58 protein-coding genes (1 of these 58 only partly in view) are annotated in these 55,611 nt (G+C 69.2%); 23 read left to right on the top strand and 35 right to left on the bottom strand.

The genetic code is table 11. The annotated features are described in order from the left end of the window. Both AB0C84_RS35965 and AB0C84_RS35960 read right to left on the bottom strand, forming a co-directional pair. Positions 1–275: the 5' portion of a hypothetical protein gene (locus AB0C84_RS35965; RefSeq protein WP_361075018.1), read on the bottom strand. The gene continues 151 nt to the left of window position 1, outside the view; the window shows 275 of its 426 coding nt (coding positions 1–275); the start codon lies at positions 273–275; the stop codon falls past the left edge of the window. Between the two features lie 178 nt (positions 276–453). Next, positions 454–2,265: a hypothetical protein gene (locus tag AB0C84_RS35960; protein WP_361075016.1), complete on the bottom strand. Its 1,812-nt coding sequence runs from the start codon at positions 2,263–2,265 to the stop codon at positions 454–456. Positions 2,266–2,312: 47 nt separating this feature from the next. Here AB0C84_RS35960 and AB0C84_RS35955 point away from each other — a divergent pair, with 47 nt between their 5' ends. Both AB0C84_RS35955 and AB0C84_RS35950 read left to right on the top strand, forming a co-directional pair. After that, on the top strand, positions 2,313–2,600 hold the full coding sequence (locus AB0C84_RS35955; RefSeq protein WP_361075014.1) for a DUF6247 family protein: 288 nt from the start codon (positions 2,313–2,315) through the stop codon (positions 2,598–2,600). Continuing rightward, on the top strand, positions 2,597–2,851 hold the full coding sequence (locus AB0C84_RS35950) for a hypothetical protein (RefSeq protein ID WP_361075012.1): 255 nt from the start codon (positions 2,597–2,599) through the stop codon (positions 2,849–2,851). The genes AB0C84_RS35955 and AB0C84_RS35950 overlap by 4 nt, the downstream gene beginning before the upstream one ends. Before the next feature lie 342 nt (positions 2,852–3,193). Here the strand turns inward: AB0C84_RS35950 and AB0C84_RS35945 are convergent, their stop codons facing one another. Both AB0C84_RS35945 and AB0C84_RS35940 read right to left on the bottom strand, forming a co-directional pair. Next, complete coding sequence (locus AB0C84_RS35945) at positions 3,194–4,204, bottom strand: hypothetical protein (protein WP_361075010.1); 1,011 nt, start codon at positions 4,202–4,204, stop codon at positions 3,194–3,196. Between the two features lie 6 nt (positions 4,205–4,210). Beyond that, entirely contained in the window at positions 4,211–4,870 is a 660-nt protein-coding gene (locus AB0C84_RS35940; RefSeq protein WP_361075008.1) for a hypothetical protein, read from the bottom strand. Between the two features lie 243 nt (positions 4,871–5,113). Here AB0C84_RS35940 and AB0C84_RS35935 point away from each other — a divergent pair, with 243 nt between their 5' ends. Together AB0C84_RS35935 and AB0C84_RS35930 are read left to right on the top strand one after the other, a co-directional pair. Then, a complete protein-coding gene (locus AB0C84_RS35935; RefSeq protein ID WP_361075006.1) occupies positions 5,114–5,560 on the top strand; it encodes a hypothetical protein in 447 nt (148 codons plus the stop codon). Further along, entirely contained in the window at positions 5,550–5,951 is a 402-nt protein-coding gene (locus AB0C84_RS35930; protein WP_361075004.1) for a TIGR02391 family protein, read from the top strand. The genes AB0C84_RS35935 and AB0C84_RS35930 overlap by 11 nt, the downstream gene beginning before the upstream one ends. 81 nt (positions 5,952–6,032) lie before the next feature. Here AB0C84_RS35930 and AB0C84_RS35925 read toward each other — a convergent pair whose 3' ends face one another. Beyond that, positions 6,033–6,464, bottom strand: a complete 432-nt coding sequence (locus AB0C84_RS35925) for a hypothetical protein (RefSeq protein ID WP_361075002.1) — start codon at positions 6,462–6,464, stop codon at positions 6,033–6,035. 476 nt (positions 6,465–6,940) lie between these two features. Here AB0C84_RS35925 and AB0C84_RS35920 point away from each other — a divergent pair, with 476 nt between their 5' ends. The 6 genes from AB0C84_RS35920 to AB0C84_RS35895 all read left to right on the top strand — a co-directional run bounded on the left by AB0C84_RS35920 (position 6,941) and on the right by AB0C84_RS35895 (position 15,063). Further along, entirely contained in the window at positions 6,941–7,195 is a 255-nt protein-coding gene (locus tag AB0C84_RS35920; RefSeq protein ID WP_361075000.1) for a hypothetical protein, read from the top strand. Beyond that, positions 7,192–7,461: a hypothetical protein gene (locus AB0C84_RS35915; RefSeq protein ID WP_361074998.1), complete on the top strand. Its 270-nt coding sequence runs from the start codon at positions 7,192–7,194 to the stop codon at positions 7,459–7,461. The genes AB0C84_RS35920 and AB0C84_RS35915 overlap by 4 nt, the downstream gene beginning before the upstream one ends. 437 nt (positions 7,462–7,898) lie before the next feature. Continuing rightward, entirely contained in the window at positions 7,899–10,010 is a 2,112-nt protein-coding gene (locus tag AB0C84_RS35910; protein WP_361074996.1) for an NACHT domain-containing protein, read from the top strand. Between the two features lie 1,171 nt (positions 10,011–11,181). Continuing rightward, positions 11,182–12,621, top strand: coding sequence for a hypothetical protein (locus AB0C84_RS35905; protein WP_361074994.1), 1,440 nt, complete (start codon positions 11,182–11,184; stop codon positions 12,619–12,621). Positions 12,622–12,728: 107 nt separating this feature from the next. Next, positions 12,729–13,865: a DNA-processing protein DprA gene (locus AB0C84_RS35900; protein ID WP_361074992.1), complete on the top strand. Its 1,137-nt coding sequence runs from the start codon at positions 12,729–12,731 to the stop codon at positions 13,863–13,865. A gap of 232 nt (positions 13,866–14,097) precedes the next feature. Then, a complete protein-coding gene (locus AB0C84_RS35895) occupies positions 14,098–15,063 on the top strand; it encodes a hypothetical protein (RefSeq protein ID WP_361074990.1) in 966 nt (321 codons plus the stop codon). A 574-nt stretch (positions 15,064–15,637) separates the two neighbouring features. Here AB0C84_RS35895 and AB0C84_RS35890 read toward each other — a convergent pair. The 8 genes from AB0C84_RS35890 to AB0C84_RS35855 all read right to left on the bottom strand — a co-directional run bounded on the left by AB0C84_RS35890 (position 15,638) and on the right by AB0C84_RS35855 (position 25,157). Then, complete coding sequence (locus tag AB0C84_RS35890) at positions 15,638–15,922, bottom strand: hypothetical protein (RefSeq protein WP_361074988.1); 285 nt, start codon at positions 15,920–15,922, stop codon at positions 15,638–15,640. A 76-nt stretch (positions 15,923–15,998) separates the two neighbouring features. Further along, positions 15,999–16,955, bottom strand: a complete 957-nt coding sequence (locus AB0C84_RS35885; protein WP_361074986.1) for a hypothetical protein — start codon at positions 16,953–16,955, stop codon at positions 15,999–16,001. Between the two features lie 367 nt (positions 16,956–17,322). Then, positions 17,323–17,520 carry a hypothetical protein gene (locus AB0C84_RS35880; RefSeq protein ID WP_361074984.1) on the bottom strand — a complete coding sequence of 66 codons (198 nt, stop codon included), beginning with the start codon at positions 17,518–17,520 and terminating at the stop codon, positions 17,323–17,325. Between the two features lie 227 nt (positions 17,521–17,747). Next, a complete protein-coding gene (locus AB0C84_RS35875) occupies positions 17,748–19,664 on the bottom strand; it encodes an AAA family ATPase (protein ID WP_361074982.1) in 1,917 nt (638 codons plus the stop codon). Between the two features lie 676 nt (positions 19,665–20,340). Continuing rightward, the gene (locus tag AB0C84_RS35870; RefSeq protein ID WP_361074980.1) at positions 20,341–21,873 is read right to left on the bottom strand and encodes a hypothetical protein; all 1,533 of its coding nucleotides are present in this window, start codon (positions 21,871–21,873) and stop codon (positions 20,341–20,343) included. Between the two features lie 293 nt (positions 21,874–22,166). Beyond that, complete coding sequence (locus AB0C84_RS35865) at positions 22,167–22,295, bottom strand: hypothetical protein (RefSeq protein WP_361074978.1); 129 nt, start codon at positions 22,293–22,295, stop codon at positions 22,167–22,169. Positions 22,296–22,390: 95 nt separating this feature from the next. After that, a complete protein-coding gene (locus tag AB0C84_RS35860) occupies positions 22,391–23,734 on the bottom strand; it encodes a hypothetical protein (protein ID WP_361074976.1) in 1,344 nt (447 codons plus the stop codon). Positions 23,735–23,981: 247 nt separating this feature from the next. Beyond that, the gene (locus AB0C84_RS35855; protein WP_361074974.1) at positions 23,982–25,157 is read right to left on the bottom strand and encodes a hypothetical protein; all 1,176 of its coding nucleotides are present in this window, start codon (positions 25,155–25,157) and stop codon (positions 23,982–23,984) included. Positions 25,158–25,521: 364 nt separating this feature from the next. Here AB0C84_RS35855 and AB0C84_RS35850 point away from each other — a divergent pair, with 364 nt between their 5' ends. From AB0C84_RS35850 to AB0C84_RS35835, 4 genes are all read left to right on the top strand, one after another. Further along, on the top strand, positions 25,522–25,950 hold the full coding sequence (locus AB0C84_RS35850; RefSeq protein WP_361074972.1) for an NYN domain-containing protein: 429 nt from the start codon (positions 25,522–25,524) through the stop codon (positions 25,948–25,950). Between the two features lie 29 nt (positions 25,951–25,979). Further along, positions 25,980–26,792, top strand: a complete 813-nt coding sequence (locus AB0C84_RS35845) for a hypothetical protein (protein ID WP_361074970.1) — start codon at positions 25,980–25,982, stop codon at positions 26,790–26,792. Positions 26,793–26,848: 56 nt separating this feature from the next. Further along, positions 26,849–28,096: a tyrosine-type recombinase/integrase gene (locus AB0C84_RS35840; RefSeq protein ID WP_361074968.1), complete on the top strand. Its 1,248-nt coding sequence runs from the start codon at positions 26,849–26,851 to the stop codon at positions 28,094–28,096. A 249-nt stretch (positions 28,097–28,345) separates the two neighbouring features. Continuing rightward, a complete protein-coding gene (locus AB0C84_RS35835; RefSeq protein WP_361074966.1) occupies positions 28,346–31,012 on the top strand; it encodes a DUF4132 domain-containing protein in 2,667 nt (888 codons plus the stop codon). Positions 31,013–31,033: 21 nt separating this feature from the next. On the opposite strand, the gene AB0C84_RS35830 is transcribed toward AB0C84_RS35835, so the two are convergent. The 10 genes from AB0C84_RS35830 to AB0C84_RS35785 all read right to left on the bottom strand — a co-directional run bounded on the left by AB0C84_RS35830 (position 31,034) and on the right by AB0C84_RS35785 (position 36,533). After that, positions 31,034–31,177, bottom strand: a complete 144-nt coding sequence (locus AB0C84_RS35830) for a hypothetical protein (protein WP_361074964.1) — start codon at positions 31,175–31,177, stop codon at positions 31,034–31,036. A 20-nt stretch (positions 31,178–31,197) separates the two neighbouring features. Next, on the bottom strand, positions 31,198–31,542 hold the full coding sequence (locus tag AB0C84_RS35825) for a hypothetical protein (RefSeq protein ID WP_361074962.1): 345 nt from the start codon (positions 31,540–31,542) through the stop codon (positions 31,198–31,200). 171 nt (positions 31,543–31,713) lie between these two features. Continuing rightward, positions 31,714–32,007 carry a hypothetical protein gene (locus AB0C84_RS35820; protein ID WP_361074960.1) on the bottom strand — a complete coding sequence of 98 codons (294 nt, stop codon included), beginning with the start codon at positions 32,005–32,007 and terminating at the stop codon, positions 31,714–31,716. A 612-nt stretch (positions 32,008–32,619) separates the two neighbouring features. Beyond that, positions 32,620–33,219, bottom strand: a complete 600-nt coding sequence (locus AB0C84_RS35815) for a hypothetical protein (protein ID WP_361074958.1) — start codon at positions 33,217–33,219, stop codon at positions 32,620–32,622. Positions 33,220–33,277: 58 nt separating this feature from the next. Continuing rightward, positions 33,278–33,442 (bottom strand): hypothetical protein, encoded by a 165-nt coding sequence (locus AB0C84_RS35810; protein WP_361074956.1) that lies wholly within the window; start codon positions 33,440–33,442, stop codon positions 33,278–33,280. Between the two features lie 163 nt (positions 33,443–33,605). After that, a complete protein-coding gene (locus AB0C84_RS35805; RefSeq protein ID WP_361074954.1) occupies positions 33,606–33,773 on the bottom strand; it encodes a hypothetical protein in 168 nt (55 codons plus the stop codon). A 500-nt stretch (positions 33,774–34,273) separates the two neighbouring features. Then, positions 34,274–34,480, bottom strand: coding sequence for a hypothetical protein (locus AB0C84_RS35800; protein ID WP_361074952.1), 207 nt, complete (start codon positions 34,478–34,480; stop codon positions 34,274–34,276). An 82-nt stretch (positions 34,481–34,562) separates the two neighbouring features. Next, complete coding sequence (locus AB0C84_RS35795; protein ID WP_361074950.1) at positions 34,563–35,264, bottom strand: hypothetical protein; 702 nt, start codon at positions 35,262–35,264, stop codon at positions 34,563–34,565. Positions 35,265–35,417: 153 nt separating this feature from the next. Further along, positions 35,418–35,900 carry a hypothetical protein gene (locus AB0C84_RS35790; protein ID WP_361074948.1) on the bottom strand — a complete coding sequence of 161 codons (483 nt, stop codon included), beginning with the start codon at positions 35,898–35,900 and terminating at the stop codon, positions 35,418–35,420. 459 nt (positions 35,901–36,359) lie between these two features. After that, the gene (locus AB0C84_RS35785) at positions 36,360–36,533 is read right to left on the bottom strand and encodes a hypothetical protein (RefSeq protein WP_361074946.1); all 174 of its coding nucleotides are present in this window, start codon (positions 36,531–36,533) and stop codon (positions 36,360–36,362) included. Between the two features lie 16 nt (positions 36,534–36,549). Between AB0C84_RS35785 and AB0C84_RS35780 the strand changes: the two genes are divergently transcribed. Continuing rightward, positions 36,550–36,915, top strand: a complete 366-nt coding sequence (locus AB0C84_RS35780) for a hypothetical protein (protein ID WP_361074944.1) — start codon at positions 36,550–36,552, stop codon at positions 36,913–36,915. Positions 36,916–37,251: 336 nt separating this feature from the next. Here AB0C84_RS35780 and AB0C84_RS35775 read toward each other — a convergent pair whose 3' ends face one another. Both AB0C84_RS35775 and AB0C84_RS35770 read right to left on the bottom strand, forming a co-directional pair. Further along, on the bottom strand, positions 37,252–38,298 hold the full coding sequence (locus tag AB0C84_RS35775; RefSeq protein ID WP_361074942.1) for an aminoglycoside phosphotransferase family protein: 1,047 nt from the start codon (positions 38,296–38,298) through the stop codon (positions 37,252–37,254). Next, positions 38,295–38,435, bottom strand: a complete 141-nt coding sequence (locus tag AB0C84_RS35770) for a hypothetical protein (RefSeq protein ID WP_361074940.1) — start codon at positions 38,433–38,435, stop codon at positions 38,295–38,297. Before AB0C84_RS35770 ends, AB0C84_RS35775 begins: the two co-directional genes overlap by 4 nt. A 509-nt stretch (positions 38,436–38,944) precedes the next feature. Between AB0C84_RS35770 and AB0C84_RS35765 the strand changes: the two genes are divergently transcribed. Next, positions 38,945–39,334 (top strand): hypothetical protein, encoded by a 390-nt coding sequence (locus AB0C84_RS35765; RefSeq protein ID WP_361074939.1) that lies wholly within the window; start codon positions 38,945–38,947, stop codon positions 39,332–39,334. A gap of 77 nt (positions 39,335–39,411) precedes the next feature. Here the strand turns inward: AB0C84_RS35765 and AB0C84_RS35760 are convergent, their stop codons facing one another. The 7 genes from AB0C84_RS35760 to AB0C84_RS35730 form a co-directional block, all read right to left on the bottom strand. Next, complete coding sequence (locus tag AB0C84_RS35760) at positions 39,412–40,413, bottom strand: thioesterase domain-containing protein (protein WP_361074937.1); 1,002 nt, start codon at positions 40,411–40,413, stop codon at positions 39,412–39,414. A gap of 41 nt (positions 40,414–40,454) precedes the next feature. After that, positions 40,455–41,438 carry a beta-ketoacyl synthase N-terminal-like domain-containing protein gene (locus AB0C84_RS35755; RefSeq protein ID WP_361074935.1) on the bottom strand — a complete coding sequence of 328 codons (984 nt, stop codon included), beginning with the start codon at positions 41,436–41,438 and terminating at the stop codon, positions 40,455–40,457. After that, positions 41,435–42,568, bottom strand: coding sequence for a beta-ketoacyl synthase N-terminal-like domain-containing protein (locus AB0C84_RS35750; protein WP_361074933.1), 1,134 nt, complete (start codon positions 42,566–42,568; stop codon positions 41,435–41,437). Before AB0C84_RS35750 ends, AB0C84_RS35755 begins: the two co-directional genes overlap by 4 nt. After that, complete coding sequence (locus tag AB0C84_RS35745; RefSeq protein WP_361075025.1) at positions 42,565–44,325, bottom strand: AMP-binding protein; 1,761 nt, start codon at positions 44,323–44,325, stop codon at positions 42,565–42,567. The genes AB0C84_RS35750 and AB0C84_RS35745 overlap by 4 nt, the downstream gene beginning before the upstream one ends. 198 nt (positions 44,326–44,523) lie before the next feature. After that, positions 44,524–45,258: a hypothetical protein gene (locus AB0C84_RS35740; protein ID WP_361074931.1), complete on the bottom strand. Its 735-nt coding sequence runs from the start codon at positions 45,256–45,258 to the stop codon at positions 44,524–44,526. Positions 45,259–45,400: 142 nt separating this feature from the next. Further along, on the bottom strand, positions 45,401–46,117 hold the full coding sequence (locus AB0C84_RS35735) for a uracil-DNA glycosylase family protein (RefSeq protein WP_361074929.1): 717 nt from the start codon (positions 46,115–46,117) through the stop codon (positions 45,401–45,403). 128 nt (positions 46,118–46,245) lie between these two features. Next, positions 46,246–47,469, bottom strand: a complete 1,224-nt coding sequence (locus AB0C84_RS35730) for a methyltransferase domain-containing protein (RefSeq protein WP_361074927.1) — start codon at positions 47,467–47,469, stop codon at positions 46,246–46,248. Positions 47,470–47,894: 425 nt separating this feature from the next. Here AB0C84_RS35730 and AB0C84_RS35725 point away from each other — a divergent pair, with 425 nt between their 5' ends. Continuing rightward, positions 47,895–49,277: a hypothetical protein gene (locus tag AB0C84_RS35725; RefSeq protein WP_361074925.1), complete on the top strand. Its 1,383-nt coding sequence runs from the start codon at positions 47,895–47,897 to the stop codon at positions 49,275–49,277. Positions 49,278–49,462: 185 nt separating this feature from the next. Then, on the top strand, positions 49,463–49,954 hold the full coding sequence (locus tag AB0C84_RS35720; protein WP_361074923.1) for a TrmO family methyltransferase: 492 nt from the start codon (positions 49,463–49,465) through the stop codon (positions 49,952–49,954). Between the two features lie 216 nt (positions 49,955–50,170). On the opposite strand, the gene AB0C84_RS35715 is transcribed toward AB0C84_RS35720, so the two are convergent. Both AB0C84_RS35715 and AB0C84_RS35710 read right to left on the bottom strand, forming a co-directional pair. Continuing rightward, positions 50,171–50,362 (bottom strand): hypothetical protein, encoded by a 192-nt coding sequence (locus AB0C84_RS35715; protein WP_361074922.1) that lies wholly within the window; start codon positions 50,360–50,362, stop codon positions 50,171–50,173. A gap of 120 nt (positions 50,363–50,482) precedes the next feature. After that, positions 50,483–50,839 carry a helix-turn-helix transcriptional regulator gene (locus AB0C84_RS35710; protein ID WP_361074919.1) on the bottom strand — a complete coding sequence of 119 codons (357 nt, stop codon included), beginning with the start codon at positions 50,837–50,839 and terminating at the stop codon, positions 50,483–50,485. 194 nt (positions 50,840–51,033) lie between these two features. Between AB0C84_RS35710 and AB0C84_RS35705 the strand changes: the two genes are divergently transcribed. The 3 genes from AB0C84_RS35705 to AB0C84_RS35695 all read left to right on the top strand — a co-directional run bounded on the left by AB0C84_RS35705 (position 51,034) and on the right by AB0C84_RS35695 (position 53,750). Continuing rightward, entirely contained in the window at positions 51,034–52,320 is a 1,287-nt protein-coding gene (locus AB0C84_RS35705; protein WP_361074917.1) for a transposase, read from the top strand. Between the two features lie 235 nt (positions 52,321–52,555). Further along, positions 52,556–53,035 carry a hypothetical protein gene (locus tag AB0C84_RS35700; protein WP_361074915.1) on the top strand — a complete coding sequence of 160 codons (480 nt, stop codon included), beginning with the start codon at positions 52,556–52,558 and terminating at the stop codon, positions 53,033–53,035. A gap of 169 nt (positions 53,036–53,204) precedes the next feature. Further along, a complete protein-coding gene (locus tag AB0C84_RS35695) occupies positions 53,205–53,750 on the top strand; it encodes a hypothetical protein (RefSeq protein WP_361074913.1) in 546 nt (181 codons plus the stop codon). Here AB0C84_RS35695 and AB0C84_RS35690 read toward each other — a convergent pair. Next, positions 53,668–53,994 (bottom strand): hypothetical protein, encoded by a 327-nt coding sequence (locus AB0C84_RS35690; protein ID WP_361074911.1) that lies wholly within the window; start codon positions 53,992–53,994, stop codon positions 53,668–53,670. The two genes, AB0C84_RS35695 and AB0C84_RS35690, sit on opposite strands and share 83 nt — an antisense overlap. 81 nt (positions 53,995–54,075) lie before the next feature. On the opposite strand from AB0C84_RS35690, the gene AB0C84_RS35685 reads away from it, so the two are divergent. Continuing rightward, entirely contained in the window at positions 54,076–54,285 is a 210-nt protein-coding gene (locus tag AB0C84_RS35685) for a hypothetical protein (protein WP_361074909.1), read from the top strand. A 71-nt stretch (positions 54,286–54,356) separates the two neighbouring features. Then, complete coding sequence (locus AB0C84_RS35680) at positions 54,357–55,211, top strand: hypothetical protein (RefSeq protein WP_361074907.1); 855 nt, start codon at positions 54,357–54,359, stop codon at positions 55,209–55,211. Positions 55,212–55,611 lie beyond the last annotated feature (400 nt).

Below are 55,611 nucleotides of genomic sequence, written 5' to 3'. Positions count from 1 at the left end.
TCCACCTTGCCGGCCTCGTCGGTGATCTGTCCGCGCTCGACCTGCTGTTGCACCTCGGCGATGGCCTCGACCCAGGCGACGTCCCAGGTCGCGACCGTCGCGTGGTGACCTGATTCCTCCGAGGCGATGTGCAGCAGGCCGTACCCGCCGGGGATCGGCTTGAGACCGGTGACCGCACACGCGCGCCGGTAGCCGCCTATGCCACCGAGCTTTGCCGGGGTCAGGAACGCATACTCGCGCAGGACAGGCCGCTCAATTCCCACAGGCCCGCGCACGATCCCCTCCGATCAAAAGTCGAACGACCGGGGGCATGATCATCCTACCCCGTGCCGTCCAGAGTCACGCGCGCTGTCGGCAGCGCTCCACAGGCGTCTGGTATGACTCCCTGACCACGCTGGCAGCCGAGCGTTCCCGTCCATCGCCGGGCCGCGTGGTCGCTGGTCCGGTGGCCGATCACAGTGCGAGACCTGCGGCGGCGCAGGGCGAAGTCAGGATCTCGGCGGTGGCCGCCGACATCTGCTCGCCGTGCAACGCCACCGCGGCGGCGGCCCACAGGGCGTCGGCCAGCAGCGGGTCCGTGGGGCGCTGCCAGGCGGCGAGTTCGGCGACGCAAACAGCGTCCCAGAACAGAAAGTGCGCGGCGTATATCTGGTCGTGGGGGCCGGCGATCGCGTCGACCGCTTCGCGGCGAGCGGATCTCCAGCGCTGGTCGTCGATGCTGATGCGGGTGGTGAGCAGAGCGTCCAGGCGGGGGCGGGGCAGCCGCGCCGCGGTGGTCAGCAGTTGTCGTGCGGCGGGCGTGCGCGGTCCGTACACGGTGTCCGCGGTGACCGGTGTAGGGAGCAGGAGTAGGTGTTCCCACGGCGCGGTCAGCAGCGCCAGGTCGGCAGCCTGCTGCTCGGTCTGCTCCTCGGTACTGGCTTGCGGGGCTTCGGAGCGGTGTTCGGGCCGGTGGTCGGGCACCGCGAAACCAGGGTCGGCGGCCAGGCCGAGAACGGCGTCGAACAGCGCGAGCGCGCCGGTGACACGGTCATCAGCTTCGGGCGCCGCGCCGACGAACGGCGCGGCGAGCCTGCGCTCCAACGCGATCATGGAGTACGTCGGCGCGGGGACCGCGAACACATCGCACCAACGTTCCCAGCGGTCGGCCACCCAGCGCGCGGCCCGGGAGTTTCCCAGGCGGGCGATCACCCGGGCGCGTGCTTGGGCGCGGGCCTCGGTAGTGGTGCGCGCCGCGGTCGCCAGGTGCTGCTGCTGGGTCAGGGTGAGCGTGACGGCGGTGAGGTCGAGTCGGCGAAGCCGATGGTCGTGGGTGAAGCTGACCGGCAGCATGATCTCCCCGTCCGCGGGCAGGCTCGGGCGTACCTCCACCGGCCGGGAGAGCGGATCGCGGGCTTCGGCGGTGGCCGCCACCTTCGGGTCGGCGTCCGACAACAGCCGGCGTTGCTGCTCCGTCGGCGCCCAGCGGGAATGGGCGACAGCCGCGCGTACGGCCGGGTCCGGGTCTTTGGCCAGGGCGGCCCACACGAAGTGGGGTGTGGAGTATCCGCGTGTGGCGGCGGCCTTGCGGACCTGCGGGCTCGGGTCAGCCAGGACGCGGGCCCAGCGGGCGCCGTCCTGCTCAGCGATGCCGTTGGCGATAGCGGTCACACGCACGCTGGGCGCCGGATCATCCAGCGGGTCGGCCCTCTCCATTTCGGACGCAGCGGCATCGGCGGGGACGGGCCGGCCGTCGGCTGCCGAGAGCGCGGCGACGATGTGGCTGTGGAGCACGTGTAGGCCTGCGCGGCGGGCTGCGGCGCGCACACGTGGTGCGGCGTTGTCCAGGAGCGCGCGGCGTACAGCCAGGCCCTGCTCGGACTCCGGCAGGCTGCGCACGTGGTGGTTGCGGGCCAACGCGACCAGCACCGCGACCTCCGGATCAGCGATGAGCACGGTCGCCGAGACCTCGCCCTTGGAGAAGCGGTGCCGCGGCCCCACGACCAGGGGGAACGCTTCAGCGGCAAGAGCCCGGCACCGGACGTTCGATGACCTGGTGAACGCACGCAGCAGTTTCGCCAACGTGGTCTGCGCGGCGCGGGGGTCCCGCCGATGCTCCCATCCGTGCAGCAGGCCGTCGACGGCCTTTCCCAGTTGGTTGGGAGTGATCGCCGGAGCCGCCGCGATCAGCCGCGGCACGTCGGCCACCGTCCGCAGCACGTGCCGGGAGATCGTGGCGCGGGACTGTCCCTTGGCCCGCGCCGCCAGCAGGGCCAGGACGCTCATCGGTAGCGCCAAGGCGGCCCGCTGTCGGTCGGCCTAAGATGGGAAGAGTGACCGCACAGCCGATTGAGGAGGACGACCCGCTCGACCCGGAGCGGATCCTCAACGACCTTCCCGAACACGAGCGCGGGAACTTCCTCGACGCCTACCGGGCCGCCCTCGCCGGCGCCCGCGACCCGGCCGGGTGGAAGAACCTGCGCCGGACCCTGCGGCTGTGGAGCTTCATGGCGATCGCCACCAACCGGCCCGGCCACTACCAGGCGCGAGAACGCGCCCGCGCCGGCACCGGCGAGGGAATGCTCCTGGAGGACGCGGTCAAGCGGTTCCGGCCCACGTGAGCTACCGGCCGTGGCTGGACCAAGACCGGGTCCTGCGCCAGATGCCGGGCCTTCCACCGGAAGCCTTCGACCTGCTCGTCCGACTGATGATGCGGGTCTGCGAAGACCCCTACGACCGGGTGATCAGTGCCCCGACCGGCAAAGATCCGCGTGAGCGGATGGCTGAGCTCGGCGAAGGCGGGTTCATCACCTTCATCGTTGACGAAGTCGCCGGTCTCATCCGCGTCTATGACCTGGTGTGGACCGGCTGACCTCGTTGACCTCCGCACAGCTCCCTGAACTCTTTGGAATCCGAGTGCGTGATTGAGAAGGGACCTGCTCGGGTGTTCGAGGGGGGCCGTGCCCCTGCGGACGGTGTGCTGTCCGCCCCGCCAAGGGCCGGGTCATGAGGCTGATGAGGCACAGCGGACCATGGTCTCGCTGGTGGCGGGGCGGCGGTCGTAATGACGGGCCAGCCGCCGGTGTGATCAGCTCCGGTGCGCACCATGTTGAGCGCCAAAATGCTGTCAGTGCCCTGCGCCGAATGTAGGTCAGTGGCGTATCGGTATGGGATACGGGTCTCGCCCGCTGCCGGGTGACGGCGGCCCAGCTCGCTACTTCTGGTCGTCGCGTTCGAAGAGGTAGTCGTAGGCGTCGCGGAGCTTCTCGCTGAACAGGTCGCCGAGGTCGGCGCGGTGCAGGAACAGTCTGTCGATGTCGGTTTGGTCGAACCGGACGACGGTCTTGGTTGCGACTGAGCGGCGGATGACGCTCAGCGCACCGTCGTCATAGCCGGAGTGAGACACGAATAGTCCGATCGTCTGGGGGCGAGTGTCGAGTTTGGCGAGGAACTCGCGCATCTTGCCACCGGTCATCGGTGTGGCGAACCAGCGCGTCTCGCCGAGGATGTGGAGGCCGTTATACAACGCAGTGAAATCGTTGTCCTCGCCGCTGATCCGAATCTTCTTTGGATGCCACCCGTGGAAGGACAGCAGGTCCCGCCAGAGCCGCTCGAACTGCGTGCCGCGGTCCTGAGGCGTCAGTCCCGAGGTGCTCAGGTCCAGGTAGCGCTGGGCAAGTTGGTTTCGTTCCTGGGAGCGGTGAGCCGTCTCGCGGATGCGGGGCAGATTTGTCGCTGCCCGGTCACCGTCGCGTCGTGCGGCAGCAGTCCCGTGCTCGCGTGCCTGAGTTTGCCAGTAGTCGGTGTCGAAGGAGAAGAAGTCCGTGTTCGGCATGTTGACTGCGGCGAGCTCGGGCAGGCGCAGGTCGAGCCACTCCCGCACGTCGGCCAGACGCCGGTCGTAAGTGGCCGTGTGTGTCCACCCAGCGTCGAGTCGCCCGGGTAGCTGCTCCAGGCGGTCCACGGACACCTGCGCGGCGTCGACGAAGAACAGGTAGAAGTCGGTGGCAGCGTGTGCAGCTACGACGTCGGTGTCTGCGCCGAGTCGCCGGTCATACAGTGGCAGCATGTCTGCGGCGGCGTCCAGGGTGATCAGTTCCTGCAGGACGGCGGGGTAGTACCGGTCGATCGTCTCGGTGTAGACCTGCAGATAGTCCACAGCATAGGTCGCGACCTTGAGCTTGTCCTCGGCGTGAGCTGCGTCCTGCGAGTTGTCTTCCACCATGATCCCCTAGTAGGTCTCGCCGTACATCCGCTGCATATCCCTCTGGTACTCCTCGTACTCGCCGAGGACGCCGGACACCCCGTAAAGGATGAGCGTGCCGGCGTTGTGGAGTGCAGTGGCCACAGCAGGGAAGTCGAACGCCTGCTGTTCGGGGCGAGCGGGTACGAGTTTGCTGTTCTTGCCCTTGCCGATCTTGACGGTGCTGTAGCGCAGGGTTTGGCCCGTCTCGTCCAGCAGGTGCAGGCTCTGCAGAACCTCCGTCGTGTCTGCGGGGAGCTTGTCGTTGGTGCCCAGTTGCAGCTGGCCAAGGTAGTTGTTCAGCTCAGTCACCAGACCGCTGATCGAGTGGGTGGTCGACAGGCGGCGGTCCACGGCCTCTGGCGTCAGGTCCGGGTCGTCGATGCCGTCGGCACGCAGACGCGCGGCGGCTTCGCGGACCTGGTCTTTGAGCGCGAGTTCGATCCCGTGCCGCAACAAGTTGAGGGCCGGGAGGACCAGGTGGTCGGCGGGACGGTGCGCATTCCAATGATCGACCAGGACCTGCGCGGCATCCAGATAGCCGGCAGCCAGTGCCCCATCGTTGTCGAGGTATCCAATGATCGCGGTGTTCCGCCAGTCGCCGTCTTCGACGACCGGTCGCAGGAGCGGTTCGTTCTTCGAGGCCATCCTGCCACTGTGGCGAAAGAACGTGATCGACAGCTACGAATTTTCCCGAGGGCCGGGCACCTGCAGAGGCTCGGCGAGTCGCCGGGCCGCGCCGACCCGGGCGCGGCACAACCGCAGCCGAGGCGGCTTCGGCCGTTGGGCCGGCTGGCGGCGGAGGCGCGCACAGGCGGTCGGTTAATCTGCTGCGCGTGGAATAGGAAAACCGGGTGCGGTGGCACGGTATGTGACCGCCATCATGTAGCGGTGCGCTCGAAGAACCTGCATCCGCCGTGGCCGTCGGACGTTGTCCAGGCGATCTCCGACGTACTGGCCAGCACCGGCTGGCCAGGGCTGAGCAACACGGAGATCACTCGGTTGTTGGGGATTGTCGGGACCACCGACGTGGAGGCACCCAACAAGCGCACCCGGTTGGGAACTGCCCTGCTTGACCAGCAGCACCGCGACCAGGCCAGCAGCTGCATCATCCGGTTCATCACCGAGGCGATGGCACCGGGCCGGTTCCTTCAAGACCAGCGTCGGTTCGACGCGCTGCGCGATGGGCTGACGGAGGCGTTGTCGCTGGTCGGCCTTCGGGTCAACGAACAGGGCAAGGTCGCCAGGGCGACGGCTACGGCGACCACGCTGGGACGAGGTGGCCCGGCTGGCCGGGCGCCTGCGGACCGAGTTGGCGCGCCGTGGTGTGCATCCTGAGGTTCTGCGCTACTGCGAGGAGGAGTTGCTGCGCAAGTCGCTGTTCCACGCGGTGTTCGAGGCGACCAAGGGCGTCAGCGAGCGGCTGCGGCAGATGAGCGGGTTGTCCGGCGACGGCGCTGGGCTCGTGCACCAGTGCTTCGGGGCCGGGGCCGGCGTGCCGGTCGTGCGGATCAACGCCTATGGCACCGAGTCCGAGATCAGTGAGCATCGTGGGTTCGCGAACCTGCTCAGGGGCATCTTCGGGACCTTCCGGAACCCGCCGGCGCACACGCCGCGTGCGGCGGCGGGCTGGGCGCTGACCGAACCGGACGCACTGGATCTGTTCTCGATGCTGTCGCTGGTGCATCGCCGCCTCGACGCCGCGACCGTGGTGCGGACTGCTCCCTGACGCAGCGAGTGGTCACTTGAGGTAGCGCTGGTACAGCTTTCGCCGTCGCTCGGGCCGCTGTCGGAGACGAGTCTCGGGTAGCTATTCCTGCTGTTCTTGGCGTGTGCTGAGGTGTGCTGAGAGCCGGGCGATCTGGCTGGGGTCGGCGGGTCGCTGCGGCTCCGGGAAGTGCTCGTTCAAATAGCCGTCGGTCACGGCGCGCATCGGGAGCACCAGTCCGCCTCGGCGGCAGCAGGCGGCCTGTTGGATGCTGGGGTGCAGCAGCGTGGTGTCGGGGACGATCCAGGCGGTTTGCCCTTGAACGCCATCGGTGAGGCGGTACAGGACACCAGCGCGCGAGTAGGCGCGCCCGTCATCGAGCCACTCCTCCGCGCGGGCGGTGCCGTCGGGACCGACCAGAACGCCGCGGCGTTTGCTGTCCAAGCCCAAGGTTCCGGCGCCGCATCCTCTGGAATCGACGATCAGCCAAGTGTCGCCCGTGAGCACCACATAGTCGATGTTCGTGGTGCCCAAGCCGAGCGGTTCCAGGCCGGCCCCGGCGACGCGCTCGAAGGCCCCCGAGGTCGTGGAAGAGGCGGAAGTGGTCGTCGCGATCGTCCAGCCACCGCTGCAGGGCGCGCGCGACCTAACGTTCGTGGAAGGCGCCACAGCGGGCGTCGGAGCCGTACTTCTCCGTCTGGGGCAGGCTCCAACCCGGGGTTCCGTGCACGGTCACGCTCATCGGCAGTCACCTCGCCGTAGGTCCATGGTGGCGGCGCGTGAACACTATGGCGAGCCGCTGACAACCTGATCGCCTGACGCCAGACATCCCGTCGCCGGGCAGCGGATTCCTAGGGCGCCCGGCCGCCCCTGCCCGCAGCACCTTCACCCGCGGAAGGTAGCGCCCCCGTACCCTCCCTCCGACAACCCTTCTGCGGTCGGCGCCGCAGCCTTCGGTCTGCGCGTATGTTCCACGCTCGCGGATGGTCCGCTGAGTACCGTCGATGCCCATGGAGCCCATGCAGCGTGTGGCGATCATCGGTTGCGGGGGCAGCGGCAAGACCACCGTCGGCCGCCGCCTGGCCGCCGCGATCGGCACCCAGATTACGCACCTGGACGCGGTGTTCTATGACGACGCGTGGACCAAGGTGCCCGCCGAGAAGTTCGCCGCGCTCCAGGAGGAATTGGTGGCTGCCGACACCTGGGTGATCGACGGGAACTACGCCTCCACCCTGCCGATCCGGCTGCGCCGCGCCACTACGTGATCTTCCTGGACCTGCCCGCCATCACTTGCCTGTGGGGCATCGTCCAGCGTCGCTGGCGCTACCGCGGCGGGCAGCACACCGACGGCGTCTACGACCGCATCACCTGGAGCTTCGTCACGTACGTCTGGGGCTACCGGCGCGAGATGGCGCCGCGGGTGCGTGCGCTGCTGGCCGAACACGCCGGGCACGCCCAGGTCCACATCGTCACCTCCCGCAAGGCCGCCAACCGGCTGGTCACCGAGTTGGAGCAGGCCGCTCGCGCCTGACCTGGTCGGGGCGGTAGCGGGTGCTGGCGTGCCGTCCCGCTGGGCATGGCCGGATGCGGCGAAGTAGCGGTGGATTGCGGGATGGCGCGGAACAATCTCCCGGCAGGAAGTCGCTCGACCAGCACGACGACCTGCTCCTCCGCCCCCGCCTCCCGTAACGCGTCCAGCAGGTCGGCCACCGCGCGCGGCTTGTCCAGGGCGACGTGCGCGGCTGCGCGCCCGGCCAACACCGCCACCTACTCACCGGTCCCCCACCTCCCGCAGCACGCGCAGCAGGTAGGTGCACCCGCGCTGGGCGGCCGGTGGTGGCCGTGCTGGTCACGGTTTGTGCGCGGTCGCTCCATCGTGGGGGTGGTCGCCCCAGGATGGTGGGCATGGGCAGGCGTGGCGCTGGCGGGCGCGGGGCAGGTTGGCGTGGGGTGGTCGTGGCGGCCTGGGTGTTGGTTGTTGCCGGGTTGCTGGTGTGGATGTTCGCGGCCTGGCGCGGCGAGGGAGGGTTGCAGACCTCGGCGAATGTGGCGCAGTTGGTCGGGGTGCTGCTTGCCGTACCGGCGGTGGTGGTCGGCCTGGTGGTGTGGTGGTGGCGGCATCGGGGCCCGGCCCCGGTCCCCGACGCCGAGACAGTGGCTGCGGCCAAGGAGGCGCTGGCGGTCATGGTCGCCGCGCAGTGGCGGGAGGAAGCACGGATCCGGGAGCTGGACGACCCGGCCCCGATCCCGGTGCGGTGGGAACTGACCACAGACCCGCGGATCATGGACCATCCCGCGCATATCACCGTCGGTGGCGGTGCGCTGACATGGTCGGGCACGGGAGATCGGATCGCCGCCATGGCCGGGGAATTCAAGGCTTTGCGGCGCCGCCGACTGGTGATCATCGGGGGTCCGGGGGCGGGCAAGACCACCCTGGCCGTGCAGCTGGTCCGGGAGCTGCTGGCCCATCTGGATCCCGGTGACCCGGTCCCGTTGCTGGTGTCGGTGGCCAGCTGGGACACCAACCGATTCCCGCGGCTGCAGGCCTGGCTTGCCGCCCGCCTGACCGAGATCTACCCGTCGCTGCGAGCGCCGCAGTACGGCCTGGACGCGGCCGACCAGCTAGTGCAGCGCGCTCACATCCTGCCCGTGCTGGACGGGCTCGATGAGATCCCCGCCCAGGCCCGCACCGCCGTCATCGCCGCGCTCAACCGGTCCTTGGCCGACGACGACCAGCTCATCCTCACCAGCCGCACCCGCGAGTTCACCGACGCAGCCCTCGCCCGCGACGTCCTGACCTCCGCCGCGGTCATCCAGCCGCAGCCGCTGACCGCCAGTGCCGCCGCCGACTACCTGGCTTCCTGCCTGCCGCCGCTACCACCACCCGCCTGGATCGACGCCCTGCAGCAGATCCGCACCGGCGGCGCCGCGCACCTGACCGAGATGGTCTCCACCCCGCTGGGCCTATGGCTGCTACGCACCACCCACATCACCACCCGCGCCGACCCCACTTCCGTCACCGACCCAACCCGGTTCCCCACCGCCGCGGCACTGCAAGCCCACCTGTTCGACCTGCTCATCCCCGCAGTCATCATCACCCGGCCCCCCAGCACCGACCCCGCCAACCTGTTCCGCCCCCGCCGCCACCACGACCCCGCGCAAGCCACCCGCTGGCTCAGCTATCTCGCCCATCTCCTCGACACCGTCCCCACCCGAGACCTCGCCTGGTGGCGGCTGGCCGCCACCAGCCACACCCTCACCGCCCGCATCGCCTGGCTCGGGTTCATCACGCTCGCGGGCGGGCTCGCGGGTGCGCTCGCGGGCGTGCTCGCGGTCCGGTACGTCGGCGGGAACGTGGGTGGGCAGTACGGCTGGATCCCGGTCTGGCACGTGGGCGGGCTCGTGGGCGGGCTCGGGGAGGGGTTCGTGGTGGGGGCCGGCGCTGTATTTTGGGCACAGGAATCGCCTGGCTATGCGAACCTCAAGACCACCGGGAGAAAGACTCTCCTGGCATACCGGCTCGCAGACAACCTCTGGTTCGGGCTCGGGCAAGGGCTCCTGGCCGGGTTCGGGTTCTGGCTCATGTTCGGGGCCGCGATCGGGCTCAGGGTCGGGCTCGGGATCGTGCTTGTGTACGGTCTCGGGTTCGGGCTCATCAGATGGGCGGAGACTCCGGCCGTTACAGGAGGTGCGAACACGCCTGTCTCCACTTGGCGCGCGGACCGTACCCTGAACCTCCTGCGTATCTGCACGGGCGGGCTCGTGTTCGGGCTCGTGTCCGGGCTCGTCATCGGTCTCCGTTTCGGTCTCGGTTTCGGGCTCGTGCTCGGGCTCGTAATCGGTCTCGGTTTCGGTCTCGGGGCCGGGGTCATGGTCGGGCACCATCATGCGTGGCTGGCATTTCTGGCCGTCACCTTCGAGCTGGCCTGGCAGCGGCGGCTGCCGCGGTCCTTGATGGCCTTCCTCGACGACGCGCACCGCCTAGGCCTGCTGCGCACCGTCGGTCCCGTCTACCAGTTCCGGCACGCCGAACTCCACGACCACCTCGCCGCCGCCTACACCGCGCAGGAGGACCGCTAGGCGAGCCACCCAGCCACACTCGAACCAAAGATCGCCCTTCAAAGCCGTTTCTGAACGGATCGCCGCCCGGGTCCGGCAGCTCGGCCACCCGCCCGGCCGTCCGTTCATCCGTCCGCGGTCGCCGTCGTGCCCCGCCCTCGCCCGGACGGCTGGTCACCGGCCGCACCAACCGACCGTCTGGGCGGCGGCGCCACCGCCACCACGGACCTGGCGCCAGCAGCGCCGAACGCCGGGTCCGGGGCGGTCGGACGGCTGCTCGCGGCCGCCGACCGCGGCGGGGACGCGCTGCAGGCGGCGGTGGCGGCGTGGCTGGCCTCGCTGCGCCGCCCAGACCCAGGACTACTAGCGCGCGAAGACGGGCAAGACCGGCGCACTGACCGAGCCGCAGGTGCAGCAGCTCCTGGCGGCGGCCGTCGCCTGGACGGGCGACCTCGCCGCCGGGGCCCTGGCTGGCTCATCGAGGAGTGGGGCACCGTGGAGGCCGCGATCTTTGTTTCGCTGGACACCACGGAGGACCGGTCCGGCCGGGCGGTCGGGCGTGCTGCGCTGAACGCGGCGCGGGAGGGGACTGAGGGCCACTTCGTACGGGGCAGCGATCCCCTCATCACCGGACGGGCCCTGAAACCGGTGTCCAGCTGTCGATCGTTTCCGACAGAGACCGGGGGGCGCAAGGGTGGGTCCCGGGTGGAAAGGTTGGTCCGTCGTCGTGGTGGCCCCGTGTATGTCCTCCCGGACCGGCGATCCGCCTACATCCGGACGCCACACACTCGGATCGGCTGCGTGGTAGACAACTAGCGCGGCAACCGATGCAGCGGCCAGTGACCAGCTCGCCTCGCTTCTCGGACGGCTGGCCAGCCGGGACCGAGTTCGCAGTGAGGCGACCGTGCAGGCCGACATCCGGCAACCCCCTGCCCGGCGTGTCACCCAACCCGGTGAACGTTCGTGGTCAACGCACTAGACGCCAGCGTGTGGGTCAGGAAGCCCGTCTTAACCCAGTACGTGCTCCGTCCAACGGCTGCCACCTTGACTGGATCAACACCAATGATCAGGGGGGAGCGATCGTTATGGCGGGGAGGCGCTACCTGCAAGGGCGTCGGCGCCGACGGCCGTAAGCAAGGCTGGTGTGCCAATTTCTACGGCCAGTTCGGCATGTCTGCGTCAGACTCGTCGGATGGCGGGTGAAATGGACCTGGTGAAGCTGCGGCGGGATCTCCGAGAGCCCGCGGAGGCGTACGTGGCGGGCCATACCCACGAGGAGTTTGATGCGGCGTGCGAGCGCCTTGGGTTGCCGGTGCTGGCGCGTGAAGAAGGCGCTACGAAACGCAAGCGGTTCGAGCGGTGCTTCGCGGCTCTGCCGGACGACGGCCTGTCGGCCGTCGCTGAACGGATCCTCGGGTTGGAGGACCGCCCGCTGGATGCGAAGACCCGCAACGTCATCCAGGATGGGCTGTGGGCGGGGCAGCAGGTTCCAGAGATCTCTGTGCGCATCCGGCGGGAGATCGCCAGTGCCCTGGAGCCGCAGCTGCAGGACCTCATCGAGCAGGGCGACCGGTTCTGGATGCTGCTGGACCGCTTCTGGGTCCTCGACACCGACTTGAGCTTCCTGCTCAATGACGGCACGGGCCTACGGGCACAGATCGACCAGCACGTGTTCCGCAACCCCGGCGACTGGACCGTCGTGGAGCTGTTCGAGCAGCTGGGGGCACTGAAAGCTGATCATCCGAGGTTCGCGCGATTCCTGAGCGCCCTGGTCTCCGCAGACGTCGTTCCCGATGTGCGCTTGCAATGGCGCCTGATCGAGATCCTCAATCCCCCTCTGCAAGACGCAGGTGCGGAGCTGCGTGAAACCGGGGTCGCTGAGGGCTATCCGGTGTTCACTATGGTGTCGACGCACGCGAGGCGCAGCCGGCCGCCGCGGGCTCTGATCTTCGCCACGCTATCCAAGCCCGACATCCGCATCGGAGACGTACTGGACCTGGACATCGAGATCCTCGGTTCTCGCAACGATGTGCTGTTCTACGACCGTCCAATCGACGGCGACGGACTCCTCTGGCGCGACCTGCACTGCTGGTGGAAAGACACCCGTCGAATCACCGACGACGCCCAGGCGAAGAAGTCGCTGTACCGCCGACTCAAGGCCTGCCTGCCGGCCCGCCTGGTCGATGGGAAGAAGGAGCGGTACCCCGCGCAGGAGAATTTGTTCGATCTCTACTACGACCTGCACGCTCGGGACATGCCCGGCCTGCCGGCCCTTCTGCCCGAAGCCTGGGTGCACTGGGATCCCAAATCGATCGGCGCTCGCGGCGACGCGGCGATGACGCACCACCGCATGGACTTCCTGCTCCTGCTGCCAGGCGGGCACCGCGTGGTCCTGGAGGTCGACGGGGTCCAGCACTACAGCTCCGCCGATGCCGCCAACGGCTGGAGAGACGCCAAGGCGGACCGGCAGGAGTATGCGCGGACGGTGCGCGGTGACCGCGACCTCAAGCTCTCCGGTTATGAGGTCTTCCGCTTCGGCACCGTGGAGCTGGACCATCGCGATGCCGCACGGGAACTGCTCCAAGGCTTCTTCGCAGCTCTCTTCCGGGAGTTCAAGGTCGTCCCGCAATAGCTAGCCCAGCGCAAGTCCGGTCGGCCGAGCAGCAGGCATCCGTGCAGGCCAGTCCTGGTCTCTGGCGCGTCTCTAAGCGAGGGGGATTGCCCGATAGTGTGCAGCGCATGGCGGAGCACGATCCCTCAAGCGGCGGTGAGAACGACCCTGTGCAGGGCGCGCTGCCGCTGGCGGGGGCGTCCGAGTTGGGCGGGGGCCGTGAGGTCCCGTTTCCCGTCGCGTTGCTGGCCTTCTCCTCTGTTTCCGGCGTGGGGTATCGCGCGCTGCACTCGCTCGTCGGCGCCTACGGCAACGACCTGGGGCGGCTGCTCGGCGTCGCGCCCGAGGTGGCGGTTGGGCACCTGCGGGCTCGCAAGGCCCCCAAGGCGCTGGTCGAGGCAGTCAGTGGCCTTCCGCCGGGCTTGGTCGAACGTGCCCACGAGCACCTCGGTCAGCTCGGGCGCAAGAACGTGCACGTGCTGGGCCCCGGCGAGTTGCCTGCCCGGTTGCTGCGGCTACCTGGCGGGCCGCGCTGGCTGTTTGTTCAGGGCGACCCGGCTGCGTTGGTGCAGGGGCCGCATGTCGCGGTTGTGGGGACCCGGGACGCGTCCCCGGCTGGGATCGACGCGGCTGCCGCAGTGGTGCGGACGATGGCGGCCTACCCGGTCACCGTCGTATCCGGGCTGGCGAACGGGATTGACGCGGCCGCGCACGCCCGCGCTGTGGAGTTCGGACTCCGCAACGTGGCGTTCCTCGGGCACGGCATCAACATCGTGTTCCCCGCCGAGACGGCGCAGCTGCGCGAACGCATGCTCGAATACGGCGGTGCGGTCGCGACCGAGTATCTGCCGGACGAGCGGTACCGCCGGCAGCAGTTCGTTCAACGCAACCGGCTGCAGGCCGGGCTTGGGGAACTGGTCATCGCCGTCGAGGGGCAGGCATCGTCCGGGACTGCGCACACCGTCCGGTTCGCCGCCCAGTACGGCACTCCGGTGGTCGGTCTGTCCTGGCGGGGCGCCGGGGATCTGCCCCGGCTGGTCGCAGACACCTCCGGCGGGCGGGTCCTGGAGATCTTCACACCGGCCGCGCGCCGCGAGCTGGACACCATGGTCCGGTCGCTCGCCGAGCGGCACGGGCACGCCACCGACGCGTTGACGCTGGTGCAGCGGCAGCTCACCCGCGAAGCGGCTTGCCGCGATCTCCGCCAGGACGACCTGCTGCAACTGCAGGAGAAGATCCAACAGCTGTTAAACGAAAGGCGCTAACCCGGATGCCCGTTCGCGCTCTCATCATCGACTACAAGGTCCTTGAGCAGGGTGATGCTGCGGCGAACCGTTGCTGGGCTGGATCACAGGGCAGGGCCTGGACTGGTGCCTGTTCACTACCGACCCAGTGAACGTCGACGCGTGGTGCGCTGCTCACAGGTATCGGGAGCCGTCGGCGTACGTGCACCGAGGCATCGTCCCAGGCCGCCGAAACCGGGGCTCGGTGGCCTGGGTGGATGAGGCTGCCGAACAACTGCGAGTGCAGCGGCACGAACTGCTGTATGTCGGCAGCACCGTCCTGGACTGGCGCACCGCAGGAAATGCAGGTGTGTTCTACGTCCACGCGCTCTGGGCCGGCCGGCTGCCCCCCAGGAACAACGCGATCACTGTTTCGACCCCCAGCGGGATCTCCGAGTTCGCGGAAGCGTTCTTGCTGGACGAGCCCCGTTGGGCGTTTCAGGGCGGCGGCGACGGGTGGGAGCTGCGCTGCCTGCTGCCTGCGTCTATTGAGCTGCGCCGCACAGCGTCCGGCCGGACGTTCCGGCTGCAGGACGTCCTCACACACGCGCGGCCAGTGAAGATCGGTGAGCAGGACGCCCGCAGCGTGCTCATGCTGTCGGCCCTCGTCAACGTCTACCTTGAGGGGTTGATTACCGGCGGGGCGTGGATCTGCGTCTACCCCAGCAGCAGCCCAGGCCGGGTCAGCGAGCAGTTGCAGGCCTTCCTGCAGCCCGCCTCGCACCTGTTCCACAACTACTACCGTGAGGACCTTCTCGTCCGCGCGGTCCAGGCACCCGACACGAGTTGGGAACGTTTCATGGCGCGCAGGGAAGGGCGTCGCGCTCAGGTGTCGATCGCGACGCAGGCGACCACGGTGCACGTCGGGTCCAACTACGGAGACGGGCGGCTGAGAGGCAAGACGGTCATCGTCGCCGACGACTTCACCACTCATGGCATGTCGCTGAGCTGGGCGCAGACCTTGCTGGACACGGCCGGGGTCGAACAGGTGATCCTGCTGGCGGTCGGGAAGTACGGGGGCGCCCACCACACGTCGTATGAGCCTCTCGCCCAGGTGGCGCCGTTTCAGGTCAACGAAGAGTTGACCGAGCGCGACTTCGCGCCTGATGACGTGCCGTTGGAGCGCGATAGCCGTGCTGAGCAGCAGATGCGGGACCGGATCGCCCTGTTTCTCGCGTAGCGGCGGCGCGTGCTGGCGTTCGTTGGTCGAGTGCAGGTTCGGCCTTTGAGTAGCGGAGCCGCTCGTCATCGGACGGCGGCGGCCTTGAGGTGAAGGGGCTGCGGGCAGCGTGCCGCTGCGCACCAGCATCGATGTGGCGGCGCATCCTGCCGCGACCAGGATGGTCGCCGACCCTCCCGGCGATGAACCCGGCCGCCAGCGCGGCATCACGGACCATGTCCTTGCAGGGACGATGGCCGGTTGTGGCGCGCATGGGGCTGGAGTCGGCCACTGTGCCGGACCCTGCTGCGGGGCATGTGCCGCCGCCGGATTGGCGGATCGAGCCCTTTGAGGGAGGCGCGGGCCGTTTCGTGCGCGCCTCGGCGACGCGGGCGGGGAGTAAGGACTGCCGGGAAACTCCCCTCCTGAGACGGCGGGGAACCTGTCGGGGGGGCGATTGCCCCCACATGGACGGGCGCGAGCGCAGAGGTCACGTCAGCGCAATATCGGCGCGCAGGCCCCAATCTGATCGATTACGGGACGTCCCGCCGCCGGCTCCGTTGGCGCACCCAGTTTGGCCCGTTTCGCGTTCGGGTCATGTCGCCCGGTCCGGGGTCCACAGGTCGGGATCCTGCAGGCGGCCGCCGTTGTTGATCTGCTCCCAGCGGTTCTCGGCGGCCTCGGTCAGCGCCTGGAAGGCTGCCTCCATCCCCGAGAAGCGGAACTCCGATCTCGCCACCGGCTCGGCGTCGGGAGCGACGGCGTTGAGCCGGTAAGCGATCCGCGCAGCTTCCTCGCGGAGCTGTACCAGGGCGGCCAGGTGCTCGTCGAGCCGGTCCAGCAGCACGATCCGCTGTGTGACGGCCAGGCCGCCCATCACGGTGTGCTCCAGGTGATAGAGACTCCACCGGTCCCTTTACGGCGCGGTGTGGTCCTCGGCCATGCGGAACTCTTCTTCACAGGTCGTGCAGGTCGGGGTCGTGCCAGGCGGCCAGTGCGTGAGCGGCGGCCGTGCGGGTGCGGAACAGGTCGAAGTCGCTGCCTCGGGCGGGGTGGTCAGCGTCCGGCGTGACCGTGATCCGCAGGCTGGTGCTGAGGCTGGGGTCGCCGGCGGTGGCGCGCCACTCTGGGCGGCTGCCGCCGTAGTCGACGCGGGTGATGGTCCCAGCGATCTGGCCGCCGGGGGCATGCTGCGTCCACCTGCCGTCGTCGTGCTCGGCCAGAGTCTGGGTGAGGCGCCAACCGTCCGGCAGCCCCTCGATGGGCACCTCGGCGTGCGGGGTGCGCTCGCGGCGCGCGCGGTCGTACTCGGCGGCCAGCGCGGCCAGCGCCTTGATCCGCGATCGATAGCGGTCCTTGGGGCCGGCGCCGGTGGTGACGCGGCGGCCGGTGCTGTGGCGGGCTTGCCCGCCGCTGCCCGGCCATGCCTTGACCACGCTGCCGACCCGGGTCGTGCCCTGCCACCACAGAACGTCGTCCTCGTCGGTGGCCCACTCCTTCCCCAGCACCTTCACAGTCCGCAGCGCGCCGGACGGTATCGGCCCATCCGGAGCCTCCTGCTCGCCCTGGTCTCCCCCGCGGCCGGTGTCTTCCTCCCTGGTCACTGCCCCGGAGGTTCCCTTCCGCTCGTCGGGGTCGGCCCGGGGGATGGTCGCGCGGTCGGCCGCCAGGACCGGCCCGGTCACGGCTCCAGGCAGGTGAGGGCGTTGGGCGGTTTCGGCGTCGGACGGGCGCTGCGCCCGGACGACCAGTTCGGCCAGCCCTCGCCGGGCGTCGGAAGCCACGGTCTCGACGGTGTCGGCGTCGATGTCGCGGGACTCCTGACAAGCCTGGACGGCCTCCACCAACGTCAGCACATCGCGCCACAGCGCATCGGCCAGGACCTGGAGGTGGATGGGGAGGCCGGGTGCCACGGACTGATAGCCCGGCCGCTCTCCTTGGAGTCCTTCGGTAGGCGGCTCCGGCGAGTCTGTGGGCGCCGCTGCGCCGCGGCGCTTGCGATCCCGGTAGGCCTTGGCCCTGCAGGCCGCGCCGCAGAACCTGGCCGGGCGTCCCCGGCCTTGAGACGAGATCGGGCCGCTGCACTGTGCGCACACTCTCGCCGTCAGGGCCGGGCCCTTTCCGTCACGCCGACAACGTCACGAAAAGGTTAGCGGTCACTGGCCCGGCCACGACCGCAGAACCGAGCGCGTCTGCAGATCCCCGATCAGGGCTCGCCAGGGCCGTCCCCTACCTGCCCTGGCGAGCACCCACCGGGCGTTCCCTGAGCCGACCGGTGTCTCAGCGTCGTCCACGCGCCTGGGGGCGCGCGGGCCCCGCGCTGCCGCCCGCGCGTGCGGCGCTCTCGACGGCCAGGTCCCGCCCGGCGCGGCCTGCGGCCGCGAACTGCGCGGCGATCTCCTCGGCCGCCGCGCTACCGGACGAGTTGGCGCGGCGCTGTTCGGCCTGCTCTTTGTGGGGGTTTGATGCTGTAGCCATGTGCCCTCCTGCGATCTGGGTCCTCTTGCTCCTTGTGTGCTCTGGGATTCGGCCAGACAGCATCGTCAGGGACGCGAACTTCGTCAGGGCACCCTGGCTGTCGACGGTCGACGCGACTGCCCAGGTTGATCGAGGGCATCGCATGGTGGCCTCGCCGCGTCCGCCGGCTTTGCCGATCCTGCCGGGAGGGGTCCATCGCATCTGGTGGGCCCCTCACGGCGTGAGCCTCAGCGCAGCAGGTCGTTGATTCTGCGGAACAGTTCTTCTGCGCGTGCCAGGGTGGCGCCGCTGATGGCCGGAACCAGGGCGTTCTGTTCGCGCATCAGGACGGCGGCGGGCTTGTAATGGCTGAACTTGCCGGCGGCGATGTTGTTGGTGCGGAAGTGGGTCTCGATCTGCCGAACGATGCGGGGGTCGTGCGGGTTGAGGTCTGCGGCGGTGACCGGGGCGGGCAGGTCCTTGGTGTAGGCGCGGTTGACCAGGTCGAGGTAGAAGTCCGGCTCGAAGAGGTCCTCGATGTCGGCGTCCTTGGTGCCGGTGAACTCGCTGATCTCGATCAGGGCCTTCCTGCGGAGTTGTCCGTTCTCGCGCAGGCGCTTGATGGCGCCGACGTCGGTGGTGCTGGAGTCGACCACCACGGCGACGTCGAGCTTGTTGGCGCCCAGCAGGGTGGCGAAGGTGGACAACTTGCCGGCGCCCCCGATGGGGATCTTGACCCAGGCGGGGTCGAGGCCGGTCTTGCCTTCGGCTTCAAGGGCGTCGGTGAGGATGTCCAGATAGATCAGGTCGCTCGGCCCCTCCAGCAGCAGGTTGTGCTCGCCGACGAACAGCGTCTGGGTCAGCTCGATCCCCATCGCGGCCAGCAGCGGGAAGACGGTGTCGTCGTCGGCCTTGAAGATCTCGGCGGACACCTTGGTGCCGCCTCCGTCGTGGTCGATCACGGTGCGGACGCGGTTCAGGTGGTCGGGGGCGACCATGAACGGCGAGTGCGTGGTGAAGATGACCTGGTGCTTGGGGGCGAGCCGCTCGTCGATGAGACGCAGCAGGTCCTCCTGGGCGCGGCCGTGCAGCGACAGGCCCGGCTCGTCCAGCAGCAGGATGAGGTCCTTGTCGCTGGTGTCCTCCAGGTCCGTGAAGTAGGCCAGGAAGGAGAAGAACCAGACAAACCCGCGGGAGCGCTCGTCGAAGGGGACCGTGACGCGGTGCCGCTGGTTGCGGACCCGGACCTGCAGGATCGGCCCACGGTGCAGCGGGGGCTGGGCGTCCGCCTCAGGCTCCATGACCTTGAGGTCGACCGCCAGCTCCTTGTTCTGCGACCAGAACTCGAAGACCTCGTCGGTGATGGCGTTGCTGGCGTTCTCCGTCTCACGGATCAGCCGTTCATGCTGCCCCGCCTGGCCGAAGTCCTCCAGCTTGCCGCCCGCCTGGTGGAGCAGCGACAGCAAAGCCTGCTCGCCGAGTTCCAGGGTGTCGGCGTCGCGGCCTTCGATCAGGGCCGGGACGGAGACCTTGCCCGGCATGATGTCGTAGTCCCCGAAGTAGACGAACTTGGGGAGCAGACGCTTGAAGTGCTCGTCGATCAGGTAGAGCTCGACGTCCTGATCACGCCAGCCGCGAATGCGGCCGATCATCGTCTGGACCGACCCAGAGGGTTCCTCGATCTCTTCCATCGCCTCGAGGAAGTCGGCGATCGTCTCGGCGCCTGCGAGGCTCGCGTGGCCGTCGAGAGCGACGTCCAACTGCGCCCGCAGGTGCCTGACGATCGCGACCTCGTCGATGTCGAAGTCGAACTCGCGGTCGTTGAAGCGGTAGCCGTGGCGGACCGTGAGGATGCGCCCGGCGAGCGCCTTGGGGCCCAGGTCGTCCTCGATCTCGGCGATCTCCTCGTCCGCGAGCCGGAACGTGGCCTTGATCGCGGTGACCGGCGCCGGGTCCTTGAGCTTCTTGCTCATCCTGGACGGAAAGTCCAAGACCTCGTCGAACTCGGCCGGGCTGATCGGGTTGGTCCGGTAGAGAGCCTGAAGGATGGAGGTCTTGCCGGATTCGTTCTTGCCGACCAGGCAGGTGACCTCGGGGTCGATCTCGAACTCCTCGGAGTCCTCGGTCGGCCGGTAGTTGGTGATGTGCGCGCGCAGCAGCTGCATGGCGCCCTCCTCGAAGGTGTAAGGGCCCCGGAGCAGACAGGTAGCGCGCCTTTTGGTCACAGCTCGGTAGCCGCCGACGGCATGAGCTTTGGCCTGAGGTAGTGTCCAGGTGCGAGCAAGACGAACCCCGGTGCACGCGTCACCCGTCGCGTGCGCCGGGGATTTTGCGTTACGGCTCTCAAGCTTACTCGCCCTCGCGGACATTTTTGGCCCCACTGGAGAAAGCCCGGCATTCCGGGTGAATTAACCTGAGCGTCAAGATCGACTGATCGATCGAACCGAACTTTGTTCTAGTGTCCCTTTGTTCGCTGCGCCTTTGCAGGCCATGCTGGGAGCATTGCCGATGGAATGGCCCCTGCAGGACTGGAGTGTGACGGGCGAAGTAACGCTCGGCGGCCGAAAGTAACGGCATTCGGTAACGCTTCAGCCCGGCACCTGCAGAGCAGGGGCGGCGGAGTGCAGCCGCGGGTTACTCCCTCCCGGCGGGCCACTGGTGTCGCTGAGGCCACCGCAGCGGCTGTCGAGTGCTGGCTGTGCACGGCGACGTTGCCTGGAGCGCATTCCGGCGTAGAAGTCCGATCGGCGAACCACATGCTGTTCGGGGGGGCAACCGGGCCGAGTCGGACAATGGCTGGACACGTGCCCGACCGGGGGCTGTTGGGGCGCGAGCGGAGGCCTACCCCTCCGGCGTTCTCGGCAGGATCGGTTCCGAGGCCCACGGGACGTCGAGGATGATCGGCTGGAAGTCGTCGGGGTGATCGGGGCGCGCCCGGTCCTGGCCGCTCCCCATGGTCTGCGGATCGCCGTCAAAGATCACTACGCGGGAAGCGGACGCGGGCAGGGGCATGGTGGAGACGGTTTTGCCGATCAGGTGCGTGTCGAGCACAGAAGCACGTAGCAGGCGCGGCAGCAGTTCCAGGCCGCACTCCAGGGTGGAGACCACGTCATCGGGGTTCAGGTCGCTACCGATCTCGCGCATGTAGTGCGGCAGCATCTCAAACGATCCGCTGAGATGCTGCAGTGGTGGGCGCTGGTCGGGCCGCTCGGCGGCCTGGGTCGACATACTGATCACGTAGGCGACCAAGGCCGGCCAGACCGCTTGGACGAACCGATCAGGCCGCGGCTGGTCGCCCTCGCCGCCCTCGGCCGCGATCTCGGCGTCAATCTCGGCCAGTTCGGCGCGGACCCGGTCGCGCAGCGCCGGGTAGGCGCAGTCCAGGGCTTGGACGACCGCGCCCAGACGCGCGCCCGGCCCGAACGGGGCCAGCGCCGCGCAGATCGGCCGCTCGGGCAACCAGATCCAGATATCGTCGGGTACCGACCAGGCGTCCATCGGCGAGTACAGGATGTCGTCGGTGAACCACGCGCGCTCGATGACCTCGCGCAGGCGGGGGCCGCCCACGCAGGCCAGCAGCGCGGTGACCGCGCTCCATCCCGCCGGCGCAGCCAGATCACGGTCCCACAGCCGGTCCAACTGGAGCGCGAGCACCGGCACCGGCCCCTGCCAAGGCGTGTCCTCGTCGAAGACGCAGGCCGGGCACACCCTCCGACCCGGTACATCCGGCACCACGAGGTGGTCGATGGGGTACGCGTCGCGGCAGATCGCGCACCGGGTGTCGTTGTGTGCCGCCTTCAGGATTCGGCTGCGGCCGGTGGCGAGCATGTCCCGGGCGGCGCCCATGACCTGTCCGGGATTGGCGGTGCCGAGCAGCGCCTTCTCCACTTGCCGGTCGCCGCGCTCGGGTCCCAAGGGAGCGGCCACCTGGATGTAGGGCGGCTGAGCGAGGTCGAACACGGCGGGGTCGTCGGGATCGTCGGTGCCCACGCCCACGCCGCTGGCGCCTACGGTGTCGGCGGGACCACGGCCGATGAACATCGTGATCGGCCCGGGATAGCTGAGGTAGCGACCGAGTGCAGGCCGGGTCTCGGATTCCACCGGCCAGCCCGCCGCGCGGAAGAACTCTCCCAGGGCGGTGTGCAGGCGGCCGGCGTTGATCACCGCGCCGGGAGCTGCGGCGGGGAGGTGACCGGCGGCCAGCAGGCGGACGGCCTCGGCGCGGCCGGCCTTGTCCAGGGTGCGGGGCAGCGACCCTTCTGCGGCTGCGGCGCGCACTCGGCGCAGCGCCTCCTGGTAGGAGACGGCACCGCCCAGCTGCTGCTGCAACGCGCGGGCGATCTTTTGCTGATGGGCACCGGAAGATCGCGGCATTAGAGCACTCCTGCCAACATCGGCGGTACGTCGCCCCACCCCGACTGCACCGCGCAGGTCAGCAGAAACACACCGGGAAACGCCCACACTTCACTGCCCGTGGTCAGGCGGCCGCCCGTTCCCAGGTGCGAGCCACGAGCAGCCCGCCCAGCTGACGCTACCGCACGCCGACAACGCCACACCATCAAGTGGCCAGGACAAGACCACCCCTATTCCGCGAGCGCCAGCGGGCCTCGGGGGCGACACCCAGCGGCGTCCTGGGCATGGGGTGGACCGCCCATCCCGACCCAGCCTCAGCGGTCGAGGTCGGCGAGGGGATCGCCGATGTGCTGAGCGGCGCCCATCAAGGCCTGGCCGACCTCGCAGACACCCGTCGGCCAGCTCGCGCCCGACTGCCCGACCACCCGGCGGCCTGCGACCACTCCCCGAAGGGGCAGAACCCGCGCAGCACGCCATGCTCACCTCGACTTGCGAGGGGGCGACGGTGCCACGGCGGATGGGGACGGGTGCGGGGCGTTCACCCCTGCGGGTGAAGGCGCCGGTGCAGGACACCGCCCATGGTGTGCTCGTGCAGGAACCGCGCGAGATCGACGAGGCGACCGCCAGGGTCTGGCAGGGCGGGCGCGGCGGAGGCCAGGCGGCTGCGGCGGCGCTTGGGGGCCGGGCCGCGGCGTTTGATCGGGGCGCCGACGGCGGCGGCGTGGAGTTTGTCGGCTCCGGCGTCGATGACGTGGATGCCGGTCTGGGCGGGCGGGACCAGGCGCGGTTCGTCCCAGTCGTCGCCATCGCCCGCGGGGGCCTGGAGGCCGGTCAGCGGGTCGGCGTCGGCGACGGCCGCGTTGAACACGGTCAGCGCCGCGGCGGCGTAGCCGCGAGCGGCCCGGGTGGCGCGCTGGTGCAGGTCCTCGGCATGGGCGGCGGCCAGGTCGGCGCGCTGGCGGGCGGTGTCGCACCACAGGGCGTACCGGTTGGCGATCTGCTCGGCCACCGGCGCGGGCAACACCTCGGGAATCTGCGGGGCGCCGGCGGAGGCTTCGCCCTCGGCCTGCTGGTGGGCGGCGTGAGCGGCCCGCCACGCCTCGCACAAGGCGCGATGGAGCCGGTCGTGCTCGGCGAGGATCTCATCGGCGCGCTGCGGCCAGGGTTCGGCGTCCGCGCCATCGGGGTGCGGGGCTCGGACGTCGGGATGCGCCGCGGTGTGCGCGGCGTGGTGCTCGCGGTAAAAGTCGCGGCCCCGCTGGGTGATCTCGTATCCGTAGCCCTCGCCGGCGCGGGCGGCCAGCGGCGGGACGTGCCTTCCGATGAGAACCCGTTCGATAGTGGTCGAGTTCGCCCACTCCAGACGCCTGCCGTTGCAGTCCGCGCTCCACAGCAGCGCCAGGACCTTCCAGGCCCGGGGCGACAGCGCCGCCTTGCGGGGCGCGCCGGGCTGCAGCGACAGCCCGGCGCGGGCGGCGGCCCGGCCTGTGCGGGTGAGGGCGACCGTCAGCATCCGGCCGCACGCGGTGGGCCTGGCCCTCTGGGTGATCAGACCGCGGTCGGCCAGCGCCGCCATGGTCGCGCCGTTGCCCTGGTTGTCCCACCCCTCTCCGGCCAGGCGCATCTGCATCTCGGTCACGCCGAACAGCCGCCGGTCGGAAGGGTCGTGCGCGAAGTCGATCGCCCGCCACTCTGACGCCGGACGCGAGTCGTACTCGCCGCTCGCCGCGGCCTCGCGGCGCCACTGCTCGACCTCCTGATCCAAACCGTAGACGACCGCCAGCGTCCCCATCTGCCGGTCGTTCAGCTCCGTCCACGCCTCCAGCGCCTTCGAAGACGGCCTCGACGGGGGCCTCGGAGACGGGGACTTCCCGGTGGTCATCGCGCGCCTCCGATGGGGCAGTGGGCACGCCCGTTCGTCACCGGCGAGGGCGCGGATAGGACGGCCAGGATCACCAAGGCGGGGAGAGTGTGCCCAGCACAGTGGCGCCGGCAGGGGCCGTGGTCCTGGCGTAAGCAGACGGCACGGATCACACTCCCTCGGCCACCCGCGCTCCAGAGTGCGCCGTTCGGCGTGTTCCCGCCGCGACCCCGTTCACGAGGTCGCCGACGCCCGGGCATGCTCAGACTCATTCGGCCGCCTGGGTTGCCTGTTCGGCGCGTACGGCGCGTTCGCGCTGCTCTGTCTCCGCGGCCCGTGCTGCGTCGCGCTCGCGTTGCAGCGCCTGTAGTTCGGCGCGGTGCGCGGCCTGCGCGGCGATCAGGTCGGTGCGGGCCTGGTCGCGTTCACCGCGCATCTGCTCGGCGGCCTCGACAGCGCTGTGCCGTTGCGCCTCGGCGCGCCGGACTTCCTGCTCGGCGGCCTCGCGGGCGGCCCGCACGTCCTCGGCCGCGCGGGAGCGAACCGTCTCGGTCTCCTGCTCGGCGCGCTCCAGCCGCCCGGTGAGGTCACCGATCGCGGCGTCCTTCTTGGTGAGGGTCTGGCGGGCGGCGGCCAGCTCGCTGGCGGCGGTGTCCAGCCGCCCGCCCAGCGCCTCGGCGTGGGCGCGTACCGCGGCCAGTTCCAGTTCCAGCTCGGCGAGCCGGGCGCGGGCGGTGTCGCGCTCGGTCCGCGCCTCGTCGCCCGCCCGGATGGCCACCGCGGTCTCCTGCTCGGCCTTGTTCCGCGCGATCCGGTGCGCGTCGGCGGCGTCCTCGGCCCGCCGGGCCAGCTCGGCGGCGCCGGCGGCGCGCTCGGCGGCACGCTCGGCGGCGGCGCGGGCGGCGGTGGCCTCGGCCAGGGCCGTTCGCTCGCGTCGCTCGGCCGCCTCACGTGCGGCGACGGCCTCGGCCGCGTCGGTGCGGGCCTGCGCGGTCTGGGTCTCCAACTCGGTGTGGTGCTCCAGCACGGTGGCGCGCAGGTCGGCCAGCTCGGCGGCGAGCCGGTCGTCGCGTTCGGCGGCCGCGCGCAGCAGTCCGGCGTGGGAGCGGCGGTGCCCCTCCTCGCTGTCGGCCCAGGTGATGAGGGTTTGCAGCGGATGCTCGACGACTGCGCCGACGGCGGTCCCGCGAGCTCGCCGGGCCGCCTCCCGGCAGTCCTGCCCATTCGGGCCCTCTCCGCTGTGGTGGTACTCGCGGCGGCGGCCGGTGCCGGCGCGCGGTGGCAGCGGCTCCCGGCAGTGCTTGCACCGGCCGTGCGGCGCCGCGGCCGCCGCCCCCTCCCCCAAACTTTCGGGCGCAGCGGACGGGGCTTCGGCGGTGCCCGGGACGGGCTGCGCAGTGCGGTCGGCATCGGCGTCGGGTGCCGGGGGTCCAAGATCGGCCATGGCTTCATCGTGACAGGTTTCGTTTCACGTGTTCCGAGAAACCGAGATTCTATTTCGCGGTTTTCAGAAACAGAAACGCGAGCACGTTCCTCGCTAGGGTTAAGGGATCGTTAACCCTGGCCAGCACGGTGGGGGGTCGCCTAAGATCGGCGTTCGTGACCACACAGCAGCAGCCCGCGCCAGACGCCGTCCCCACGCCGAGCATGCTGGCAGCGCGGCTGGCCCGCCCGGCGCCGCCGGCGCCCCCGGTCCGGCGCGCCGAAGCGACGCGTCCGGTCGCACTGGCCGCCCCGGGCCGGGTGTTCGCCTACGTGGACAACTCCAACGTCTGGATCGAAGCGAGCTGGCCTGCCCGCCCGGCAGCATGGTCGGCCGGTCCTTCCTGGTCGGCTCCCGCCCGCCGCCCAACGACTCGGTGTGGGCTCGCGCCGAGGACGAGGGCTTCGAGGTGGAGGTGCTCGACCGCAACGCGGCCAACAAGGAGAAACGGGTCGACAGCAGCCTGCTCACGGTTCTGCTGGAGGACTCCTACGAGTACATGGACGCCGGCCGCGGCGACCTGGCCGTTCTGGTCGCGGGCGACGGCGACTTCCAACCCGCGCTGGCCTCGCTGCACCGCCGCGGGCTGCGGATGCGGGTGCTGAGCTGGCGGCACGCCTGCAGTCGCGACCTGCGCGAGGGCGCCGACGAGTTCTACGTCCTCGACCCGTTCTTCGACTGGCTCACCCTCGCCTCGCCCACTCCTCCGGCCCCGCGCCCGGAGCAATCACAGCGCCGCGGGCCCGAGCGATGAGCCCGGGTAGCGCCGGGCCCTCCACGGGGGTGCAGCGCGGCCGCGCCCGACAGTACGCGCTGTGCACCATCGCGGTCGGCTACGACCGGGTCAGCGACGGCGTTGAGGGCGTGTTCGATCAGGCGGTGACCAACGGGCTGGCTGCGATCGTCGCGCACGCGTGGCCGGGCCGCGAGCGCGGTCGCCGCGGTGTGCTATCGGCTTCCGACCTGCTGACCGTGATCGAGGAGCACGGCGAGGCCGCCGAACCCGGCGTGGTGCACGTGCTGCATGATCCCGCCGGCCCCAAGTACGAGTCCGCGCCCTGGGGAGTGCTGAACGAGCGGATAGCGAACTTCACCACCGTGCGAGCGACCGCTCTGCGCGGCGCTTTGCGCGCCACCCAGGCGATCCGACACGCACGCGACACCGGAGAGCGCCCCGACACCGCGCTGACCGCCGAACAGGTGCGGGCCCTGGAAGAACTCGACACGCACCCGGCGCTGGGCTCGGTCATGGAGGAACTGCGCGATCGCCAGGAGGTCGCGGTGCCCGCCGCCGACCGCGCCGAGCAGGAGCGCGCCACCGATTACCTCCACCTACTGGACGACCAGGAGATCGAGCGGCGAGCGGCCCTGGACTACACCGCTCGTTACCGGCCCTTCCACAAGGACGACGAGACCACCGTGGAAGACTGCCCGGTCTGCGGCAATGTGTCCCTAGTCGCCGAGCACCGCGACGGCCTGCTTGGCGCGGTCGGCGTCGGGCAGTGCGTGGTCTGCAGCTACCGGCGCACCGCCGAGGCCGCGAACGACCAGGCGCTGACCCAACAGATCCAGCGAGCGGTGAAGCACCCGGACTGAACGCGAGCACCGACCGTGCCATGTAGCTGGCGCCGACAACAAGGAGCGTGAGCCCCATGACCGAGCCGGCCTCCCGTACCGGCTTCTCTGCGAGTCGCCAGTCCCCGACCGCTGCCGCGCCGGACGCCGGAAACGACAGCACCACGAGGCTGGCTCTTCCCGCCCTCGCCCCGCCCGCCCCGCAGACCCCCGCGGCGCGGACCGCTCGCCCCGCGCTCACCGGGCCGCCGGCCCCCTCAGGCGACGCTGCGGCTGCGTCGGACCGGGCCCTCTCCCCCGAGGCCGCGGCGATGGTCACCGCAGGGCTGGCCGACAACACCACCCGCGCCTACACCCGGCACTGGTCCACCTTCACACGCTGGTGCGAGCTGACCGGCAGGAGCCCGCTCCCGGCCACGCGGGAGACGCTCGCCGAGTACGTCCACCACCTGACCGGTACCACCACCCAGTACGGCAAGCCCCCCGCGCCCGGCACCATCGACGCGATGCTCAGTTGCGTGCAGTCCGCCCACAAGCTCGCCGGACTTGACTGCGACCCCCGCCTGGCCCGGATGGCGCTGCGCGCCTATCGCAAGCAGCGCGCCGCGCACCCCGACCCGGCGCTGCGCCACCGGCCGCGGCGCGCCCCCGAGATCGACGTTGCCGCGCTCCGCACCATGATCACCGCGATCGGGGAGGCCGCGGACGCCGGGCGGATCCACCCGCTGCGCGCCGAACGTGACCAGCTCGTCCTGGTGCTCGGCTTCGCGATGATGGGGCGCCGCTCCGAGGTCGCCGCGCTCGACATCGAGGACCTGGCCTTCACCACCCGCGGACTGGTCATCAAGGTGCGCCAGTCCAAGACCGACCAGGACGCGGTAGGCAGCGAGGTCATCATCAAGCACGGCAGACGCCCCCAGACCGACCCCGTCGCACTGCTGCGCGACTGGGTGGCGCGGCTGGCCGAGCCGACGCGGACCAAACCGGCCATCACCGGTGGACCGCTGCTGCGCGGCATCGACAGGCACGGCCGCCTGGGCGGCACACCCGGATACGCCGCTCCCGGACCGAACACCGGCCGCATCGACGACGAGACCCTCAACGACATCGTCCGCGACGCCGCCATCCGCGCCGACCTCGACAACGCCACCGCGCACACCTTCCACGGACTGCGCGCCGGCGCCGCCACCTCCGCCGCCGAAGCCGGCGCCGCACCCTCCACCATCCAGGAACACGGACGATGGACAAGCCTGGCCATGGTGTTCCGGTACTGGCGCCGCGGCTCGGCCTGGGCCAACAACGCGCTCGACGATGTTGGCCTTTGAGCATGCCGAGCCTCGAACGCCCGGCGGCGTCGCCGTGCGACACCTGCCCCCTGATCGGGCCTAGAGCCTGCAGGCTCGCTTGGGACATGTACCCACCGGTTTTCGACTTCGTGGTGCTCGCCGACCCGGACGGCAACGCTTTCTGCGTCGTGGATCTGAGCCGAGCGCCGTCCGGCGCTGCCTGACACCCGGTGGGCGCTCCGGGGAACGGCACCCGAGTGTCGGGAGGCTGCTCTACCGTGAGGGCGCATGGTTGATCATGCCCCCGCGCTCCGCGACGAGAACGTTCTGGTCATCCCCGGCCCGTGGCTGGAGGATCTGATCCCCCGGCGCGGGGGCCTGGTCCCGGTGCCCGCGACCGAGCCGCGTGCGGAGGCTCACGCCACGGTGCGCGAGGGCCTGGACGCCGCCCGGACGGTCGTCCGCGCCGTGCTGGAACACCGGGGCACCGTCGCCGAACTGGCCGAGGCGGGCCTCTCCTACCTGAAGGGCGACGCGACCCCGCTGGGAGCGGCGGTGGTCGCGCGGGTGGAGACGATGGCGCGGCTGAAATCGCGGTACGCCGACGACGCCGGCTGGACCGACTTTCTGGTGGCCGAGCACGGGCTCTCCTTCGCCGCCCGCACGTTCGCCGAGATCGAGGGGATCTGGGTCTGGGGCGACGGCGGGATGACGGTGAACGATGAGGAACCGGGCTACGTCCTGCGCGGGACGGACGATCTGGTCCACGCCCACTGGGTGCCGTGCGGCGCGGGCTTGCGGATGCGGGCGCTGCTGGCTGCGGCGGACGACGTTGCCCGCGCCGCGGCCGTCGAGGCGCTGGCCGGGCTCCGCGCGGATCCGGTGAAGCGGCTGATCACGTCGTTCCTGGTGCCGGACCGCACGGAGTGGGTGGACGAGTGCTGCGAGGAGCCGCCGAAGCGGCAGTCCTACACGACTTCGGCCGGAGCCAAGCTGCTGTGGTGGTCGCTGAGTACCGCCGAGCAGGTCGAACGGCTCGGTGACTGGGCCGTCCTTGGAACCGGCGAGTGGTCTCCCGACGTGCTGTACACCGTGGTCGACGGGCTGGGTGAGGCCGCGGTGCCGGTGCTGGCGCGGTCGCTCGACGGGGACGCGGAGCCGAAGGACAGGCGGCGCATCGTGGACGCACTGGCGCGTATCCCGGGCGACGAGGCGTTCCAGATCATGGGCGGCTGCCTGGACAAGGTGAATGTCCTGCCCGCGATGGAGGCGATGATCGAGCGGTTCCCCGTCCGGGCGCTGCGGATCCTGCCGGAGCTGAGCACCCGTACCTCCAAGCGGTCGGCGCTGGCGGCAGGGCTGCTGAACGCGCATCTTGAGGCGCACCCCGGCCTGGTCGAGACGGTGGAACTGAGCGCGCGGACCCGAGCCGCGCTCGACGCCGTCCAGGCGAAGCGCGTGGCCGAGGCGCCCGAAGAGCAGGTGCCGAAAGCCCTGCGGAAGGGCGGAAAGAAGGGTGCACCCGGGTGGGCGCCTCCGGCAGCGATGCCGCAGATCCTGCTGCGGGGCCGGGAGCACGCGCTGCCCGCGGCCGCGACCGGCCACCTGGTGGAGGAGCTGGGCAAGGCGAGCCCGCGACGCGCGCCGGCGCAACGCCTGGGTGATGCGCTGGACGCACTCGACCCCGGGTCGCTGGCCGAGTTCGGCTGGAGCCTGTTCGAACGTTGGCGCGTGTCCGGTGAGGCGACGCGGATCGGCTGGGCGCTGGCGCAGCTCAGCTGGACCGGCGACGACGAGATCGCGCGGCGGCTGGGCGGGATGGCCCGTTCCTGGCCTGGCCAGGACGGGATCCAGCTGCCGCTGAAGGCGCTGGACGTGCTGGCCGGCATCGGCACCGATGTGGCGGTCATGCAGTTGCACCTGGTCGCGGAGAAGGCCCGGCCCAAGCGGCTCAAGAAGAAGGCGGGGCGGCTGCTGGCCGAGGTGGCCGACGACCGCGGCCTCACGATGGACCAGCTCGGCGACCGGATCGTCCCCGATTTCGGCCTGGACGCCGACGGCGGCATGACGCTCGACTACGGGCCCCGGTCGTTCACGGTGGGCTTCGACGAGCAGTTGAAGCCGGTCGTGTTCGACGGCAAGGGCACGCTCCGCAAGACGCTGCCCAAGCCGGGCGCGAAGGACGACCCGGAGGCGGCGCCCGCAGCGCACCGGGCCTTCACCGGCTTGAAGAAGGACGTCCGGACGGTCGCCGCCGACCAGATCCTCCGGATGGAGCGGGCCATGGCCGAGCAGCGGCGATGGGCGACCGAGGACTTCCGGCGGCTGTTCGTCCGGCACCCGCTGCTGTGGCACCTCGTCAGGCGCATGGTCTGGCTGCACGACGGGGACGGGACCACGGCGTTTCGGATCGCCGAGGACCGCACGTTCGCTGACGTGAACGACAAGGCAATGACGCTGCCGGAGTCCGGCGAGGTCCGGATCGCCCACCCGGTGCACCTGGGGAAGAGCGTGGCGGCCTGGTCCGAAGTCTTCGCCGACTACGAGATCCTGCAGCCGTTCCCCCAGCTCGGCCGTCCCGTCCACGCGTTCACGGACGAAGAGCGCGCCGGCAACCGGCTCGACCGGGTCGTGGACGTCGTGGTCGGCGTCGGAAAGGCGCTGGGCCTAGAACGCCATGGCTGGACGCGCGGCACACCCGAGGACGCGGGCGTCCAGCACTGCCTGACCCGGCATGTGGCGGGCCGCACGGTCGTGCTGGATGTGAGCCCGGGGTTCCCGGTCATGTCCCCTGCAGAATGGCCCGAGCAGACCCTCGGCCTCGTCCGGATCGCAGAATCCGAGGCGTCGGACTTGCGCACCTCGAAGGCGACGTTCGGTGAACTGGACGACGTCGATGCCTCCGAACTGCTCCTGACGCTTCAGATGCTGGCCGACTCGGCGGACACCGCATGAGCGGGTGACCCGCCGAGCCTCTCAGGGCGTCTTCTGGCGCTCCTCGTCCAGCCACCGGGCGATGTCGGCCCGCAGCGCCTTCTTGCCGATCTTGGTGGCGGGCAGCGCATCCACCGTGACCACGCGGTCGGGGAACTTGAAGCGCGCGACCTCCGCCCGCTCCATTAATCCGCCCTCTCCCTCAATCAGGATCGCCTCTGACCACCGTTGTCGCGAGGCGCCTTGCTTTGCGCATGCACCAGCAAGAGCGCGCCGTACCGGTGACCGGTGGGGTCTTGGAGGTCCTCGACGTCGTCTCCGGTGGCGGGCTGGACGGTGAAGGCGAAGCCGTTCGCCGTCAGGACTGCGGCGATCGCGCCTATCATCATCGCCGCGATCGGATGGCGCTGCGGATCCTCATCGAGGAACTCGTCCAGCGCGTAGAAAACCTCGACCTTGTCGCCGTGCCCGCGCAGCCGGAAGCCGCCATTGCCGAAGTTGTCAGGCTTTCGCGGCGTCTTCTCGGTGTCCAGGCCCTTGAGCCCGGCCACGTCCAGCAGCCCAGACGGCCATGGACAGTTCCGCGCCCGCGGGGGTGTAGAAGCCCATGGCGGTCACCGTAGCCGTCCTGAGGATGGACAGTGCGCTGCTGATTTCCGGAGATTCCGAGTCGGGTGAACGGGCTGGGTGGCCAGTGGTCGAACGGAAGCCGATGCTGCCTTTCAGCTGTCGTGTCTGCCGGAGGCGTCGGCCGACAGAATGCCCTGGTCGAAACCAAGGGAGAGCAGAAAACGGAGCCTGACCAGGTCCATGGTCGTGGAACCGGCACGCATGGCCGCCGTCGGCGCCAGCGCATGGTCCAAGCCAGACTGGCAGGAGGCGGCCAAGATCGTTTCCGTCTGGCTGGAACCCCGGCACGCCATACTGCCGACCGCCGCCAGAGCGACACACCACCCATCCGCGCCGGACCGGGCGGTGTTCAGCAGATGCTCGAGCGAATTACTGCCGTCCTTCACTAAGTGGCCTGACGACCTACCCGCTGCTTCCTGCCTCCTACAGATACGGGCCGCCGCTTCTAACGCGCTTCACCCACGCCACCGATGGAGCGCCCACTGTGCGGTCTCGTCAAGGCGAGGGAAAGGGATCGCGCTTCCTGACGTGCGTTCCTCACGATGGGGAGTCGTTGACCGACCCATCGATCACGAGGCAGATCGCTGGGTCGGCGACGGAGTCGGGGCCGCAAGGCCTCCCGAGCCCGCTCGAAATCCTCAGGGCGTCCCTCACCGAACCGCCGTTCCAACAGCGGCATGACGACCCGGGCCACCAGCAGTGGGACAGCCACTGCGAGGGCGAGCAACAACACGCCTAGCAATTCGTCGCTTGTCATGGGTCCTTTTCCAGCGCAACGGCGGGGAGGTGATTGTCCGAGCTGTACCCCGCCATTTCATGTGAACCGGCGAGGGCGGTCAAGGGCAACGACCCTGGCGGGCGTGGAGCCGAGGGAGCCGAACAACCCGGCCGTGGTTAACGCAGCCCGCGAGCCTGGCTGCCATCCGAACAGACGGGTGGCGCCCCACCGATCCGCCCCGGGCGGACGGCGGCCGGCCGGCACATTCCCCCCGCAACCTTCAGTCGACGATGTGCCGGCGCACCTGGCGGGGGGTGCGCAATTCGCGGGCGTGTGGACTGATCCTGTTGGCGGCGAGGTGGAAGGCGAACCGGGCCGGGTCCGGCAGGTCCTCCGGGATGCTCAGCGAGGGCCAGGAGCCGGCGACACTGTGGATGTCCCACACGCTCGCCCGGACGTGGACCTCATCTTCATACAGGTACTCGTAGTCGTCCCGGTGTGCGCGGACGTGCCCCAGGAACCGCAGCAGCACGGTGACGGCGACCGCCTCGGGCCCGTCCGCCGACTCCTGTATGCCGTAGCCGTCCTGGCCAACCACGTCGTGCCAGTGTTGGTTGCCCTCCTCGACGGCCTCGACCCGGTAGGCGTACCGGCGGGGTTGCTGCAAGAACTCCGCTATCCCGCATTTGGCGTTCTGGGCTCCGTCGGCCGCCCAAGTGGCGATCTGAGCCAGCAGCACCGCGGACTGATCCAGCACCGTTGCGTCCTCACCCAGGTCCGCCGACCCGACCCCGGGCAGGTTCAGCAACTCGGCAACCTGTTCCAGCTCGTGCAGCTGCGGCAGCCTGCGCTGGCCGCTTCCGGCGGGGTACTCGCGCATACCGGCGAGTGTGCCTTACGCGCGCCCTTCCAGCTTTGACTTTGAGGTAGCGAGTCCATTACTGGTCGCGGCCGGTCTGATCCCGCACGATCGCTGCGGCGCCCCACCCGAGGCCGGCGGCGGGATCGGTCTCGTCCACGGCGCCGGCCATGATCTCGGCGACGAACCGTAGCCCGGTACGCGCGTCGACGCCACCGGCGACGATCCCGTACGGTGAACACACTTAATACAGGTAATTAGCGGCCCTGGTACACGCCCCTGGGCGCCGCCGAGTACCTGCAGACGCGAAGCGGGCCCGGCCGCGCCCTAGGAAGCTACAGCCGGACCCACCCTTCGCCCCGCGAGAAGGCCCCCTCTGGGGGGCCTTTCTTGCTTTCCTGGCAGACCTACAGGCCGTGACCGGCCGTGTAGATCTTCCAGGCGAACCCGGCCACCACTACCAGCACCTGGGCCGCCTTGAGGCAGACCGTGATGCGGCAATGGCACCTGGGCTCCGGAACGGGCTCACGCTCCGCACCGTCGCTGCGGGGCTCCGTTGGCTGTTGATCCGCCACCGGGGCCTCCCTTAGCTACCGGGCCTGGGTACCGCTCCCGGGGGGAGAGGGTGACCGGCGGCCCGCCCCGGCCAACCCAGCTGGCAGCCGACCGAGGAGACGAGAAGCGCTCGCACGGATCACGTTAGAGCACACCACCGGCACAAGCCGCCCCGCTGTCGGGTGCGAGGAGTTAATTACGGGCCCCGAACGAGCCACAGCAACGGGTGCGGGCCGGATCCGGCCGTTCACCTTCCGGTGCGTCACAACCCCGATGCCGCAGGTCCTGCGCTCGCCTTACCGGGCCCCGACGAGCTGGTGCGGTCCTCGGACCGGCTCGGCGCGAGGAGCGGAGCGCGGGGTAGTCCTTGGCGTTCTTGACGACGCGGACGCCGTCGAAGTCCTCGATGGGGGCGCCGTATCGGAGCTCGGCACCGCCCCCTCTTCTGCGTGCCGGGCTCGTCGATCCCGGCCGCGCCTCCGCCCAGGCGCGGCCGGGATGGCCCACGGCTCCAGCGGCGTCACTGTCCGAACGTGAAGATGCCCCGGACGGGCCGGTGGTCGGACAGGTCGTCGCCGTGGTGGCCCACAGTCGGGGTGCGGTCGCCGAATGATTCGTCGACCGATTCGCCGAGGTCGTATAGGTCGGCGGCGGCGGGATCGCTGAGGACTGGCTGCTCGACGTCGATCGGGTCGGCGGGTGGGCGGGCTCCCAGAGCAGCAACCACTACTCCGGGTACTGACCGCGGGCCCTGACCACCGCGGCGTAGACGTCGGTCAAGACCCGCCGTTGGTCGAGGCCGGCGGGCGTCACTGCAGCGGCACCCACTGGCCCCAGTAGTGCGGGAAGTCATAGGAGGGCTGGATCTGCCAGTGGACCGTGGCGAGCGCCTGCTGCATCCGGCGGTGCACGTCGCTGCTCTTCTGGAGGTTGCGGGCCCAGAACACCGTCCCGAAGTGCGCGAAGGTCCGGTCAGGACCGCCGTCGCGCTGCTCCGTGTCCAGGTCGGCGAGCGCCTGGGTGATGGCGGTCCAGTCGTCGAGGGCGTTGACGTGGCGGCGAGTCGCCCGGTAGCTCGTCCCGGCCATGGTCGCGATGGCTCGGGCAGGGTTGCCAGCAGCGGACGCCCGCCACATCGCCTCGACGAGCTGGTCCTGGCGGCGCCGGTAGTCCCCGATGCGGAGGGCCGTGGTTTCGGCGGTGCGGCGCACCTGTTCCAGGGCCGTCGGCAGGGTGGGGCACCCCGCTTCTTTCCAGGCGTCGAGGACTTCCCCGGCATGATCCCGCAGGAGGTCGAGGACGCTCGTCGGCGACAGCGCGGCGATGGGCAGGTCGTAGGCGTTCGGGTTGCGGGCTGCGGCGATGTCGGCGATGGCGGGAGTTTCGGCGTCGGCGCCTGCGGCGACCAGGATGGCCCGGGACAGCCGGCGGAGGCTTTCCTGACGTTCCTTCCGCGCCGCTTTGAGGCGGACGCCTTGGTCCGCGACATCCCACATGGGCCTGGGCGGCATAGCTCTCCTTCGGGACATTCGGGTGGCGTGGTCGACCCGTACGCAAAAGCCCTCCGAACGTGGTCCGGGGGGCAGCTCAGCAGACGTGGTTTGGTTGAGGTCACCGGTTCTGCACGCCAGAGGCAGGCTGATCAGCGGTTGGCGGGGTGGCGGTCAGGGGCGGCCGGGCTCGGTGTCCTTGAGGTCGGGGAGCCGGATCAGGGGCACCCACTGGCCCCAGTGCTGCGGGTGGCCGTAGCCGGGCTTGATCCGCCAGCGGGTTGCGCCGAGCAGGGCCTGCAACCGGTCGTGGACGTCCTGCGTCCGGTTGACGTTGCGGATCCACAGCAGCATGTCGAAGTGCCCGAGCTCCGCTGGAGGGACGCCGCCATGCTCGGCCGCCAGGTCGGCGAGCGCCGCGCCGATGGTGTCCCAGCCCCAGCGCGGGGCGATATACCGGGAGGTCTCCCGGAGAGCGAAGCCTGTGGTTTGGGAGATGGCCCGGGTGTGGACCCCGGCGGCGTGGGCCTGCCACATCGCCTCGACGAGCTGGTCCAGGAGGCGCAGGCACTCGCCGATACGGATGGCGACGGCGTCGGCGGCCAACTCCAGCGGCTCAGCACCGCCGGCAGGTCCGGGCAGCCCGCCTCCTCCCATATCTCCTCGACGTCAGGGGCCAGTCCGTCGATGACCTTGTCGACGCCTCTCCGTGAGAGCGGGTAGACGGGCAGGTCGTAAAGGCCGTGATGCGCCGTTTCGGTGATCTTGACGATGTCGTCGATGTCGGCGCCCGCGCCTGCGGCGACCATGAGGGCCCGGTACATCCGCTCGCGGACGTCGTCCCGTGCGTGCCTTGCTTTGCGCCAGGCCCTCGTGCGGATCTCGACTACTTGCAGGGGCGTCGGCGGCATAGTTCTCCTTTGGGACATCCGGGTGGCGTGGTCGACTCGTACGTAAAAGCCCCCCGGACGGGGTCCGGGGGCCAGATCAGCAGACGTGGTGAGGACACCGGTTCCGGTGAGCTGATCGGTTCAGGGTGTTGCGGGGGCACTGGTCGCGGCGCCGATCACGGCGGCCGCCATGGTCGGGTAGGTGCCGACTCTTACGGTGAATCGCTCAGGCACGGCTGGTCCGCCTTCCGGTGAGCAGCTCGGGCAGCTCGCCGATCTCCTCGATCAGGTTGGTGCGCGGGGGCAGGTCGGAGCGGGCGGCCGCGGGGCCGAGCAGGAGGGCGCGGATGCCCAGCAGCGCGGGGACGCGGACGTCGTTCTCGGGGTTGTTGCCGCACACGACCAGCGCGCCCGGCGTGACGGCGAGCCTGTCCAGGACGTGCGACCAGAACCGCGAGTCCGCCTTGCCGAACCCCAGCTTGTGGCTGAGGAAGACGTTGCTGAACGCTTTGTCGAGCCCGGCCGCTTCCAGGGCCTGGCGGCCCGAACTCCTGCGGGTCCACCGGGTCCTCGACGGCGCGAGCGTTGAAGTCCCCGGCGGCGATCATCGGCGTCTTGCCGAGCAATTCGAAACCCTCGGCTTCCAGGACACGCCACCTGGGCATGGACGGCGCAAGATGGGTGACGGCGATGTCGAGGCGTCCGAACCCCGGCACGTGCGTCTCGACCCGGCCCAGCCCGTGGAACCACGGCTTCTCCGCGCCGTTCTCGCCCCTTCGTAGCGCCGGGAGCTGGATGAAGTCGTCGAAGGCTGGGCTGCGGGCGTACATCGACATGAGTCAGCAAGGCCGATTCAGTGCGTGGTGCAGCGTGTCGATGGCGCGGGTCACGGCGGCTGTGAACTCGACGTCGGGGGGGCGATGGGGTCTGGCCTGCTACTACGCCTGCGCTGCGGAGGGTGCTGGAGAGTTGCCGCCGTTGGGGGGCGGTTGCGGCGGCGAGGACGAGCGGGTGGCTGTCTGCGTCGTTGGTGGCGTGGGCGTCGGTCGTCGCCGCAGCGAGCACTTGGGCCAGCAGCGGGCCGCACTGCGGATCGTCGCCGACCATGGGTCATGAACTCAGTGAAGAGCGTCACGCAGGGCCTCCTCCAAGACAGGCAGCCGGTCCAGCAGCATCAGAGCTGCCTCGTGCCGCGCCCGCGCGTAGGACTCCAGGGCGGCGTCGACGATGTGCGGTCGGTCCACCGGTGCCGACAACGGAAAGGTCGCGCAGAGCTTGGCTGCACAGCCGACACGAAGCGAGGACAACAGGTCGTCCGCGGGCGCCTTGGGGTTGGCGTCTCGATAGGCCAGGGCGAGCTCGGTGTATCCCTTGAGCCAGCTCTCCATACCGTTGGACAGGACGCTCGCGGGGTCACAACCAAGACGCACGATTTCCCAGGCGAGGTACCCAGGGGTGGGTGGTCCGAAGTCCACAATCGCGGCGACGTCGTCGTTGTTCAACAGGACGTTGGGACCGGCCAGGTCGCCGTGCATGATCTGGACCGTCAACTGTGGAAGTGAAGCGAGGATGCGCTCGACGTCCCCCAAGACGGCTTGTCGCTCACGCGCGGCCTGCAGAGCCCATGTCTCGAAGTCCCCAAGGCTGGGCCTGTGCTGGTACGCGAGAATCAGCTTCTCGAAGCGGTCACGTGCGGCGGCGACTTCGCACACCGAGACCCCAGGTTTCAGGGTGGGTGCGGCGGCGGGGTGTGCGGCGAGTCGGCTGTGGAGACGTCCCATCGCTGCGCCGGCCGCTGCCCATCTTGCACCGGTCAGGGTGCCCTCGGCAGTCTCGGTGTGTGGCACGTACGACCACACAGACATTGGCAGGCGGCTGTGGGTCTCGATGAGTTCGTGCTCGCGTGTACGGGTTGCCCGCGCGGTCGCGACACCTCCGTCGGCGGCGAACTCGGACAGTTCGACCGACGCCCGCTCCAGATCCAGGTGATCTCGATCGCGATAGACCTTGACGAAGTACCGCCGGCCCGTCTGGTCCACGATGGCGTAATTGTCTGTTGCGGTGCCCTCCGGGATTCGCGCTATTTCTGCCGGGTGCAGTCCGTACGCGAGCACTAGCGTGTCGGCGATCGCCGTGAGCCGGTCCTGGGTGTCGGCGAAGGTCATGGTGCTGCCACCGGAGGCTGTGAGGAGTCGGACGCGAGCCGGATCGTCATCCACGGAACTGCTTCGTCGCGGCAACTGAATTCCACCAGGTCGATGCCGGTGCGGTCGTAGAGGTTGAAGGCGGTCACCGTGATCATGTTGGAGCTCTCGGTGATGGAGACGGGCTGGCTTCCGCAGCGTGGGCAGAATCCGCGGCAGAGGGGGCCGACTCGCGTGCCAAGTGGGCTCTCCGCCCGGCCCGACCCACCGCAAGCTCTCCTCGGGGAACCCGACTGACAGGACTGCAGGTCCTTTCGGGATCTGCTTCTCGTGGGGGCATGCGCACAGGTGTGGATCATCCGGATCACCGGTCTCCTCGTACTTGGTGTGGCCGCATAGAGCGACACCGCGGCGCCCTGCCGCGTGAATCGGCTGATCGAGGCGGTGAACGCGGTAACCGACACCGGCTTTCGTGGCGAGGGTGACCGGTTCGGCATCGCACAGGCGTGGCCTGAGGCCGGCCGGCGGGTGTCTCGGCACCGGGTTGGGATGCTCGTCCCATAGAGTGCGGGCGCGCGGGTGTCCACGTCGTTCGCCATAAGATGATCTTTGACGCCTTCGTTCGTCTCCGCAGGCATCCCTCGGTCCGCACCACCAGGAGGAATCAGTGTCATTCCAGCAAGTGATGACCCCCGAGGAGAAGCTCGCCGAGGCGAAGAAGCAGTTGAGTTTCCCGCGTATTGTTGTGATTTGCGGCTCCACTCGTTTCATGGCCGAGATGGCCGAGGCCGATCTGCGGGAGACCGAAGCCGGCAGGATTGTCGTCAAGCCGGGTTGCGACCTGAAGTCGCCGCACGCACTTTGGTCCGATCCTGTCAAGGCTCAGGCGCTGAAGGTTCGACTCGACAAGCTGCACCGGGCGAAGATCCAGCTCGCCGATGAGGTGCTCGTCGTCGGCGACTACATCGGAAAGAGCACCCGAGCCGAAATCGCCTACGCCCGGTCGCTGGGCAGGCCCGTGCGGTTCACGCACCCCGAAGTCGACCCTGACGCCTGAGGACCCACCCGCCGCACCCTGCGCGGGGGCCCCTTGGAGTTGGTCATCTAGCGGGTGGCGCGGTGGTGAGAGCGATCTCATGAAGCGGCCGAACGCATCGCGGCCGTTATTGCGGCCGCGAGAGGCCGCCGGTGGTTCATCAAGTAGAAGTGGTCGCCCTCGTACCTGTCGAGTCCGCGGAATTGCGTGGTGAACGGTCGCCAGGAGAGCAGAGGCTCCTCGTCGATCAGCCTGTCGCGGTGGCCCCCGAATACCGAGAGCGGAACGGGCAGCGGCTCGGGGACGCGGGGAGGAGCCCAGGTGTCCAGGAGTTTGAAGTCGCTACGGAACACGGGGGCGAACGTGCGCCAGACGGCGTCGTTGTCGAGGAGCTGCGGTGGGCTGCCGCCCACGTTCCGCAGCCAGTTGCGCAGTTCGCCGTCGGACATCAGGTGAGGGCGGCTGTCGGCGCCGGCCTCGACTCGGGGGGCGCCGTAGGCGGACACACCCAGCCAGTCCGGGAGCGGGCCCTCCTGGTGGTGAAGTCGGCGGGTGAGCTGGTAAGCGATGAGTGAGCCCATGCTGTGGCCGAAGAACCCAAAGGGCCGGTCGAGCAAGGGAGCGATAGCGGTATGGAAGTAGTCGACCAGCCGGTCGCAGTCGTCGATCAGCGGCAACGTCTGCAGCTGGCCTCGGCCGGGGGCCTCCAGGAGGCACAGTTCCCAATCCTGGGGGAAGTGCTCCGCCCAGCCCCGGTAGAGCAGGTGTGAGCCGCCGGCGTGGTGGAACAGGAACAGGCGCGCCGCTGGGTCGCTCAGCGGCCTCGGGCGGATGACCGGGCAAGCAGTCGTCTCGCCGACGAGCTTGGAGATGACCAAGGCATGCAGCTCGGCGAGGGTCTTGGCGCCGCTGATGACCGCGGTGTTCTCCGGGACGCCGAACGCCGTCTCCACGCGGGTAGAGATCTCCAGCATCAGCAGCGAGTCGATCCCGAGTTCGTCGGAGAAGTGCGCCTCGTCGGTGACCTCCTCGGGGTCGATCTCCAGTACGTCGGCTATCAGAGCGCGGAGATCCTCGATGTTCACGGACGCAGTGGTCATTGGTGCTCCCGTGGCTCCTACGTGGGTGGACGAGTGGTCGGTCAAAGGGTCAGCAGCAGAGCGGCTGCCGCGTCGTGGCGAGGGCCTCCAGCCGTAGCGAGCACGTTCCCGGTGGGGCCGCTCTCCAGATGGGCAGCCGCGGCGGCGCACTGCAGGACGCCCAGCGCCCCGGACAGCGGGCCCAGCTGGGCTTCCAGGTCGATCCGGCGCGTGGCTGCGAGCAGCGGGACCGCCCCGGCCCCCGCCCCGGCACCCGCCTCGTCCACGAGCCACAGTCCGAAGGGCTTCTCCTCGGTCACCCCGGTGGAGGTCAGCGCCGCGGCGAGGTCCCGGGCCCGCGCGTACCCGGCGATCGTGGCGCGCGGCCGTGCGTGTCGGGAAGCGACTGCGTCCGCTGGTTCCAGCACGATCGCGACCGCCGCCTCGATGGACTGCTCGCAGCCAAGCAGCTTCGCCGTTACGTCATTGGCTGGTTCGACGCCGACGACAACAGCTGCTTCGGCGCGCCCGGCCACGATGAGGTTTCGGGCCCAGGCCAGGGCGTCCAGACCGCTGGTGACGCCGTTGCAGACGGTGAGGTTAGGGCCGCGCAGCCCGTAGCGGATGGCCACCCAGCCGGCGATGACGTTGCTTGATGTCTGCGGCAGGCCCAGTGGGCTGAGGCCCCGGACGCCTTCCCTGGCGATGGTGTCGGTGGCTTCGCAGACGCTGTCCACGTTGCCCAGGTTGGTGCTGACCACGACGGCGGTCGAGTCAACGACGCCCGTGAACGTCGCGTGGGCGTCGGTCAGGCCCGCGTCGTGGAGGGCGGACTCGGCAGCCCGAAGGGCGAGCCGGGACGCGCGGTCCTTGTGGCGCATCTCGCGTCCGCTGAGCCCGGTTGCCGGGTCGATGCGGCCCTCGCCGGGCAGCGGTCCGAGAAGGTCACCGTACGTCGCGACACCGGGGAGCATCAGTCCGATGCCCGTGACGACGACCTCTCGGGCGCTCGGGTTCCTCATCCGTGCGGTGCTCGTCGCGCTCATCGGGCTGCCTCCACGATCGCGACGGCGCTGATCCCTCCGAAGCCGAACGCGTCGATCTGAGCGATGTTCAGGTCGCCGACTGCGGGGGCGCCTTGCACCAGGCCGAGTCCCGCGGCCTCGGGGATCGGGTCGGTGAGTCCCACGACCGGGGGGACCGTCCCTTCTTTCATGGCGAGCACCGCCATCAGCAGGCTGAGGAGTCCCGAACCGCCCAGGGTGTGGCCGGTCATCGCCTTGATGGCGGTCATCCGCGGACCGGTTCCGGCGCCGTGGAAGATGCGGCGCAGGACGCTCGACTCCGTCGCGTCGTTGCGGGGGGTTCCGCTGCCGTGCAGCATCACCAGGTCGATGTCCTCCGCCCGCACCCCTGCTCTGCTGTAGGCGTCCTGGACCGCGCGTGTGATGCCGTCGGGGTCGGGCGCAGTGGCGTGGTGAGCGTCGCAGTTCATAGACACACCGCGCACCCGGGCGTGCACGGGCCCGATCGCGGTGCCGGCGCGCTGGACGACGACGGCTGCCGCACCCTCCCCCATCAGCATGCCCTTGTGCGTGGTGTCGAAGGGGCGCAGCGCGTCGGGGATGTCGTTCTGCACCCGGTCGAGCGTGCCGAAACCGCTCTCGGTGGCGGCGTCGGTGCCAGCGACGACGACCGTGTCGGCCATTCCGAGCTCGATCATGTCGGTGGCCATGGCGAGCGCGTACAGCGTGGCTGAGCAGGCGTTGGCGAAGGTGTAGGTGGTGGACGCGTCGAAGGTCTCCTTCAGGGCGGTGCCGAAGTGCAGGTCTTCGAGGGCGACGTCCGCGTGGTCACGCCACCACAGTTCGAGGCTGCGCTGCTCGCGCATGGTGGTCCCGACCAGCACGGGTACCTGGGACAGGTCCTCCAGGCCCGCGTCGGCGACTGCCTGCCGAACAACGGTGGTGAGCCAGCGGGTGGCGCGCCGCGGGATGTCGCCACCGCCCTCGGGCCGGTCGTCGATCTCGTAGGCGTAGGCCGCCCTGTACTTGGCGGGGTCGAAGGCCTTCAGAGGTTTGCGGCTCTCCTGGCCCGCGCACAACGCGGCGAAGATCTCGCGGGGGCTGGCACCGATGTTGGCGACGGCGGCCATGCCCGTAAGGTCCCAGGTCACGGTTGCGCAGCCGCCCTCCTGAGCTCGAAGGCGGCCAGTTTGCCGGTCGAGGTGGTCGGGAGCTCGTCGAGGAACTCCAGACGGGCGGGCCGCTTGTGGGCGGCGAGACCGCCACGGATCACGACGATCACCGCGCGCCGCACCACGGCCGGGTCGAATCCCGGCCGGGCCACCAGATACGCCACGGCCTGCTCCAGGCCGTCAGCGTCGCGGCAGCCGACCACCACGCAGTCCTGGACCCCTTCCGCACCGCGGATGACGCTCTCGATCTCACGCGGCACGACCTTGTAGCCGCCCAGGTTGAGCAGGTCATCGGCGCGGCAGAGATGGGTGAACGTGCCGTCCGGCGCACAGCGCACCACGTCGCCGGTGTACGCACCGCCGTCGGCGAAGGTGACCGCAGCGGCCTCCGGCCGGCCGATGTAACCGAGGGCGACGGTCGGGCCGGCGATGTGGAGCCGACCCTCCTCCCCGTCGGCGACGGGCGTGCCGTCCACAGCACGGACGGTCGCGGTAATCCCGGGCACCGGGACCCCGAAGGTCCCCGGACGCTCGTCCCCCGGCAGCGTGCCGACGACGATGTGGAGCACCTCGGTAGCGCCGAGACCGTTGAGCAGCTCGGCCTGGAAGGCGGTGCGGATCCGCTCGCTGAGCGGACCCGGCAGATTCTCGCCCGCCGAAACGCACAGCCGCACGGAGTCGAAGGCGAGCTCCGCCGTCCCGGGTGCGTTCAGCAGCGCGGCGTACAGCCGTGGGACGGAGAACAGCACGGTGGGTTGGTGGCGCCGCAGCGCGGCGGCGAGTGAGTGAACGTCGACCGGGCCGCGGATGAGCGCAATCCGGGAGCCGGCCGCCAGAGGGCACAGGACGGAACTGCCGAAGCCGTAGCCGAAGGACATCCGGGCGGTGGACAGCACGGTGTCCTCGGGGGTCAGCGCCAGGACGGTGCTGATGCCGTCGGACAGGGCCGCGATCGCACCCGCCGAGTGCCGCACTCCCTTGGGCTGGCCGGTACTTCCGGAGGTGTACTGCACGAGCGCCTCACGCCCCGCACTCCACGCGGCCGGCGGCCCGGCCTCCTGCGGGCGTCGTGCGGGGCCGGGCTCGGCCGTGGCCAGAGCGGCCCGGACGTCCGCGCCGGCGAACCGGGTTGTCGTCGCGAACAGCTCCTCCAAGGTGCGTTGCCGCTTGGGGGCCGCGTCCAGGTGCACCATCGCGGCGGCGCAGTTCTCGGCGATGTAGCGGACTTCGTCGTCGGTGAGCATCGGGCTGATCACCACGGGGACGCAGCCGTGCCACCACAGACCGAGGACGGCGACGGCGGTCGCCACGGAGTCGTCGGCGACCAGGAGGCCGCGGACGCCCTCAGGCACGCCTGCTGCCCTGAGGGCGCCCGCGTACCCACGGGCTGCCTCCAGGAGGGCGGCGTAGGTGATCTCTCCCGCCTGCGGGTCGAGGTAGCTGGTCCTTTCGCCCTGGCCGGCGGAAATATGACCCGCCACCAGGCGGTCGATCAGGTTGACACCGTGGAGGCTTGCCGCCCGCTCGCCGAGCACGGAAACCGCGGCGTCCAGGCTGGTGAGGGCAGCCGCCTCCTCAGCGGACAAGGCTCCGAACTCGCGCTCGATCGCGGCCACGACCGCAACCTTCTCCAAGGAGCTCATTCCAAGGTCCTCACAGAACAGGGCATCAGACTCGATGTCCTCCTTCTCCGCTTCAAGGACAGACGCCACGATCTCTCGCAGCCTGTCACGCACTATGTCGATGGGTTCTGAATCGCGCACCAGCGAGGCCCCTTCCGAATCTTCGTAGCCGAGAAGTAAGAACTGGGTGGACGGAGAGCGAGGACGATCCGGAGGCCTGCTCCCGGCCCTGTGCCGTTCGCCGAAACGCTGCTTGATTCCGGTCGGGGTTCAAGAACGGAGGCGGGATGCCGCAGCCCTCAGCGGGAGCGCTCAAAATCCCAGGCCGACCTCACAGGGGAACAGGACAGAAACGCCCAGGGGCTCCTCCGTAAAGATGACCCTCTTGGAAATCGCGGACATGAAGCCGAGCTCGAAGATAGTGCCCTTTCCGACGAGGCCACCGGGGTTGCATACGACAACAGCGTCGGCTTGCCTGAACGTGTCCATATGCAGGTACTTGTGCCGCCACGTGTCGCGTTCGTTCTTCAGGAGATCCTGGTAGTCGAAGAGGATGAAGTCGGTGCCCGCGGTCTCCGGCTTGATTTTTGTGGACCGAGGGCTCAGCACTACGGTGCCGCTCTCGCGTAGGCGGGCGATAGCGTCCTCGATGTACCCCAGAGATTGCTGGAAGCTGCCGCAGACAACGGCGTTCCGGAACTCGCGCCGGATCAGGCCTTCCAGCATGTCGTCCGATCCGCACGCGGACATGCCTGTTTTCAGGTAGAACTGCTCCAGCTCAGGTCTGACTATGTTGAGATAGAGGCCGGTGTCGACATAGACGCCGTTGACCAGTGCGGCCGCTTCCGGCTGTGGGAGCTGCTGAAAGACCCCGGTGGCGTGCAGGCGCGTTGTCTTGTTGTCGACGACCTTGTTGAACTCCGTGAGTCCGGCGCAAAACGCGCCGACTCTGTCTGCCAGCACCTCGTGGTTGCGGCTGTCGTCGAACGTGAGCCACTCCCTTTTGAGTAGTTTCAACTCGCAGCCCTGGGAGTGGTAAACGGTCACGCGTTCCGAGTTGAAGTGGACCAGGACTCTGCCTTCTGTCGCCAATGTACTGTTCTCCTTCATCTCGTTCCGGCGCGTTGGGGACCTGCGGCCTTCGTCTAATCAGCTGAGAGGTTGGGAAGCGTTCTGGAGGACGCAACGACTAATCGTCTTGTCCGCGGAAGGCTCTGAGGTACTTGTCGGCGAATTCTTCCTCTCTATCCGGACTGTATTGGGTGATGAAGCGCGGGTGCGCCAAAGGTACGATTTTTCGGAAGAATCGCTGGCCTTCGTTCAATTGCGAGAGGAACGCGAAGTTTTCGCCCTTGCCGATGCAATAGCACACCGAAGTGTCAATTCCGAATGCCAGTTGGCGTTCCAAGGTGCCCACGAGGAAAGGGTGTAGGAGCTCCAGCAGCTGCTTGTTGTCGTAGTAGTTGCAGTTGACCTCCTTCCCCCGGGGTTTCGTTCTCACCAGGCCAAGGGGGCAGACAAAACTCATGACGAAGTCGGCATAGAACTTGTCGCGGCCCCCGTAGCGGCTGATGACGTCGTACAGAAATCTGGCGGCAGGCTGGCTCACCGCATAGCCGTCGACATCGACTCCCGTGTCGCTTTCGAGGAGCTCGGCGTCTTCGAACGGGACCCCGGTTACGGCCGTGCCGCGTCGGGCGGGCGAGCTCCCCAGTACCAGCCGGCGCGGTTCATCATCGTCGTAGTACTTGTTGTAGAACGCCGTCGTGACCTCCCGGACGCGCTCCCTCTGGGGGCCGCTGAACGGGTTGATGACCTTGAAACCGGGAGGCAGTTCAAGCGTCGTTCCCGCAAGCTCCTCGTTGAACTGCAGGATCCGATGGGCAACAGTCGTTCGCCCGTTCATTGCAGAAGTCCTTCTTTCACGCTGGTCACTCCGAACAGTCCGGTCGCGCCCGGCCGTCTGCGATTCAGCCGTCCCGAAGAACTGATGGGACGTCGCGAACATAATCGGCTGGAGGGGCGATGGAAACATTAGGCGGTGACAGCCGATAGATAGATCTCGGTACTTGTTGGGAACATTCGGATGTCTCTGAAACCGGTACGATCGAGCTCCGCGCTAATCAGGTTGGCCGTGTCCATCCCGCGATAGATGTCGACGAAGTCCGTGCCGGGGATGATCAGTCCCGGAACAACGCAGCCCCGCTGAGTATATAGAAATCCGTTGGCTACGGAGACGATAATCACCGCGCCGGGCTTCAGTACTCTATGCGCCTCTGAGGCTGCTGCGGACGTATCGAAGAACGACGAGTTGTACGTCCTCAAGGAGACATACAGATCGTAATTGTCATCCGGTAGGGCAGAGAGGTCTTCGGCGCTGGAGACGACGGTTTTCGACGAGGGAATGCGTCGGCTTACATTGGCGAGGCCACGTTCCGCGATGTCAACGAAGGTGATCTGCGAGCAGTCTGAGAACAAGGTTGCTGCTTCGTAGCCGGATCCGACGCCGACGTTGAGGATGTTGACGGTAGGCAGAGGGCTTGTGGACGACCTGCCGTAAACCGACATGAAGTCTTCGGTCCACCTTAAGTTGGCGGCCCGAGCGTCGTACGCGTAGTCATAGGTGCCGTACTTCGCGTCAAATGCTTCGGACAGTGCTTCGTTTACGGCGCGATCAGCCTCTCTGTACTCGATCCCAAACCTCTGGCAGATCAGAGAAGCGAGCGCGATCCTCCCCCTGTTCGCATTGACATCACTCCTGGAAAGCGCGAAACCCTTCGACTTCAGCCTGGAGGAGACGGCTTCACTGATGCGATGTGTCGAGTAGTGAGGATTGCACTCGATACTTTGCGCACTCGCTGCGTATAAGGCTTGGTTCTGGTCGAGAATCTCGCGCTGCAGAGCATCCGTGAAGCGTTGTACATGACCCCGTGCAGTGACGGGATCGCCATCGAGGTAACGCGTCAGCGCGGGGTCTGGCAGACCGATGCAAACCCTGTCGATACGCACTTCTTTCAAGAGTTCGCCGAGCTCAAACGACTGCTTCGCCGACAGTGTGTTGATCGTCAGATATGCGCTGTGCGCGCTCGATTTTCCGAGTCGCTGCATCCTGCTCCGAAGAGTGCGATACCAGGATTCGCCGCGGACTTCTCCCTCGAAGGCGGAACAAATTAACTCTTCGTCTCTAGAAACGAGCGCAACGCCGACCTGCCGACCTGATTGCGACGCCCTTTGTGCAACCCGAATGGCGTAGTTCATCCAGTAAGTACTGTTCGGACTCATGTGGGCCTCTGCCCCCCGGCCGCGCTATGCCTCCCGTTGGTGTGCAGAACCAAGCGCGTGATCACCATCACGGGGCATTCTTCGCGGTGACACGGAACGTGAACTTCGGATGAGGTCGCCGTGGCAACGGCTGGATGGCGACGAGCACGCCGACCTGCCGTGCGGCGTTTCCGTGTCAGGTGCTGCACGTTCATCGGCCCCTTCTCCAGACCGCCGGCAAGGCCGTCTCCGGCCATGGCCTGAGTTCGTCTGCGTGATGTCGTCGATTCACCAGCTCTGGCGAGACGCTGAGGGAATATCTTCTTCACGAGACAACCGCGTCTGCGCGGCGCTGGGAATCCCGGCGAGGTCGCGGAACCAATGAACGTCATGAAAGATCGTTTCGGGGACGAGGACGCACCATGGGGCGTACGCGCAACGTCAAACTGGCCGCCGTGATTGCCCAGGCGGGTCTGTCTCAGAGCCGCCTGGCTACGCGCGTCAGGTCGGTCGCCGCGGAACACGGCGCCTCCGAGCTAGCCGGCGTCGGCCAGTCCCATATCGCCAAGTGGGTGAGCGGCGTCGTCCCCGAGCCCCCGGCTGCCCGTATCTTGGCCGAGACGCTCTCCCGAAGCCTCGGTCGCCGAGTGACGCTCGCCGACATCGGACTGACGGCGGACACCGACGAGCTCGAACCGCCGGCATGGAGCGACGATCCACTAACGACACTGGTGACGCTCGGGAGCAAAGACATGGTGGGCATCGACCGCCGACACCTGCTGGCCACCTCGGCTTACTCGGTGGCCGCCCTGGCCCTCCCCGACGACCAGTGGTTCGAGCGGGCCACGGACCGGGCGCGCGCACGCAAACCCCTGTCGAGCTACGTGGTCACGGCCCAGGACGTCGACGACGTCCGGGAGATGACAGCGATCTTCTCCCGCCGCGACCAGAAGCGCGGCGGCCGCGCCGGCCGCGCCGCCCTTGTTGCATACCTCCGCACAGATGTTGCCGAGCTTCTGAGCGGCCGGTTACTGTCCGAAGACGTCAGGCGTTCGATGACCTCGGCAGCAGCCGAACTCGCCTACCTTGCGGGATGGACGGCCTTCGACGGGCGTGAACACCCCCTCGCACAGCGCTGGCTGACGATCGCCACGGGCCTGGCCGAAGAGGCCGGAGACGCTCCGCTGGCCGGGCACATCCTGCGGGCGATGGCCCACCAGGCCGTCGACCTTGGCCAACCGCAGGAGGCCGTGCGACTGGCCGAAGCCTCCTTGTCCAACCGCCGCTACGCACACGCCTGCTGGCGCGAGCGCTCGCTGCTTGGCGTCGTGCACGCTCGCGGTCTGGCTGCGGCCGGTGAGAAGAAGGCCGCCGTCGCCGCACTCCTGCGCGCGGAACAAGACCTCGGACGGGCCAGCGACGGAGATGACGAGCCGAACCGGGTGTTCTTCTACACCGAGGCCAGTCTCGCCCACGAGACTGCCGCCGCTCTGCGGGACCTGGGCGACCTCAAGGGCGCCGAGACGCAGTTCCACCGCAGCGTCCGGACACGGCGAGCGCAGTTCGTGAGGACGCACTCGGTCACCCTGGGCTACCTCGGCGCCGTGCAGGCCCAGCAAGGACACCTCGATAGCGCCTGCGAGACCTGGAGCCAGGCCCTCGACGCCATGACCGGCGTCCAGTCGGGCCGGGCGAAGGAGACTGTTATCCAGATGCGCCGAGCATTGACGCCCTTCCGGAACCGGGCCGGAAGCCAAGCTGCGGAACTGGACGCGCGCGCCCGCACCATGCTGAGCCAGGCGTAATCTGCGGGGACCCCGACCTGGAGCCGCGCGCCCCCGCCCAATCCGAGTCGGCGGTCGTCGGCGGTCTGCTCCCGACCGGCCGGCGGAGGTACGTGCCTCGCCCCATAGGCTGGCTGAGTTGAAGTGCCAATGAACCTCTGCCGAGGCCGGGACAGCCCTACGCGCAGGTGATGAAGGGGACTCTGATGACCAGCCCAACGCGGATCGAGATCACGGCAGTCGCGCAGGTCGTCGCGGGTCATACGAACCCAGTCGACGACTTCCAAGGCGGGGTGGAGTCGATCATCCGCATGAACGAGGACTTTCCCCTGGAGACCCTTCAGGGGCTCCAGGAGTTCTCGCACCTTCAGGTCCTGTGGCACTTCCACCGGGCCAGCCCCACGGACGTGGCGCTGCACGCGCGTAGCCCGCGCAACAACCCGGCGTGGCCGGCCACGGGCACCTTCGTCCACCGAAACCATCGACGGCCGAACCAGCTTGCCATCAGCCATCCGAGACTGGTGAGGATCAAGGAGCGAGACCTTCACGTCACGGACTTCGATGCGGTCATCGGAACCCCCGTCTTCGACGTGATGCCGTACTTCCCGGTCATGGGGCCCCATGGAAAGATCCAAGTCCCGAAGTGGGTCGACGAGATGCTCGGGAGCTACTGGGATGCCCCGCCCGTGAAGCGGTAGCCCATGTCGGGAGCATGCCATCCGCAGACGCGTGCTCTCCCGGACCTTGCAGGACGCTGCGCGCGCGATCACGGATGCACCACCCCAGCGGTCAGCACGGCCCGGACGGTCCTGCTCTGCATCTCGGGGCGGCGAACCAGGTCAGGTTCGTGATCGCCCGCCTCCTGACGAGCTCGAGTCTCTCCCGGCTCGACCTTGCCTCCGGGCGGCACCCATTCACGCACGCGGTGCCTGACCTGACCAGCAACACAGCCCAAGGCCCGGATCAACAACCCACACCTCGGCGGCCAGCGGCGGCAACGGCATCCGCCGAGCAGGGCGGTCCAACCACGCCCGAGCTCCGTTGAACTCCAATTCGGCAAGGCGAGCATCGACGGTCGCCGCTTCGAACGTCACCTGATCGATCACTCAGTTCACCCTTTGCCGACGCCCGACCTCGCCGATGACGACGCCGGGATCGACCGGGCCGCTAGTCGGGTGGGCGCCCGAGGGGTCCAACGCCAGCCCAGCGGCAGCCGGGCTGATACGTCAGTCCGGATCCGTGGTCTGGGGCGGGTGGATCCGGCGATGAAGCCCGGTCGGGTAGATGTTGAGGTCCAAGGCCTGCTCAAGACGGGCCAACGTCGCCAGGTCGGGGTACACAGCACCCCGCAGAACGCGGCCGACCGTGTTGTGATGCACGCCGGAAAGTTCGGCCAGCGCGCGCTGGGTGAGTCCGCGTTCGTCCATCACCCGTGCGAGGGCCATGGCGACCTGCCGACCGTAGTGCGCTCCGATGGGTGCGTCAGCCGCGAGTTCTCCGTCAGGCCAGGCGCCTGAGGCCAGGAAGGTGTTGGGGATCGCGTCGTTCCTCAAGTCCTCCCCGTCCCATCGCTGCTCGTGCATAGCTGGCCTCCCATCTTCTCGGCTGGCGGGGGGAACCGGTACACCCCACGCGATGGACCATATATGGTCCATACGTTGGCGGTCCGACCGCCGACGGGGCCGGGCATGCCTTTTGCGAACCCGGGCAGGCAGCCCTCCTGCGAGAACGGCGGCCCGGCCCATCCGATCCCCCCTCGAACAGACGGAGGTTCCCGGTGCCCAAACCGCGCTGGTGGGCGGGCGTGGACTGGAGCGAGCGCCACGGCCACGAGGTGGCCGTGGTGGACGCCGCCGGCGCGCTGGTCGCCCGCGCCCGGATCGACGACACACCGGATGGAGCTCGGGAGCTGCTACGGCTGCTGGCTGGACTGAGCACCAGCCACCGGCACTCCCGCAAGCAGGTACCGGTCGCGATCGAGACCAGCCGCGGGCTGCTGGTGACCGCGCTACGCAAAGCCGGACAGCCGATGATCCCGCTCAACACCGCAATGGTCGCCCGCTACCGCGGACGGATGACCCCGACCCAGCGCCGAGAAAGCGACGCCGGAGACGCGCTCCTGCTGGCCAACATCCTGCGGACCGACGGAGAACTGCACCGGTCGATGGCCCAGCCCTCCCCGGCAGCCGAAGCACTGAAGGTCCTGGTGCTGGCCCACTGGCACGCGCGCCGCGACCAGCGGCTGTACGACAACCGTCTCCGAAGCGCGCTGCGCGAGTACTACCCGGCAGCGATCCACGCGTGGACCACGCTGCCGAACCGGACCCTGCGGGCCGAGGCCCGCGCGCTGCTTCAGATGGCCCCGACCCCGCGCGCCGCCGCCCGGCTGCGCCGCCCGCAAATCTCCAAGACGCTGACCGCCGCGGGCCGCACCCGGCAGGTCGCCGAGCACACCGACCGGCTCCACGCGCTGTTCCGCGCGCCGGCACTGCGGCAGCCGCCCGAGGTCGAGGAGGCAATGGGAGAGCGAATGCTGGCCATCCTCGCCCAGCTCAACGAGATCTGCCGCGTAGAGAGCAACCTGACCTCCCGCCTGGAGGAGATGTTCGCCGCCCACCCACACGGCGAGATCTACGCCAGCATGCCCGGCGTCGGTCCGGTGATCGGCGCGCGGCTGCTCGCCGAAATCGGCGACGACCCCGACCGGTTCGCCACGGCGAAGGGCCTGCGCGCCTACGCCGGGGCCGCTCCGCTGACCTGGGCGAGCGGAGGATCATCCAGCGTCACCGAGCGAACCGCCTGCAACCGCCGCCTCAAGGTCACCGGCCACCACTGGGCGTTTGCGACCCTCACCCGGTCGCCAGGCGCCCGCGCCTACTACGACCGGCGCCGCGAAGCCGGAGACCGGCACTCCGCCGCACTCCGCAGGCTGTACGGGCGTCTGCTGACCTGCCTGCACCACTGCCTGGCCACCGGCCAGTTGTACAGCGAGCAGGCCGCGTTCAGCTCACGTGAGCTTGCAGACCCGACCGGCACCGAGCCTCCCGCAGCCGTGCCTCCTTAAAGGCCGGGCGGTCGGGACGTCCAGGACCACCCCGGGCCCTGAGCCCTGACGCGGGAACGACGCCCGGCCGCCCCTCAACCATCGATCGCACAGGGATGCACGACGAAGGCAGCGCCCTTGTGCGTGGCGCTCGCGCGCCAGTGACCTGTTCCTCAGCGAGGTGGGCGCGCTGGGGGTCCTGCTCGTAGCGCCCGCCCATGCCGACGTGCTCACCAGAAATGAGAGGAACCAGAAAATGATCACCTCCATCACCGACAGCGACGAGTTGGCCGCTGTGCTCAACGCCGACCCGCTCACACCCGAGGACGCTGCGGAGACCCCGCGCGACTGGCTCGCGGGCATCAAGATCGGGCTCGGCGGCCCTGTGTACCCGCTCGACCCCGACGCCACCACCGAGACCCTCGCCGTGCTGGCGAATGGCACCGCCGCCGTACGACTATCTCCTGGGGGAGAGCACTGCGGCCGCCAGCACGGCAAGACCGCGTTCAAGTCCACGGCATCGCACTGGTGCCCGGCCGACTGCGTCACCTGGACCGCTGGCAGCGGCGTGCGCGGCGTCTTCCGCGACTGGCGGTCAGTACGCGTATGGGACAACAGCTTCGACGAGACCACCGTGCACGACACCGTCGAGAAGGCCAAGGCGGCATTCGACGAGGAGATCGCCCAGATGGAGACCAACGAGGAGAGCGAACGGACATCGACCACGACGATGTGAATGTCGAACGGCGTCAGGCTATGGCGCAAAACCCGTCGGACTCCAACGGAGAGTTGGACTGAACCATCCCTGCTCCCGTACGCCTTCGCCGGTGCCAGCGGATTCGCCGCGGTCTCCGGGAGGCCACGGCGTAGGGTGATGCCTTTGTTCGTGCGAGGAGGAGCGGCTAATGCTGTCGATGCTTCCGGCGGATCCGGCGCAGCACCGGGACGGAGTGAGCGCGATGGTGACCGCGAGGGTCGCCTGGCTGCGCGGGCGTGGGCTGAGCGCACCGAATGGAATCGCGGAGACGCTGGCTGGTCAGGTGGGTGAGCCGGAGTGGCCGGTGTGGGTGCTGGAGGCCGATAGGACGGTGGTGGGATGCACCACCGTGCTGAGTGAATGTCCGGCTTGGGCGTTCACCCAGCACGAGCGGCAGCAGCCGTCGGTGTTCCTCGCGTCGACCTGGACCATTCCGTCAGCGAACCGGTTCGGGCATTCGATCGCACGGTGGGCGTTGGACCACGCGGCCCGGACGGGCCGGTTGCACGTGCGGCGCGGTGCGTTCCATCCCGCGCTGGCCGACTACTACTGCCGGGTGCAGGGGTGGACGTTGCTACGGGAGGTGGACCGGCGAGGCCGGACCGGCTTCATCATGTCCCGGCCCGCTGAGCGGCAGCCGGATCTACAGGTGCGGACCGCGACCGTGCCGACCGCGACCGGGGCGGGTGGCTGAGCGACCGCAGGCCCACCTCCAGGATCAGCGGCCGGTACACCTCGAATGTGCGCTGACCGGTGGCGGCGAAGCACATGCAGGCGCGGCGCAACTCGGCCTCGTCCAGGTACCCGTCGGCGACGAGCCGCGACCCGTCGTCGAGAAGGGATTCGAGTAGCGTCACGCCGTGGCGGCGCATCGCCAGGTCCAGGATGTGCTGGAAGTTCTCCGGCAGCGGCGGATGGACGACCTCCTGCTGAGCCACCTCGACCAGCGTCTCAACCTGACCACGGCGACCAACCAGCGCTCTCGCCCGCTGTTTCCCGGTCGGCGCGGTGGCCAACCCATGGCCACCGACACGATCGAGAAGCATCTCCGCGCACACCACATCCCGGTCCTCAACGGCCGAACTGCCGCGCTGCGACACCTGGTGCTGCAGGCACCAGCACCAGTCATCGCCCGGATGCTCGGCTACACCGACCAGCAGACCAGCCGCACCGCCGCCGCCGGAAGCCCCTGGAGCCGATACGCCCCAGACAACGACCACTCACCGTGACTACGGACCGGCACACCAACCGTGAATAGGCGTCACTGGATTACGCGAGGTCACCAATGTGGCACCCGTACATGGCCGGGCGCACGGCTGAGACCGCTGAGCTCGCGCCCACCCGGACGCTGCGCGGCGAGGCGGCCCAGCTCGCCCAACTGCTCGCCGCGTTCGAGGAGCGCACCAGCGCGTTGACCGCACTGCTGCATGGCGCGGTCGCCGACACGGCCGAGGACGCCGAGACCCGCGCCGACCTCGCCGAGGCCCGCGCCGACGAGGCCGATGCCACGGCGAGACCGCTGCGGAACGGCACCTGCGCGAAGTCGCCCAGCAGTCGGCCGGCGACGCGCGTACCGGACTACGGTTCGCCGCCAAGACCACCCAGAGCCGTGGACGAGATCGATCCCGCCGCCGGCCTCGGGTGGGGCGCCGCGGCGATCGTGCGGAATCAGACCGGCCGAGACCAGCACGAGCCGACCGCACGCGCTCAGCTCGCTGAGGAGCAGGCGCGGCACGCCGCCACCACCGGCCGCACCGACGCCGCCGAGGCGGCTCTCGCCGAGACCCGCGACCAGCTCGCCGACGCCCAGAGGCAAGCGCGGACCGCGCAGGAAAACGCCGTGCGCAACGAGCGAGCGGCCGAGGAAGCCACCGCGGCGGCCGGGGCCGCGCAGAAGGACGTCGCCCAGGCCCGTACCGACGTGCAGGCTGCCCGCGCAGCCGCCGAGGCGGCGATGATCGAGGTGCGGCGCCAACTGGAAGAAGCCCGCGCCGAGGCCCGCGCAACGCGAACGCGCCGCCGCCGAACATGCCGATCATTGTCGAGCCGCAGTGATCCACTGAAGCACCGGTCCGCCAGCCCGAAGACCAGGGTGCCAGAGGGAGCGGGCGGCTTGATCGCCTCGGTGTCCGGCTGGTGGTCGGGGTTGGTGTAGTCGCTCGGGTCGCTCATGCGTTTCCTCCCTTCCCGCTACTTTTCTGCTCGGTCATGGACGACGTTTGCGGTGACGTCCTGGACGCCTACGGCCGGCTCGTGCTGGTCTCGGCCGGTCTGATTCCGCACGATCGCCGCGGCGCCCCCTGGGCTGTCGCTGCACACAACCAGACGTCACCGCTCCAACGCAGTGAGGTAATCCACTCGAAAGTCGGCAGGCGGGAGCCTTCCGGGCGGTGCCCGGCGGGCGAGCCTGCCTCACCGGGGCGGTGTCCGCAACCCCTGCGTTCGCTGCGCTCGGCCGGGGTTGCGCTGGAACGCGCTGCTCACCTCGATCCTCGTGCTGCTGGCGTTCCCGGTCCTCGCCGCCGCGCTGCTGGCGCTGGAGGCCGACCGCAAGC

Source organism: Actinomadura sp. NPDC048955, from assembly GCF_040649435.1.
Classification (GTDB): domain Bacteria; phylum Actinomycetota; class Actinomycetes; order Streptosporangiales; family Streptosporangiaceae; genus Spirillospora; species Spirillospora luteofluorescens.
This window is presented reverse-complemented; position numbering and strand designations above follow the sequence as displayed.

What these genes read in the sequence shown, in the direction of transcription:
- AB0C84_RS35960 (WP_361075016.1), bottom strand. Translation starts at nt 2,265, where the DNA reads ATGAGCGTCCTGGCCCTGCTGGCGGCGCGGGCCAAGGGACAGTCCCGC.
- AB0C84_RS35945 (WP_361075010.1), bottom strand. Translation starts at nt 4,204, where the DNA reads ATGGTGGAAGACAACTCGCAGGACGCAGCTCACGCCGAGGACAAGCTC.
- AB0C84_RS35940 (WP_361075008.1), bottom strand. Translation starts at nt 4,870, where the DNA reads ATGGCCTCGAAGAACGAACCGCTCCTGCGACCGGTCGTCGAAGACGGC.
- AB0C84_RS35920 (WP_361075000.1), top strand. Translation starts at nt 6,941, where the DNA reads ATGGAGCCCATGCAGCGTGTGGCGATCATCGGTTGCGGGGGCAGCGGC.
- AB0C84_RS35905 (WP_361074994.1), top strand. Translation starts at nt 11,182, where the DNA reads ATGGCGGGTGAAATGGACCTGGTGAAGCTGCGGCGGGATCTCCGAGAG.
- AB0C84_RS35900 (WP_361074992.1), top strand. Translation starts at nt 12,729, where the DNA reads ATGGCGGAGCACGATCCCTCAAGCGGCGGTGAGAACGACCCTGTGCAG.
- AB0C84_RS35880 (WP_361074984.1), bottom strand. Translation starts at nt 17,520, where the DNA reads ATGGCTACAGCATCAAACCCCCACAAAGAGCAGGCCGAACAGCGCCGC.
- AB0C84_RS35875 (WP_361074982.1), bottom strand. Translation starts at nt 19,664, where the DNA reads ATGCAGCTGCTGCGCGCGCACATCACCAACTACCGGCCGACCGAGGAC.
- AB0C84_RS35870 (WP_361074980.1), bottom strand. Translation starts at nt 21,873, where the DNA reads ATGCCGCGATCTTCCGGTGCCCATCAGCAAAAGATCGCCCGCGCGTTG.
- AB0C84_RS35860 (WP_361074976.1), bottom strand. Translation starts at nt 23,734, where the DNA reads ATGACCACCGGGAAGTCCCCGTCTCCGAGGCCCCCGTCGAGGCCGTCT.
- AB0C84_RS35855 (WP_361074974.1), bottom strand. Translation starts at nt 25,157, where the DNA reads ATGGCCGATCTTGGACCCCCGGCACCCGACGCCGATGCCGACCGCACT.
- AB0C84_RS35850 (WP_361074972.1), top strand. Translation starts at nt 25,522, where the DNA reads ATGGTCGGCCGGTCCTTCCTGGTCGGCTCCCGCCCGCCGCCCAACGAC.
- AB0C84_RS35840 (WP_361074968.1), top strand. Translation starts at nt 26,849, where the DNA reads ATGACCGAGCCGGCCTCCCGTACCGGCTTCTCTGCGAGTCGCCAGTCC.
- AB0C84_RS35835 (WP_361074966.1), top strand. Translation starts at nt 28,346, where the DNA reads ATGGTTGATCATGCCCCCGCGCTCCGCGACGAGAACGTTCTGGTCATC.
- AB0C84_RS35830 (WP_361074964.1), bottom strand. Translation starts at nt 31,177, where the DNA reads ATGGAGCGGGCGGAGGTCGCGCGCTTCAAGTTCCCCGACCGCGTGGTC.
- AB0C84_RS35815 (WP_361074958.1), bottom strand. Translation starts at nt 33,219, where the DNA reads ATGCGCGAGTACCCCGCCGGAAGCGGCCAGCGCAGGCTGCCGCAGCTG.
- AB0C84_RS35795 (WP_361074950.1), bottom strand. Translation starts at nt 35,264, where the DNA reads ATGCCGCCCAGGCCCATGTGGGATGTCGCGGACCAAGGCGTCCGCCTC.
- AB0C84_RS35790 (WP_361074948.1), bottom strand. Translation starts at nt 35,900, where the DNA reads ATGGGAGGAGGCGGGCTGCCCGGACCTGCCGGCGGTGCTGAGCCGCTG.
- AB0C84_RS35775 (WP_361074942.1), bottom strand. Translation starts at nt 38,298, where the DNA reads ATGACCTTCGCCGACACCCAGGACCGGCTCACGGCGATCGCCGACACG.
- AB0C84_RS35770 (WP_361074940.1), bottom strand. Translation starts at nt 38,435, where the DNA reads ATGATCACGGTGACCGCCTTCAACCTCTACGACCGCACCGGCATCGAC.
- AB0C84_RS35760 (WP_361074937.1), bottom strand. Translation starts at nt 40,413, where the DNA reads ATGACCACTGCGTCCGTGAACATCGAGGATCTCCGCGCTCTGATAGCC.
- AB0C84_RS35755 (WP_361074935.1), bottom strand. Translation starts at nt 41,438, where the DNA reads ATGAGCGCGACGAGCACCGCACGGATGAGGAACCCGAGCGCCCGAGAG.
- AB0C84_RS35735 (WP_361074929.1), bottom strand. Translation starts at nt 46,117, where the DNA reads ATGAACGGGCGAACGACTGTTGCCCATCGGATCCTGCAGTTCAACGAG.
- AB0C84_RS35730 (WP_361074927.1), bottom strand. Translation starts at nt 47,469, where the DNA reads ATGAACTACGCCATTCGGGTTGCACAAAGGGCGTCGCAATCAGGTCGG.
- AB0C84_RS35725 (WP_361074925.1), top strand. Translation starts at nt 47,895, where the DNA reads ATGGGGCGTACGCGCAACGTCAAACTGGCCGCCGTGATTGCCCAGGCG.
- AB0C84_RS35720 (WP_361074923.1), top strand. Translation starts at nt 49,463, where the DNA reads ATGACCAGCCCAACGCGGATCGAGATCACGGCAGTCGCGCAGGTCGTC.
- AB0C84_RS35710 (WP_361074919.1), bottom strand. Translation starts at nt 50,839, where the DNA reads ATGCACGAGCAGCGATGGGACGGGGAGGACTTGAGGAACGACGCGATC.
- AB0C84_RS35700 (WP_361074915.1), top strand. Translation starts at nt 52,556, where the DNA reads ATGATCACCTCCATCACCGACAGCGACGAGTTGGCCGCTGTGCTCAAC.
- AB0C84_RS35695 (WP_361074913.1), top strand. Translation starts at nt 53,205, where the DNA reads ATGCTGTCGATGCTTCCGGCGGATCCGGCGCAGCACCGGGACGGAGTG.
- AB0C84_RS35685 (WP_361074909.1), top strand. Translation starts at nt 54,076, where the DNA reads ATGGCCACCGACACGATCGAGAAGCATCTCCGCGCACACCACATCCCG.
- AB0C84_RS35680 (WP_361074907.1), top strand. Translation starts at nt 54,357, where the DNA reads ATGGCCGGGCGCACGGCTGAGACCGCTGAGCTCGCGCCCACCCGGACG.